41 protein-coding genes, 3 other RNA genes and 6 pseudogenes (1 of these 50 running past the window's edge) are annotated in these 57671 nt (G+C 63.0%); 23 read left to right on the top strand and 27 right to left on the bottom strand.

Annotated elements, in window-relative coordinates:
* The 5 genes from minC to XpopCFBP1817_RS01055 all read left to right on the top strand — a co-directional run.
* Window positions 1-302 carry the end of a septum site-determining protein MinC gene (gene minC, locus XpopCFBP1817_RS01075; RefSeq protein ID WP_128415610.1) on the top strand. It extends 436 nt beyond the left edge of the window, so 302 of the gene's 738 nt are visible here — the last part of the coding sequence; the start codon falls outside the window, past its left edge; the stop codon is at window positions 300-302.
* 36 nt (window positions 303-338) lie between these two features.
* Entirely contained in the window at window positions 339-1148 is an 810-nt protein-coding gene (gene minD, locus XpopCFBP1817_RS01070) for a septum site-determining protein MinD (RefSeq protein WP_128415609.1), read from the top strand.
* A gap of 2 nt (window positions 1149-1150) precedes the next feature.
* Window positions 1151-1408: a cell division topological specificity factor MinE gene (gene minE / locus XpopCFBP1817_RS01065; protein WP_128415608.1), complete on the top strand. Its 258-nt coding sequence runs from the start codon at window positions 1151-1153 to the stop codon at window positions 1406-1408.
* 35 nt (window positions 1409-1443) lie between these two features.
* A non-coding RNA gene (locus tag XpopCFBP1817_RS01060) (sX9 sRNA) lies at window positions 1444-1522 on the top strand.
* Between the two features lie 74 nt (window positions 1523-1596).
* Window positions 1597-2106: a hypothetical protein gene (locus tag XpopCFBP1817_RS01055; RefSeq protein ID WP_425479035.1), complete on the top strand. Its 510-nt coding sequence runs from the start codon at window positions 1597-1599 to the stop codon at window positions 2104-2106.
* Between the two features lie 142 nt (window positions 2107-2248).
* Here the strand turns inward: XpopCFBP1817_RS01055 and XpopCFBP1817_RS01050 are convergent, their stop codons facing one another.
* Both XpopCFBP1817_RS01050 and XpopCFBP1817_RS01045 read right to left on the bottom strand, forming a co-directional pair.
* Window positions 2249-3547 carry a sensor histidine kinase gene (locus XpopCFBP1817_RS01050; protein WP_128415606.1) on the bottom strand — a complete coding sequence of 433 codons (1299 nt, stop codon included), beginning with the start codon at window positions 3545-3547 and terminating at the stop codon, window positions 2249-2251.
* Entirely contained in the window at window positions 3540-4256 is a 717-nt protein-coding gene (locus tag XpopCFBP1817_RS01045) for a response regulator transcription factor (protein ID WP_128415605.1), read from the bottom strand. The genes XpopCFBP1817_RS01050 and XpopCFBP1817_RS01045 overlap by 8 nt, the downstream gene beginning before the upstream one ends.
* A gap of 217 nt (window positions 4257-4473) precedes the next feature.
* On the opposite strand from XpopCFBP1817_RS01045, the gene XpopCFBP1817_RS01040 reads away from it, so the two are divergent.
* From XpopCFBP1817_RS01040 to XpopCFBP1817_RS01030, 3 genes and pseudogenes are all read left to right on the top strand, one after another.
* Window positions 4474-6207 (top strand): ArnT family glycosyltransferase, encoded by a 1734-nt coding sequence (locus XpopCFBP1817_RS01040; RefSeq protein WP_167393777.1) that lies wholly within the window; start codon window positions 4474-4476, stop codon window positions 6205-6207.
* Between the two features lie 100 nt (window positions 6208-6307).
* Window positions 6308-7072 (top strand): phosphatase PAP2 family protein, encoded by a 765-nt coding sequence (locus XpopCFBP1817_RS01035; RefSeq protein ID WP_128415603.1) that lies wholly within the window; start codon window positions 6308-6310, stop codon window positions 7070-7072.
* A pseudogene (locus XpopCFBP1817_RS01030) lies at window positions 7069-8723 on the top strand (phosphoethanolamine transferase). Before XpopCFBP1817_RS01035 ends, XpopCFBP1817_RS01030 begins: the two are co-directional and overlap by 4 nt.
* 69 nt (window positions 8724-8792) lie before the next feature.
* Here the strand turns inward: XpopCFBP1817_RS01030 and XpopCFBP1817_RS01025 are convergent.
* From XpopCFBP1817_RS01025 to mtgA, 3 genes are read right to left on the bottom strand one after another with little or no spacing between them, the layout of a single operon-like run.
* Complete coding sequence (locus tag XpopCFBP1817_RS01025) at window positions 8793-9221, bottom strand: CBS domain-containing protein (protein ID WP_128415602.1); 429 nt, start codon at window positions 9219-9221, stop codon at window positions 8793-8795.
* Window positions 9181-10230, bottom strand: a complete 1050-nt coding sequence (locus XpopCFBP1817_RS01020; RefSeq protein WP_425479034.1) for a glycosyltransferase family 2 protein — start codon at window positions 10228-10230, stop codon at window positions 9181-9183. The genes XpopCFBP1817_RS01025 and XpopCFBP1817_RS01020 overlap by 41 nt, the downstream gene beginning before the upstream one ends.
* A gap of 2 nt (window positions 10231-10232) precedes the next feature.
* The gene (gene mtgA / locus XpopCFBP1817_RS01015; protein ID WP_128415600.1) at window positions 10233-10973 is read right to left on the bottom strand and encodes a monofunctional biosynthetic peptidoglycan transglycosylase; all 741 of its coding nucleotides are present in this window, start codon (window positions 10971-10973) and stop codon (window positions 10233-10235) included.
* Between the two features lie 74 nt (window positions 10974-11047).
* Between mtgA and hslO the strand changes: the two genes are divergently transcribed.
* Window positions 11048-11938, top strand: a complete 891-nt coding sequence (hslO, locus tag XpopCFBP1817_RS01010) for an Hsp33 family molecular chaperone HslO (RefSeq protein ID WP_128415599.1) — start codon at window positions 11048-11050, stop codon at window positions 11936-11938.
* 153 nt (window positions 11939-12091) lie between these two features.
* Window positions 12092-12928: an XOO1806 family protein gene (locus XpopCFBP1817_RS01005; protein ID WP_167393776.1), complete on the top strand. Its 837-nt coding sequence runs from the start codon at window positions 12092-12094 to the stop codon at window positions 12926-12928.
* A gap of 223 nt (window positions 12929-13151) precedes the next feature.
* Here XpopCFBP1817_RS01005 and XpopCFBP1817_RS22480 read toward each other — a convergent pair whose 3' ends face one another.
* On the bottom strand, window positions 13152-13385 hold the full coding sequence (locus XpopCFBP1817_RS22480) for a hypothetical protein (RefSeq protein ID WP_244171036.1): 234 nt from the start codon (window positions 13383-13385) through the stop codon (window positions 13152-13154).
* On the opposite strand from XpopCFBP1817_RS22480, the gene XpopCFBP1817_RS22475 reads away from it, so the two are divergent.
* Window positions 13384-14376 carry a TonB-dependent receptor plug domain-containing protein gene (locus XpopCFBP1817_RS22475; RefSeq protein WP_244171035.1) on the top strand — a complete coding sequence of 331 codons (993 nt, stop codon included), beginning with the start codon at window positions 13384-13386 and terminating at the stop codon, window positions 14374-14376. The two genes, XpopCFBP1817_RS22480 and XpopCFBP1817_RS22475, sit on opposite strands and share 2 nt — an antisense overlap.
* A gap of 123 nt (window positions 14377-14499) precedes the next feature.
* Window positions 14500-16080 (top strand): TonB-dependent receptor domain-containing protein, encoded by a 1581-nt coding sequence (locus tag XpopCFBP1817_RS22470; RefSeq protein WP_244171034.1) that lies wholly within the window; start codon window positions 14500-14502, stop codon window positions 16078-16080.
* 119 nt (window positions 16081-16199) lie between these two features.
* On the opposite strand, the pseudogene XpopCFBP1817_RS00995 reads toward XpopCFBP1817_RS22470, so the two are convergent.
* Window positions 16200-16848 (bottom strand): annotated as a pseudogene (locus XpopCFBP1817_RS00995) (TetR/AcrR family transcriptional regulator); the annotation flags it as partial.
* 170 nt (window positions 16849-17018) lie between these two features.
* On the opposite strand from XpopCFBP1817_RS00995, the gene XpopCFBP1817_RS00990 reads away from it, so the two are divergent.
* Both XpopCFBP1817_RS00990 and XpopCFBP1817_RS00985 read left to right on the top strand, forming a co-directional pair.
* The gene (locus XpopCFBP1817_RS00990; RefSeq protein ID WP_128415597.1) at window positions 17019-17867 is read left to right on the top strand and encodes an alpha/beta fold hydrolase; all 849 of its coding nucleotides are present in this window, start codon (window positions 17019-17021) and stop codon (window positions 17865-17867) included.
* Window positions 17864-20338, top strand: coding sequence for an acyl-CoA dehydrogenase (locus XpopCFBP1817_RS00985; RefSeq protein WP_128415596.1), 2475 nt, complete (start codon window positions 17864-17866; stop codon window positions 20336-20338). Before XpopCFBP1817_RS00990 ends, XpopCFBP1817_RS00985 begins: the two co-directional genes overlap by 4 nt.
* Before the next feature lie 275 nt (window positions 20339-20613).
* On the opposite strand, the pseudogene XpopCFBP1817_RS00980 reads toward XpopCFBP1817_RS00985, so the two are convergent.
* Window positions 20614-20887 (bottom strand): annotated as a pseudogene (locus XpopCFBP1817_RS00980) (DUF1304 domain-containing protein).
* A gap of 348 nt (window positions 20888-21235) precedes the next feature.
* Entirely contained in the window at window positions 21236-22600 is a 1365-nt protein-coding gene (locus XpopCFBP1817_RS00975; RefSeq protein WP_128415595.1) for an NTP/NDP exchange transporter, read from the bottom strand.
* Window positions 22601-22933: 333 nt separating this feature from the next.
* On the opposite strand from XpopCFBP1817_RS00975, the gene XpopCFBP1817_RS00970 reads away from it, so the two are divergent.
* Window positions 22934-24313: a serine hydrolase domain-containing protein gene (locus XpopCFBP1817_RS00970; protein WP_128415594.1), complete on the top strand. Its 1380-nt coding sequence runs from the start codon at window positions 22934-22936 to the stop codon at window positions 24311-24313.
* Between the two features lie 366 nt (window positions 24314-24679).
* On the opposite strand, the gene XpopCFBP1817_RS00965 is transcribed toward XpopCFBP1817_RS00970, so the two are convergent.
* The 10 genes from XpopCFBP1817_RS00965 to nudE all read right to left on the bottom strand — a co-directional run bounded on the left by XpopCFBP1817_RS00965 (window position 24680) and on the right by nudE (window position 32302).
* On the bottom strand, window positions 24680-25120 hold the full coding sequence (locus XpopCFBP1817_RS00965) for a histidine biosynthesis protein HisIE (RefSeq protein ID WP_128415593.1): 441 nt from the start codon (window positions 25118-25120) through the stop codon (window positions 24680-24682).
* A 444-nt stretch (window positions 25121-25564) separates the two neighbouring features.
* Window positions 25565-25864, bottom strand: coding sequence for a hypothetical protein (locus tag XpopCFBP1817_RS21510; protein WP_208619522.1), 300 nt, complete (start codon window positions 25862-25864; stop codon window positions 25565-25567).
* Between the two features lie 297 nt (window positions 25865-26161).
* Window positions 26162-26557, bottom strand: coding sequence for a glycine cleavage system protein GcvH (gene gcvH / locus XpopCFBP1817_RS00955; RefSeq protein WP_128415592.1), 396 nt, complete (start codon window positions 26555-26557; stop codon window positions 26162-26164).
* Window positions 26558-26656: 99 nt separating this feature from the next.
* Window positions 26657-27766 (bottom strand): glycine cleavage system aminomethyltransferase GcvT, encoded by a 1110-nt coding sequence (gene gcvT, locus XpopCFBP1817_RS00950; RefSeq protein WP_128415591.1) that lies wholly within the window; start codon window positions 27764-27766, stop codon window positions 26657-26659.
* Window positions 27767-27933: 167 nt separating this feature from the next.
* Window positions 27934-28368 (bottom strand): NfeD family protein, encoded by a 435-nt coding sequence (locus XpopCFBP1817_RS00945; RefSeq protein WP_128415590.1) that lies wholly within the window; start codon window positions 28366-28368, stop codon window positions 27934-27936.
* A 3-nt stretch (window positions 28369-28371) separates the two neighbouring features.
* Window positions 28372-29337 (bottom strand): SPFH domain-containing protein, encoded by a 966-nt coding sequence (locus XpopCFBP1817_RS00940; RefSeq protein WP_128415589.1) that lies wholly within the window; start codon window positions 29335-29337, stop codon window positions 28372-28374.
* Between the two features lie 160 nt (window positions 29338-29497).
* The gene (locus XpopCFBP1817_RS00935) at window positions 29498-29827 is read right to left on the bottom strand and encodes a YnfA family protein (RefSeq protein ID WP_128415588.1); all 330 of its coding nucleotides are present in this window, start codon (window positions 29825-29827) and stop codon (window positions 29498-29500) included.
* Window positions 29824-30765 (bottom strand): nucleoside triphosphate pyrophosphohydrolase, encoded by a 942-nt coding sequence (mazG, locus tag XpopCFBP1817_RS00930; RefSeq protein WP_128415587.1) that lies wholly within the window; start codon window positions 30763-30765, stop codon window positions 29824-29826. The genes XpopCFBP1817_RS00935 and mazG overlap by 4 nt, the downstream gene beginning before the upstream one ends.
* A 191-nt stretch (window positions 30766-30956) precedes the next feature.
* Complete coding sequence (gene cysQ, locus XpopCFBP1817_RS00925) at window positions 30957-31757, bottom strand: 3'(2'),5'-bisphosphate nucleotidase CysQ (RefSeq protein WP_128415586.1); 801 nt, start codon at window positions 31755-31757, stop codon at window positions 30957-30959.
* Window positions 31754-32302 carry an ADP compounds hydrolase NudE gene (gene nudE, locus XpopCFBP1817_RS00920; RefSeq protein WP_167393775.1) on the bottom strand — a complete coding sequence of 183 codons (549 nt, stop codon included), beginning with the start codon at window positions 32300-32302 and terminating at the stop codon, window positions 31754-31756. The genes cysQ and nudE overlap by 4 nt, the downstream gene beginning before the upstream one ends.
* Before the next feature lie 41 nt (window positions 32303-32343).
* On the opposite strand from nudE, the gene bioA reads away from it, so the two are divergent.
* Together bioA and XpopCFBP1817_RS00910 are read left to right on the top strand one after the other, a co-directional pair.
* The gene (gene bioA / locus XpopCFBP1817_RS00915; RefSeq protein ID WP_128415584.1) at window positions 32344-33762 is read left to right on the top strand and encodes an adenosylmethionine--8-amino-7-oxononanoate transaminase; all 1419 of its coding nucleotides are present in this window, start codon (window positions 32344-32346) and stop codon (window positions 33760-33762) included.
* The gene (locus XpopCFBP1817_RS00910) at window positions 33753-34487 is read left to right on the top strand and encodes a 16S rRNA (uracil(1498)-N(3))-methyltransferase (protein WP_128415583.1); all 735 of its coding nucleotides are present in this window, start codon (window positions 33753-33755) and stop codon (window positions 34485-34487) included. Before bioA ends, XpopCFBP1817_RS00910 begins: the two co-directional genes overlap by 10 nt.
* Before the next feature lie 128 nt (window positions 34488-34615).
* Here XpopCFBP1817_RS00910 and XpopCFBP1817_RS00905 read toward each other — a convergent pair whose 3' ends face one another.
* Complete coding sequence (locus XpopCFBP1817_RS00905) at window positions 34616-35614, bottom strand: glucokinase family protein (RefSeq protein WP_208619525.1); 999 nt, start codon at window positions 35612-35614, stop codon at window positions 34616-34618.
* A gap of 722 nt (window positions 35615-36336) precedes the next feature.
* On the opposite strand from XpopCFBP1817_RS00905, the gene XpopCFBP1817_RS00900 reads away from it, so the two are divergent.
* The 5 genes and pseudogenes from XpopCFBP1817_RS00900 to XpopCFBP1817_RS00880 all read left to right on the top strand — a co-directional run bounded on the left by XpopCFBP1817_RS00900 (window position 36337) and on the right by XpopCFBP1817_RS00880 (window position 47475).
* Window positions 36337-39048, top strand: a complete 2712-nt coding sequence (locus tag XpopCFBP1817_RS00900; protein ID WP_128415581.1) for a TonB-dependent receptor — start codon at window positions 36337-36339, stop codon at window positions 39046-39048.
* Window positions 39049-39259: 211 nt separating this feature from the next.
* Window positions 39260-40945: pseudogene (locus XpopCFBP1817_RS00895) on the top strand (alpha-L-fucosidase).
* Window positions 40946-40959: 14 nt separating this feature from the next.
* Window positions 40960-42015 carry a glycosyl hydrolase family 18 protein gene (locus XpopCFBP1817_RS00890; RefSeq protein ID WP_128415580.1) on the top strand — a complete coding sequence of 352 codons (1056 nt, stop codon included), beginning with the start codon at window positions 40960-40962 and terminating at the stop codon, window positions 42013-42015.
* Window positions 42016-42329: 314 nt separating this feature from the next.
* Window positions 42330-44772: pseudogene (locus XpopCFBP1817_RS00885) on the top strand (family 20 glycosylhydrolase).
* 21 nt (window positions 44773-44793) lie between these two features.
* Complete coding sequence (locus XpopCFBP1817_RS00880; RefSeq protein ID WP_167393774.1) at window positions 44794-47475, top strand: beta-mannosidase; 2682 nt, start codon at window positions 44794-44796, stop codon at window positions 47473-47475.
* Window positions 47476-47627: 152 nt separating this feature from the next.
* Here XpopCFBP1817_RS00880 and XpopCFBP1817_RS00875 read toward each other — a convergent pair.
* A non-coding RNA gene (locus XpopCFBP1817_RS00875) (sX9 sRNA) lies at window positions 47628-47704 on the bottom strand.
* A gap of 151 nt (window positions 47705-47855) precedes the next feature.
* Here XpopCFBP1817_RS00875 and XpopCFBP1817_RS00870 point away from each other — a divergent pair.
* Complete coding sequence (locus XpopCFBP1817_RS00870) at window positions 47856-50525, top strand: glycoside hydrolase family 3 C-terminal domain-containing protein (RefSeq protein ID WP_128415579.1); 2670 nt, start codon at window positions 47856-47858, stop codon at window positions 50523-50525.
* Window positions 50526-50695: 170 nt separating this feature from the next.
* Here the strand turns inward: XpopCFBP1817_RS00870 and XpopCFBP1817_RS00865 are convergent.
* The 6 genes and pseudogenes from XpopCFBP1817_RS00865 to XpopCFBP1817_RS00840 form a co-directional block, all read right to left on the bottom strand.
* Window positions 50696-50772: non-coding RNA, sX9 sRNA (locus XpopCFBP1817_RS00865), on the bottom strand.
* Between the two features lie 86 nt (window positions 50773-50858).
* Window positions 50859-51093 (bottom strand): annotated as a pseudogene (locus XpopCFBP1817_RS00860) (IS5/IS1182 family transposase); the annotation flags it as partial.
* 44 nt (window positions 51094-51137) lie between these two features.
* Window positions 51138-52160, bottom strand: a complete 1023-nt coding sequence (locus XpopCFBP1817_RS00855; RefSeq protein WP_128415627.1) for a DUF6708 domain-containing protein — start codon at window positions 52158-52160, stop codon at window positions 51138-51140.
* Window positions 52161-52164: 4 nt separating this feature from the next.
* The gene (locus tag XpopCFBP1817_RS00850) at window positions 52165-55044 is read right to left on the bottom strand and encodes a T6SS effector BTH_I2691 family protein (protein WP_128415578.1); all 2880 of its coding nucleotides are present in this window, start codon (window positions 55042-55044) and stop codon (window positions 52165-52167) included.
* 19 nt (window positions 55045-55063) lie between these two features.
* Window positions 55064-55945 (bottom strand): DUF4123 domain-containing protein, encoded by an 882-nt coding sequence (locus XpopCFBP1817_RS00845; RefSeq protein ID WP_244171033.1) that lies wholly within the window; start codon window positions 55943-55945, stop codon window positions 55064-55066.
* On the bottom strand, window positions 55911-57671 hold a 1761-nt coding region (locus tag XpopCFBP1817_RS00840; RefSeq protein ID WP_146090176.1), incomplete at its 5' end, for a type VI secretion system Vgr family protein. The genes XpopCFBP1817_RS00840 and XpopCFBP1817_RS00845, both read right to left, overlap by 35 nt.

Genomic DNA, 57671 nt, shown 5'->3' with positions numbered 1-57671 from the left:
TGCGTTCGGGCCAGCAGCTGTATGCGGAGAACTGCGACCTGACCGTACTCAGTACGGTGGGTGCCGGGGCGGAGGTGATCGCCGACGGCAGCATCCATATCTACGGTACCCTGCGTGGCCGCGCGTTGGCCGGTGCGCAAGGCAATACCGACGCGCGCATCTTCTGCCGCGATTTCCACGCCGAACTGGTCGCCATCGCTGGCCATTACAAGGTGCTGGACGATGTCCCCATGGAACTGCGTGGCAAGGCCGTCCAGGTCTGGCTGGAGCAGGATCAGATCAAGATCGCTGCGCTGGACTGACGCAGCCCAACCACAGAAATATTTCGGAGAAATCCTTTGGCTGAAATCATCGTAGTCACCTCCGGCAAGGGCGGCGTTGGCAAGACCACCACCAGCGCGAGCCTGGCCTGCGGGCTGGCACGGCGCGGCAAGAAGGTCGCGGTCATCGACTTCGACGTCGGTCTGCGCAACCTGGACCTGATCATGGGCTGCGAGCGGCGCGTGGTGTACGACTTTGTCAACGTCGTGCACGGCGAAGCCACGCTCAATCAGTCGCTGATCAAGGACAAGCGCTTCGACAACCTGTACGTGCTGGCTGCATCGCAGACCCGCGACAAGGACGCGCTGACCCAGGAAGGCGTGGAGAAGGTGCTCAAGAACCTGGCTGCCGAGGGCTTTGAGTACATCGTCTGCGACTCGCCGGCCGGCATCGAAAAAGGCGCGTTTTTGGCGATGTATTTCGCCGACCGTGCAGTGGTGGTGGTCAACCCGGAAGTCTCGTCGGTGCGCGACTCGGACCGCATCATCGGCCTGCTCGATTCCAAGACCCGCAAGGCCGAGGAAGGTCATAACGTGCCGGCCTTCCTGCTGCTGACCCGCTACAGCCCGGGCCGGGTGGAAGGCGGCGAGATGCTCAGCATCACCGACGTGGAAGAAGTGCTGGGGCTCAAGGCCATCGGCGTGATTCCCGAATCCGGCGACGTGCTCAACGCTTCCAACAAGGGCGAGCCGGTGATCCTGGATGCCGAGTCGCCGGCAGGCCAAGCCTACGATGACGCTGTCGCACGCATCATGGGCGAAGACCGCCCGATGCGCTTCATCACCGTGGAGAAGAAAGGCTTCTTCAGCAAGCTGTTCGGAGGGTAAGCATGGGCCTGCTCGATTTTCTCAAGAACAAGAAGAACACCGCCGAGACGGCCAAGAACCGCCTGCAGATCATCATTGCGCAGGAGCGCAACCATCGCGGTGGTCCGGATTACTTGCCGCTGCTGCAGCGCGAATTGCTGGGAGTGATCAAGAAGTACGTCAACATCGACGCCGATGCGGTGCGGGTGGATCTGGTCAAGGATGGCGAGCACGACGTGCTGGATATCTCGGTGGCGTTGCCGGAAGACGGCGACAAGTAAGACTGGCTGCCAGAACGACTGCGCGGTCGCCAGGCAGGCCCGGCCGGTGCTCGGAATCGGCACCTCCGCGCCACACACGCCCACCTGGCGACTGCTCGCTATGTTCTGCTAGCTACTGCGAACACTATCGAAAGCACCGTGTTTCTACGGTGCCGTTTTTTTTTAAAGACTCTAACTGACGCGAGCCATTGCGCGTGACCATCGACTCTTCTGCAACCCCCACGTCACCCAGCGTGTTGTGCGTGGGCGATATCGGCCTGGACGCACCCGCCGCCCTGCTCGCACGTTATGGTCTGCGCCTGCATCGCGTAGATGCCTGCGCGCCGATACCGGGCAGTTTCTGGGGCGAGCCGGAAGCCGGCATCATCGGTTGCGATGTGTATGTGCGCGAGGACACTCCGGTGCATTCGCTGTTGCATGAGGCCGGGCATCTGATCGTGTTGCCCGCAGAAAAGCGTGCCGCCGTGCATACCGATGCCACCGATTCGGTGGATGAAGAAGACGCCACCTGTTATCTGCAGATCCTGCTGGCCGATCAGTTGCCCGGTGTGGGCAGCGCCCGCCTGATGGCCGACATGGACACCTGGGGCTATACGTATCGACTCGGATCAACGCGCGCATGGTTCGAGCAGGATGCGGAAAACGCGCGTAGCTGGTTGAGCGCGCGCGGGTTGTTGCCGGTGTTGAGTGCTGCGTGAGTTTGATACGACTGCGGATGCGAGATCGACGCTAGTTGCGTGCTCGCTGATGTAATTTCTCTAGTGATACGCCAGCACCCGGCGGTACGAGCACAACCATCAATGCGATGAGCGCTGCACACGCAATACGCACAGCGACCATTTATCCTTGCAGCCCGGTCGCAACCGTCGAGCCGGATAGGTCCAGCGTGGCCACCGTACCCTGCCCTGCGTTGGAATCCAGGTTCAAATGCCAACCCAGGTGTTCGCACAAGCGGCCGATCAATTCCAGACCGATGCCATTACCCTGGCGTGCGTTGCCGCGCGCCAGCCGCGCATAGATGGCACTGATTTCTTCCGGCGTCATGCCATGGCCCGGGTCGGCGATGCGCACCACGCCCGGTGGAGAGAGCCAGACGCGGATAATGCCGCGGTCGCTGTTCTCGATCGCGTTGCGCAGCAGATTGCCGATGGCGGTCTGCACAATGGCAACCGGCGCGGTCAGGCTGCATGGCGCCAACGCGTCGATGACAACCTGCAGGTCCTTGTCCGCGCACAGATGCGCGTGGTCGGCGACGATCTCCGGCAACAGCTGATCCAGACGCACCGTATCGCTGCCGTGGGCCAGCCGGCCGGGATCCTTGGCCAACACCAGCAACAAGGTGATCAGTTGCTCCACCGCAGCGCTGGTATGGGCGATGCGCTCAAGCTGCAGGCACACCGCAGGCGGTGTACCGGGCTGCTCCAGCGCCAGTTCGGCCGCGTTGCCGATCACCGCGATCGGTGTGCGCAACTCGTGGCTGGCGCTGTCGATGAAGGCGCGTTCGCGTCCGACGAACTGGCCATTGCGTTCGAGATAATCGTTGAGCGCATCGGCGATGACGTACAGCTCGGCACTGCCTTGCGGTCCCACCGAAATACGTTGCGCGCGCTGTTCCGGGCGCAGCGCAGCAATATCGCGCGCCAGCTCCACCAGCGGCCGCACTAGCCGCGCCATCGCGTAGGTGCCCATCACCAACGTGATGCTGATCAGCGCGATGCCCGCGGCGAGCATCCAGCGGGTGAGGAATTTTTCGAGCGCTTCGAAATCGGTGATGTCCAGCACCAGCGCCAGGCGGCCGTCATGCCCGGTGTCGCGCACCATCACCGCACTCTGGTGGCCGGCGATTTCCAGGCCGTCGTGCAGGCCGGGATGCAGCGTCCGCAGCACCGGCGGTAGCGCTGCACTGTCGTCGATGCGGTATAGCCGCAAGGTGTCCGAATCCTGCCAGTGATAGCCCGGATCCTGCGCGCTACGGTCCAGAATGCTGTCCAGTTCGGAGTTGAGCAGCGAGCGCCAGACGCCGTGTTCGGCGCGCTCGTGCAGATACTGCGCGGTGCCGAACACCGCAAGTGTCATCAACAACGTGTAGCCAAACAGCCACACCAAGACCCGGCGGCCCAACGGGCGCTGCTTAGCCATCGGCGCATTCGCCTGTTGCAAGCCCACTGGCGACATCCAGCACGGCCAGCCGATAGCCGAGCCGCGGCAAGGTATGGATCAACTTCTGCGCGAACGGGCCATCCACGCTACGACGCAATTCGTAGATATGCGAGCGCAGCATGTCGCCATCGGGCGGGTCGTCGGCCCACAGCGATTGCTCCAGGCGTTGCCGGGTGACGGCGGCAGGGCTGGCCTGCATCAGCACTTCCAGCAATTTGCGGCAGGCCGGATACAGATGCAGCACCTGACCGGCGCGCGTAGCTTCCAGCGTGGACAGATCCAGGCGCAGGTCGGCCACCTGCAGCAACTTGCCGCGACGGCGGCCGTGCGCACGCGCAAGCAAGGCTTCGATGCGGACTTCGAGTTCGGGCAGTGCGAACGGCTTGGTCAGATAGTCGTCGGCTCCGGCGCGGAAGCCGGCGATCTTGTCGGGCAGTTCGTCGCGCGCGGTGAGCATGATCACCGGCAACTCGGACTGATGCTGCTCGCGCAGGCGGCGCAGCACGTCCGGGCCTTCCATGCGCGGCATCATCCAGTCCAGCACCAACACATCGTAGTGTTGGGTGGTGGCCAGATGCAGACCGGTGATGCCATCGGGCGCGGCGTCCAGGGTGTGCCCGCGCGCTTCGAAATACTCGAACAGATTGGCAACCATGTTGCGGTTGTCTTCGATGACCAGCAGCCGCATGAGCGAGTTTCCAGAGCGGCCCGGAAGGGACGATTTGCGCATCCTAACCGAGCCTGGCAAAACGCGACCGTTATCACCGGCGCCTTCCAATTGTTCGCGCCGAAGACATGCGAGCAGCGATGACATCGCTGACGCGCGATGAGCCATTCAGCCATCTTGACTCCGACAGAATTCCGACCTGCTTGCCAGATAGTGTGTCGCCCTCTTTAAATGGAGCGTGTGCGTGTCGCCTGCCATCTCTGCCGCTGTGTCCCGTCAGCGCATGCTGCGCGCTGCGCTGGTGCTTATCGTTGTCAGCTTGCTGGCCGGCCTGGGCCTGCGCCAGCCCAATCCACCGGACGAGCCGCGCTTTGTGCTGGCCGCGCGCAGCATGGTCGAGACAGGTCAGTGGCTGCTGCCGCATCGCGGTAGCGGGCTGTATGCCGAAAAACCACCGGTGTTCATGTGGTTGCAGGCGGCCAGTTATCAGCTGGTGCCGCACTGGCCTGTCGCGTTTTTACTACCTTCGCTGCTGGCCGCACTGGCCACGCTGTGGCTGACCTGGGACCTGACGCGGCGGTTGTGGAATCGGCGCGTGGCGGTCTATGCGGTGATGGCGTTGTTTGCGGTACTGCAGTTCGGCCTGATGGCCAAGCGTGCGCAGATCGACATGGTGCTGGTGGCGCTGAGCACGCTGTCATTGTGGGGGCTGCTGCGGCATCTGCTGCGCGGGCCGGACTGGCGCGCATGGACGCTGGGATTGTTCGCGGCCGGCGTGGGGACAGTGACCAAGGGTGTGGGATTCCTGCCCCTGCTGCTGTTACTGCCGTGGATGGCGCTGCCGCGCAGTCACTGGAGTGTGCTACATGCACGCGCACAGGCAGGGCGCGCCTGGTTGCTGGTGTTGCCGGCGTTTCTGGCCGGGACTGCCGTATGGCTGGGGCCGCTTGGCATTGCGTTATGGCAGAGCAACGACCCGCAGCTGCATGCGTACGCGCACGAGTTGTTGTTCAAGCAGACCGGTACCCGTTACGCGCATGCCTGGCATCACGTGAAGCCGGCCTGGTACTACCTGCAGGTGATCGCCACGCTGTGGTTGCCCGGCTGCCTGTTGTTGCCCTGGTTGCTGCCGGCGTGGTGGCGACGGCTGCGACGCGGCGATCCGCGCTATGTGTTGCTGCTTGCCTGGAGCGTGTTGGTGCTGGTGTTTTTCAGCGCCAGCCCGGGCAAGCGCGAGGTGTACATCTTTCCGATGCTGCCGGCCTTGTGTATTGCTGCCGCGCCGCTATTGGCAGGGCTGCTGCGCCGTCGTGGTATCCGCATTGTGTTGACGGGCTATGTAGTGCTGCTTGCGGTGGCCGCATTGGCATTGGGTAGCGGGATCGCACTGCATCTGCACTGGGCGGAGAACACCGCGTTGAAGCGCGGGATGGAGTTGGCCTCGATGCAATCGGTGGGTATCTGTTTGATCGGTCTAGGTGTGGTCGGCCTGGTAGCGATCGCGTGGTCGAGTGGCAAACGCGCCGGCACCGCGGTGATCGTGACAACTGCCGCGCTGTGGATGGTTTATGGACTGGCCTTGATGCCCGCACTGGATCCGTACAGCTCGGCCGCGCGCTTGATGCAGCGTGTCGGTCAGCGCATCGGCCCGGATGCCGAGATCGGCATGCTGGCCTGGCGCGAGCAGAACATGCTGCAAGCGGACCGCCCGGTCACCGACTTCGGCTTCAAAACGCCTTGGCAACAGCAATGGGAGAAAGCCGGTCCGTGGCTTGCACACGCGCCGGAGAAACGTTGGTTATTCGTCCTCAAGCAGGCTGTACCGGCATGTATCGACCCGGCGCAACGCATCGATATCGGCGAATCCAATCGCAATCAATGGCAGTTGCTGCCTGGGACGGCGTGGCATAAAGGTTGCGTCTCTGCGACGTCGGCAGCTGAACAGACAAGTGTGGACTCTAGCGCAGATTGACATACCTGGTATGCATTAACGTTTACGCAACTCTGGTCCGACCACTTTCCGACATGCGGCTTTCGAAGATGCCGGCTATAACCGCCCGGCAGATGTTTCGATGACGATGCTTCCCATATACGCGCCTGTAGTAGCGCGCTCTTCTAACGCACTACAAACCGCTTTCTTCGTTCGGCATTTATGGTTGCCGCTGGCATGTGCGTTGCTGGCCAGTGCATTGCTGATGGGTGCCGGCGGCGATCAGTGGATTGCCGATACCCTGTATCGCCTAGAAGGCGGGCACTGGTTGCTCAAGGAGAATTGGTTCACCAGTGGTGTTGTGCATCGCGCCGGCAAATGGTTGAGCACAACTGCAGGTGTTGGCGTGTTGCTGATGGCTGTGGTCGCTTGGTGCACTCAGCGTCTGCATGCAATGCGTTGGCCGCTGACATATCTAGCCGCATCGATCGCAGTGTCGACCTCGCTGGTGTCGCTACTCAAGTCGTGGACAGCGATGGATTGCCCCTGGGATTTGAGCCGTTATGGCGGCACGCAGCCGATGATCGGTCTGTTTGAATCGCGCCATGGCATTGCTGCGTCCGGTTGTTTTCCTGCTGGCCACGCAAGCGCCGGTTATGCGTGGTTGGCGCTGTATTTCTGTGCGCTGTCTCTACGTCCTGCATGGCGCTTTACGGGTTTGTTCGCAGGTCTAGCTGCAGGTCTCATTTTCGGCATTGCACAACAACTGCGCGGCGCGCATTTTCTATCGCACGACCTGTGGTCGTTGGCGGTGTGTTGGGTGAGCGCACTTGCACTATACTGCGTGATGATGAATCGAACGTATCGCGCGCGTGGTTTGATGTCGTCATCGGGGGATGCAGCATGAGCACCTGGTTACTGGAACCGCACGGGCAAGCTCGCCCGCGTGCGCTGACATGAGTACGCGGCCGACCGTGTCGACCGAGACGCTGGTGCTGCTGTCGAGCCTGTTTTTCGCACTGGTGTGCAATCAGTTGTTCTGGCGTACCTCCATGGCGACGCATCCAGGCAGCATTGGATTTGCCATCTCGTTGATGGCGCTGCTGCTGGCCGTGCATGCCTTGTTGTTGGGCCTGCTGGTCTGGCGTTGGAATGCGAAACCGCTACTGACGGCGCTGCTGTTCACTACCGCGTTGGCTGCGCATTACATGGACAGCTACAACGTTTATCTCGATGCAGACATGCTGCGCAATGTGCTGCATACCGACCACAAGGAATCCCGTGAACTGCTGACGCCTGGGTTGATTTTACCGCTCGTGTGTTACTTCCTGATCCCGACGACCTTGTTATGGCGCACACGCTTGCGCGCACGCAGCATCGGCAAGTCGTTGGCGATTCGCGCAGGCTTTCTGATCATCGTGGCAGTGGTTGGTGCGGCCGGCACCATGCTGTCGTTCAAGGATGTTTCCGCGTTGATGCGCAATCACCGCGAGGTGCGTTATTTGGCCACGCCGATTAACTACATCGTTGCGTTGCGACAGAATTTAAAATCCTATTCTCCAATCAATCACGCGCCCAAGCAACCGATCGAACACGATGCAATGACCATGCTACGCGCTGCCGACAGCCGCCCGCGCCTGCTGCTGGTGGTACTGGGCGAAACCGCGCGCGCACAGAACTGGGGACTCAACGGCTATGCACGCCAGACCACACCCGAGTTGGCGCAGGCCGGGGTGATCAACTTCCCGGACATGCATTCGTGCAGTACCAGCACCGAAGTCTCGGTGCCCTGCATGTTCTCGCCCTATGGCCGACGCGATTACAACGAAGACATGATCCGCAGCCATCAATCGCTGCTGCACGTGCTCGATCACGCTGGCATTTCTACGCTGTGGCGCGATAATCAGTCAGGCTGCAAGGGCGTATGCGATGGTCTGGAGATTCAGAAACTGGACGATGCCACCACACCTGGATTATGTGCCGATGGCCGCTGCACAGACGAGATACTACTCAGCGATCTGGCCGCGCAGGTACGCGCCAAGCCAGGAGATCGCGTGGTGGTGCTGCACCAGCTGGGCAGCCACGGACCAAGTTACTTCGAACGCTATCCGGCGCATTTCGAACGCTTCAGACCGATTTGTAAAACCGCCGATCTTGGCAGCTGCAGCCGCCAGTACATCGTCAACGCCTACGACAATTCCATCGGCTATACCGACCACTTTATCAACCAGGCGATCCACACGTTACGCGGCTTGCAGGATTACGACACTGCGATGATCTATGTCTCCGATCACGGCGAATCGCTGGGCGAAAAAGGCCTTTATCTGCATGGCGTGCCCTATGCAATCGCACCGAAAGAGCAGACCCATGTGCCGATGGTGATGTGGTTCTCGCAGGAGTTCGCGCGCGATCGCGGTCTGGATGAAACCTGCCTGCGCCACCGCGCCGGACAGTACACCGATCACGATGCCTTGTTTCCTTCGATCCTGGGTTTGATGCAAGTCAAGACCAGCATCTATGCCCGCGAGCGCGATCTTTTTGCGCAATGTGTGGGATAAACTCGGCTTGGATATTTCCCCGGCAGAAACCGTTGAGAACATCACGCCTGCCGAGTTACTAATGCGGCTTTAGCTGGCGATATAGCGCTGCAACTGATCAATATCGCGCTGTTGGTTCTTGATCACCGCCTTGATCAGATCGCCGATGGAAATCACCCCTTGCACGCGGCCGTTTTCCATCACCGGCAGATGCCGGAAGCGTCCATCGGTCATCAACTGCATGCAGCGCTCCACCGTGTCCGATGGCGACACCGTCACCACCTCGGCGCTCATGATCTCGGCGACGCTGGTGGTCGAAGAGGCGCGATCGCGCAGCACCACTTTGCGCGCGTAATCGCGCTCGGAGACGATGCCGACCAGATGCGGCCCGTCCATCACCAACACCGCACCGATGCCCTTCTCGGCCATCAGGCGGATCGCCTCGATCACTGCGGCGTCGGCCGCAACGGCAAATACCTCAACCTGTTTGGTCCCCAACAGCTGTCGTACGGTCTGCATGGCCCGCTCCGCGCTTGGTCTGGTGATCGCAGACTACTCCCACCGCGCCGCAGTGGGTATCGACCAGGTACAGCGGGCGCTGCTTGGCCTCGTCATACAGCCGGCCCAGGTATTCGCCGATCAGGCCCAGCGCAATCAGCTGAATACCGCCCAGGAACAAAATCACCGACATCATGGTCGGCCAACCGGCCACCGGGTCGCCCAACAGCGCCGCCTTGATCACCACCCAGCCACCGAACAGAAACGCCACCAACGCGGTCAGCAAGCCCAGATAGGTTGCCGCGCGCAGCGGCACCGTGGAAAAACTGGTGATGCCATCCAGCGCGAAATTCCACAACCGCCACACCGTGAATTTGCTGCGCCCCGACAGCCGCGGCGCACGCCGGTACGGCAATGCCACCTGACGAAACCCGACCCAGCCAAACAGGCCTTTCATAAAACGGTGGCGCTCGCGCAACTGCTGCAAGGCCTGCACCACACGCGGCGACAATAGCCGGAAATCCCCGGTATCGGCCGGAATCGGCGTGCGCGACAACTGCCGGATCACCCGATAGAACGCGTGCGCCGCACTGCGCTTCAACCAGCTCTCGCCCTCGCGAAAAATCCGCGTACCGAAGATGTTGTCGTAGCCGGCGCGCCACAGCGCAACGAACTCCGGAATCAGTTCTGGCGGATCTTGCCCATCGGCATCGAGCAGCACCACCGCGCCGGGCAAGACATGATCCAGCCCTGCGGAAATGGCCACTTCCTTGCCGAAATTGCGGGACAGCCGCACAGCGCTCACCTGCGCATCGGCCTCGGCAAGTGCCTGCAATACATTCCAGGTGCCATCGCTACTGCCATCGTCGACATACAGTACCTGCGTCTGTAATCCGCTCAATCCCGCCAATACAGCGCACAGGCGCGGGTGCAACAGCGGAATGCTGGTTTCTTCGTTATAGGCCGCAATCACCACCGTGAGGCGCTCTGATGCGGCGGGCAACTGCGCTGTTTCGAACGACGGGCTCACGCTCAAGGTGCCTGCAGATACGCAGCGCCACCCAACTGGCGCGCCTGCCGCTGAATCCACGCAGTGCGTCGCTGCACATAGGCCACAGGCCGGCGTGCGTCATAGCGCCGTGGCGAAGGCAACACCGCCGCCAGACGCGCCGATTCGGTTGGCGACAGCCCCGCCGCATCCTTGCCCCAGAACTGCCGGGCAGCGGCTTGCGCGCCATACACTCCATCGCCGAATTCGGCCACGTTGAGATACATCTCCAGAATGCGCTGCTTCGGCCACAACAACTCGATCAGAACCGTGTACCAGGCCTCTAACCCTTTGCGCACCCAACTGCGGCCCTGCCACAGGAAGACATTCTTAGCGACCTGCTGACTGATGGTGCTCGCACCGCGCACGCGCCCACCGCGCGCATTGTGATCGCGCGCGTTCTCGATGGCCTGCAGATCGAAGCCGTGATGCACAGGAAATAGCTGATCCTCCGCAGCCACCAGCGAAATCGGCAGGCTGGCGGCAATCTTGTCGTAGTCCCGCCATTGCCGATGCAGCGAAAAATTCCAATCGCCCTCGCCCCAGGCCTCCAGATAGCGCCCTACCATCATGCTGCTGATCGGCGGATCGACCACCCGCAGTACCAGCACCTGCAACACGCTCGCGGCGGCGAACAGCAGCGGTGCCGCCACCAACCAGCGCAGCCAGCGCCATGCGCGCCGTGGTGGCGTCATCTGCTTGCCATCCAATGCATCCATCCCCATTGTTTGCTACGACCTATCATCCCGATGCCTGCCGCATTATCCGGTAACCGGCGTCCCTTACGTCCGATGTTCCCATGACCGATCACGATCAGCTTTCCCGTTTCCTGCTGCCTGCCGCCGGCGTGCGCGGTGTCCACGTGCGCCTCACCCAGGCCTGGCACGACATCCAGGGTGCGGCCGCATACCCGCCCGCCGCACGCCAGCTACTCGGCGAAGCGGCGGTGGCCGCTGCATTGTTCACCGGCCACACCAAGGTCGACGGGCGCCTGTCGGTGCAATTGCGCGGCAACCAAACGCTGCGTACCTTGTTCGCCGAGTGCACCGCGGCTGGCACCTTGCGCGGCATCGTGCAGCTGGCCGACGGCGCCGATGCGCCCGCCGATCTGCGCGAACTGGGCGATGCAGCCCTGCTGGCGGTCACCATCGAAAACCCCGGCCTGGACCCGCGCGAACCGCAGCGCTACCAGAGCCTGGTCGGCATGCAGGCACCGGATCTGGCCGAAGCTTTCGAAACCTATTTCCACCAATCCGAACAGCTGCCAACCCGCCTGCTGCTGACCGCAGGCCCGGAACAGGCGGCCGGCCTGTTGCTGCAAAAGCTGCCCGGCGACGAAGGCGATAGCGACGGCTGGACCCGCATCGGCGCCCTGTTCGACACCCTGGGCGCCCCGGAACTGCTGTCGGTGGCCAGCGACGACTTGCTGCACCGCCTGTTCCACGAAGAGGAACCACAGCTGCTGGGCAGCAAACCGCTCAGCTTCGGCTGCTACTGCTCGCGCGAGCGGGTCGCCTCGATGCTGCAGTCCCTGGGCGAAGAAGAAGCCCGCGCAGCGGCGGAGGCGACCGGCGAAGTCGAGGTGCGCTGCGAGTTTTGCGGAAGTGAGTATCACTTCCCGCTGACCGCACTTGACATACTTTTCAACACAGCGCAACCCTCTCAGGAAGCGCCGGAAAGGTTGCAGTAGAAAGATTTGACTGCCGCGTTCGGGGGAACGCGTCCACTTGTTAAGTAATCATAAAAACCCTAGCATTCTCGTTGCCCGCTCTCGGGAACTTAACAACTGCCCCTGGGTCTGAACTCTGGTATGCGACATCTATTGCGCCTTCCGCTCGCTTTGATGGTTGCCCTTGCGGCAGCTGCGGGTGTGCACGCGCAGTCGGCATCCCAGCAGTTGCACGAGAGCACGATCCTGCCAGTGTGGAACAAGGGAAGCGGCAAGGTGGAAGCCTTTCTCTACCTTGAGCCAACCGGTGAGCAGAAGGCCGGCGCGCGCTGGCATTTCGGCCGTAATTCCCTGGATGCGGCCTTCGGCCTGACCTCAGGCGACTCGTTGGGCCTGATCTGCAACAGCAGCCGCGGCACCAACATCAACGGTTTGGCCAGCCATTGCCTGCTTGCCGGTATTGGCGACGAAGACGACGACAGCGCCGCTGCATCGCGCCGCGTCTCGGCCACACTGGGCTTCAGTCGCGCCAGCGCGCGCGCTGGCGTCACCGCCGGCACCGGCCGCGACACCTTGCCAGCCTGGTTGATCGGCGCCGGCAAGGCACCGATGACCAGCGTCGAACAGAACGACCTCACCGTGTTCGGCCAGAAGAACATCGGTCGCGAAGGCTTCGTCTCGATCGGCGGCACCTACGCCCGCGCGCGGCTGGTGCCGCTGGCCGACGTCTCCCCGGCCATCGCCGACCAGTGGGACACCAAGACCCTCAGCGTCGGCGGCGGCTATGGCTCGTTCAGCGCTAACGTCATCGGCCGCGTCGTTGACGTCCCCGGACAGCCCGAAAAATGGGAAAGCTTGGGCCTCGGCCTGACCTGGCGCACCCCCTGGAGCGGCCAGTTAACAGTTGGCGCGGAAAATGTCATCTCCCGCGGCAAGAATCCCTTCGCTCCGGACAACGAAAGCAACAGCGACGGTACGATTCCGTATGTCAGATACGAGCAAGACCTCTAACCAATTGATTTTAGAGGGTTAACAGATCCGCTGCCGTGAAGCCTCCGGTGGCGTTTTTGTGTTCAGCCCGCCTGTCAAACTGTCTATTTTACGTTCTCATTCTTTGTTGTTAACGGGACTTTAATTCTTCTCCCAACGCATATACCATCGGTTCACCCTGACGTTTTGGATCCGCTTTTTTCGGAACCCCCGACAGGCAAACAACCCCTGGCAATACCCAAGATCACTTGGAGAGAGAGCTAATGAATTTGAAGTCCAACAAGCTGCGCGATGCGGTCGTTTTCGCGCTGGTCATCGGCGTCAGCAACGCTGCCCTGTCGTCAGCCGCAATCGCGCAGAACGCACCTGCCAGCGAAGCAGCCACACTAGACACCATCACCGTTACCGGTAGCCGTATTTCCACGCCAGGCCTGACCACCAGCAGCCCGGTCACGAGCATCGAGCGCGAAGAATTCATGCGCACGCAGCCCGTTGCGGTGGAAGAGTTCGTCAAGCAATTGCCGAGTGTGTCGCCGACGGTTGGACCCGGCACCAACAACGGCGCGACCGGTGCTGCAGAAATCGATCTGCGCGGCCTCGGCTCGAATCGCACACTTGTATTGGTCGATGGGCGTCGCCCGGTTCCTTACGATCTGTCGGGTGTCGTAGACACCAATACGATCCCGATCGCGCTGATTCAAAGCGTCGATCTATTGACCGGCGGCGCGTCCGTGGTGTATGGCGCCGATGCCATCTCAGGCGTGGCCAACTTCATCTTGCGCCGCGATTTCGAGGGTGTGGAAGTTCAGAGCTCTTATGGTCAGTCCAAGTACGGCGACGGCGCGCGTCAGCGCATCGAAGCAACGATGGGCGCCAATTCGGCTGACGGCAAAGGAAACGTGGTCTTCAGCGTCGGGCACACCAAGGTCGACCCGGTTTTCCAGGGCGATCGTGAATGGGGCGAGGTTTCGCGCTCATCCGGCACAGGTGCTGCGCAGGGCTCCGGCACCACGGTTCCTTCGCTCATTGCAGGTCCTCCTGGCACATGGGGAACACCCGGCGAGACCGGCACGCGCAACGGCCGCGGTCAGATCGATCCTGCGACCGGCCAGATCGTCGATAGCATCCAGACCTATAACTTCAATCCGGTCAATCTCTTTCAGACTGCACTTGATCGCTACCAGGCCACTGCACTGGGTCGTTACGAAATAAATGAACACGCCGAAGCCTATGGGCAGGTGAACTACACGCGTTCCCGCGTCCAGGCCACGCTTGCACCAAGCGGTTTGTTCCAAGAAGCATTCGACATGCCGATCGGAAATCCACTGATCCCCGAGCCGGCACGTCAACAGCTGTGTCAGGCTTACGGTATCGCTGCGGGCAACTGCGTTGCCGGCGATCCGACCATGATCGAGGGCCTGACTGTTGGCCGTCGTTTGACCGAACTCGGCCCGCGTCAAGACCGATAAGACACCAAAACCTTCCAAGTCACCGCTGGACTACGTGGCGCTATCTCGGACAGCTGGAAGTACGACGCATTCTGGTCGCACGGTGAATCCGAGCAATTGGCGGAGCGCCGTAATTGGGGCTCGTTGTCAAAGACCCGACAGGCATTGATGTCGCTCGACGGCACGACCTGTGTCGACCCGAGCAATGGTTGCGTGCCGCTCAACATCTGGGGTGCTGAGGGTTCCATTTCACCAGAAGCGATCAACTTCATCAACCTGAGTGCGTTTTCCGTCCAGAACGTAGAGCAGGACAACGCTGCGCTTAACTTCTCCGGCGATCTGGGCGGTTTCAAGAGCCCATGGTCCGAGTATCCGATCGGTGTTGCCGTGGGCGCAGAACATCGTCGCGCCACTGCGGGGACCCGTGCTGACGGCCCGAATCAGATCCAGGGTGAAGTCATGGGCACCGGCGCGCCGGTGCCGGACAGCCAGGGCGGCTTCACGATTAACGAGGCGTACTCCGAGCTGATCGTGCCGTTGGTGGATAACGTGCCCGGTATTTACGCACTGTCCCTCGAAGGCGGCTATCGCTACTCCGACTTTTCGACGACGTCCAATACGGGCGATGAGTACGGCAGCTTCAAGTACGGCCTCAACTGGGCGCCGATCGAAAGCCTGCGTTTCCGCGGCATGTTCCAGCGTGCGAACCGTGCCCCAGGCATCGGCGAACTGTTCGCTCCGCAAGTGACCGGTCTGGGCAATCTCGATACTGATCCGTGTGCTGGCGCGGCGATCAGTGCGGCACAAGCAAACACTCCCGGCACCCTATCCAATCTGTGTGTGCAGACCGGTGTTCCGGCCGGCTCTGCAGGCTTGGTCGCGCAGCCCAATGCCGGGCAGGTCAACGTTCTCAGTGGCGGCAATACGCTACTGACGCCTGAGCAGGCCGATACGCAGACGATCGGTCTGGTCTGGAATCCGACCTCAAACTTCGCAGTGACGCTGGATTACTGGAAGATCGAGATGGAGAAGACCATCTCCTCGCAGAGCGTGGATGACGTGATCTCCGGTTGCTATGACCCGGCCCTCAATCCGGGCCTGACCTTCAACGGTAATTGTGCGCTGGTGGGCCGCTCGCCGTTGACCGGCACCTTCAACGGCACAACCTCGCCTGGCGTCTCGCTGATTCTCAGCAACCAAGGCACGCTGAAGACTGACGGCTTCGACCTTGGCGTCAAGTACGGCTTCGATCTGCCGGGCACCATGGGCCGCTTGAACTTCGCTTACGATGCAACCTTGGTGCAGACGCTGGAATCCCAGGCTACACCGGAATCGGAAAACCGCGACTGCCTCGGCTATTACAGCACGAGCTGTACGCCTAACTCGAAGTACCGCTCCATCCTGCGCTCCAGCTGGTCTTACAACGACCTGTCGGTTTCGCTGGCATGGCGTTACAGCAGCAAGATGAAGGTGGAGCCGGACACCGGCACCTGGTTGGAGGCGTATAGCGAAATCCCGTCTTACAGCTATTTCGACTTCGGCCTGAACTACAAGCTGCCGTTCAACTCGTCGGTCAATCTGTCGGTAGCAAACCTGACCGACAAGAAGGCACCGGTCGTGGGCAACACGATTGGCGACACCACACAGAACAGCGGCAATACGTTCCCTAACTTCTACGATGCGATTGGTCGTTATTACACGCTGGGCATCACCTTCGCGTTCTAAGAAGCGAAGGGTGTAAGAACGAAAAGCGGGCCGGTTATCCGGCCCGCTTTTTTTGTTCTGAATTTCGCGCCGATATTCTCAGCGCAGCGGCCGGAGACATCCGAAGTTTTGACTTCTCGCCCGGGAATCAACGTCTGAATCACATGCTCGACGTAGGCTTCGAAGTCTTCGCGGGCCTGCTTGGGTTGCTGCAGCTGTAGCGAGAGCTGCAGGAAGCCGACGTAGGCGGCGTAGGCCAAGCGGGCGCGGTGCTGGGCGTCGGTACGGGTGAGGCCGGCCTGGCGAAACGAGGCAATCAAATAGTCGAGGCGGCGTTGCGAGACGCGGTCGATGATCGGGCGCACAGCCGGGTGGTCGAGCGCCTTGAGCAGTTCGCTGTAGATGACATGCGGTTTGACTTCGTGGGCGACCAGTTGAAACAACGCGCGTAAGCGGGCACTTGGGTCGGGAACGTCTTCCAGGCTGCCGAACACTTCTTTTTGCTCGAAGATTTCCCAGCGTTCGAGGGCTGCCTGCAGCAGTGCGTCGCGCGAGGGGAAGTGCCAGTAGAAGCTGCCCTTGGTGACGCCGAGACGGCGTGCCAGCGGTTCTACTGCGACTGCACCGACACCTTGTTCGGCGATCAGGTCCAGCGCTGCCTGTGCCCAATCGTCTGCACTGAGGCGCTGACCGCGACCGGAACTGGCGCGGGGCGTGGTGGGGCTGGAATCGGTGATGTCGTTCATTGGGGCGATTTAACCATACGCTCAGGCCAGTTGCAGTACGCAACACAAAACTGCAGACACAACCGCCAGGATTTAATGGCTTAACCGCCCATACCAGTGAGTATTGACAGCTAGGACGCTACATCCATACTATCTGGTATGGTCACTTCTCCATCTAGCCTCGCCCAGATCACGTCTGTGACCAAGATCCGTGTTGGCTAGACCTCGCTTGCCGTGTCGACGCAGGGCGCGGAACACGCAACGACCGTGCTGTTTGCGCATGGATTTGGCCAGACACGACACGCATGGGAAGGCACGGCAACCGCATTGGCCGAAGCCGGCTACCGCACGCTGTCTTACGACGCGCGCGGGCATGGCGATTCCAGCGGCAATGACGCTGATGTGCCCAACTCGGCCATGCAATTCACCGACGATTTGATCGTAGTGGCCGGCGAGCAAACCGAGCCACCAGTGCTGATAGCCGCGTCGATGGGCGGGCTGTTTGGGCTGCTTGCAGAAGCGCGCTGGCCGGGTTTTTTCCGCACGATCGTGCTGGTCGACATCACGCCGCGCTGGGACACGCGCGGTGTGGAGCGCATCCTGCGTTTCATGACCGCGCATCCGGGCGGATTCGCATCGCTGGATGCTGCGGCAGATGCGATCGCCGCTTACTTGCCACATCGGCGGCGCAGGACGTCCCAGCAGTTGCAAGGCTTGCTGCGGCAACATGACGATGCACGTTGGCACTGGCATTGGGATCCGCGCCTTGTCGACGAACTGGCAGCGCAAGATCCACATCTGCAGCAAAAAGCATTGCTGGACGCCGCGTCACAGGTGCGATGCCCGATGCTGTTGATCAGCGGCGGGCGCAGCGATCTGGTCGCGCCGGACAACATTACCGAATTTCTGTCGATCGCCCCGCATGCGCAGCACGTGCATTTGCCCGATGCCACGCACATGCTGGCCGGCGACGACAACACCACTTTTACCGCCACCGTGTTGCATTATCTGGATGCACTGCACTCGGTTGGCACCATCGCAGCGTCCAACATTACCGAGCATGTCACTGGAGCAAGACCATGAGCATCGTTGCACCGTTCCTTCTCGTCATCCTGGCGGCTGGCATCGCTGCCTACCACCGCATGCGCCTTGCCACCTGGGTCGCGCTGAGCGCCTGTGTGCTGGTGGCGTGCTGGTTGCTGGGTGCCAATCTCACCGCAACCATCGTTGCTGCCATATTGGTAGTGTTGGTCTCCGCGCCGGTGTTGTTGCCATTCCTGCGCAAGCCGCTGCTCACCACGCCGCTGATGGGCTTCTTCCGCAAGGTGCTGCCGCCGCTGTCGCAGACCGAGCGCATCGCGCTGGAAACCGGCTCGGTGGGTTTCGAAGGCGAGCTGTTCACCGGCGATCCGGATTGGCAGAAGCTGCTCAACTATCCCAAGCCCCAGCTGACCGCCGAAGAGCAGGCGTTTCTGGATGGCCCGGTCGAGGAGCTGTGCAAGATGGTCAACGACTGGGAAATCACCCACGTCCACGCCGATCTGCCGCCGGAGCTGTGGGACTACATCAAGAAGCAGAAGTTCTTCGGCATGATCATCCCGAAGCAGTACGGCGGCTTGGGTTTCAGCGCGCTGGCGCATCATAAGGTGATCCAGAAGCTGTCCTCGATCTCCAGCGTGGTCAGCTCCACCGTCGGTGTGCCCAACTCGCTCGGGCCGGGTGAGCTGCTGCTGCATTACGGCACGCCGGAACAGAAGGACTATTACCTGCCGCGCCTGGCCATCGGCGCGGAAGTGCCGTGTTTCGGTCTGACCGGCCCGTTCGCCGGCTCGGATGCGACCTCGATCCCGGACTACGGCATCGTCTGCAAGGGCGAGTGGAATGGCGCCAACGTGCTCGGCGTCAAGCTCACCTTCGACAAGCGTTACATCACCCTGGCACCGGTGGCGTCGCTGATCGGCTTGGCGTTCCGCATGTACGATCCGGAAGGCTTGATCGGCGACAACAAGGACATCGGCATCACCCTGGCGTTGTTGCCGCGCGAGACGCAAGGGGTTGAAATCGGCCGCCGTCATTTCCCACTGAATTCCACCTTCCAGAACGGACCGATCCGTGGCACCGAGGTCTTCATTCCGCTCAGCCAGTTGATCGGTGGCGTGGACATGGTCGGCAAGGGCTGGAACATGCTCAACGAGTGCTTGGCGGTGGGGCGTTCGATCACCCTGCCCTCCACCGCCAGCGGCGGCGGCAAGTACGCGGCGGTGGTGACCGGTGCGTATGCGCGCATCCGTAAGCAGTTCGGTCTGTCGATCGGTCGCTTCGAGGGCGTGGAAGAAGCGCTCGCACGGATCGGTGGCAAGGCCTATGCCATCAGTGCGCTGTCGCAGGCGACCGCGGCTGCAGTGGATCGCGGCGATGTGCCATCGGTGCCGTCGGCGATCGCTAAGTACCACTGCACCACGATGGGTCGCGAAGTGGTCAGCGACATGATGGATGTGATCGGCGGAAAAGGCATTATTTTGGGGCCGCGCAACTTCGCCGGCCGTGCCTGGCAGTCCGCGCCGATCGGCGTGACGGTGGAAGGCGCCAATATCATGACCCGCAGCCTGCTGATCTTCGGTCAGGGCGCGATCCTGTGCCATCCGTGGGTGATGAAGGAAATGAAGGCGGCGCAGGATCCGGATACGCGCCGTGGCCTGGAAGATTTCGATCAGAGCCTGTTCGGTCACATCCGCTTCGGCATTTCCAACGCGGTACGTTCGTTCTGGTTTGGCCTCACCGGCGCACGTATCGGCGCTGCGCCGGGCGATGCATACACGCGTCGTTTCTTCCGCAAGCTGGATCGCTACTCCGCCAACCTGGCGCTGATGGCCGACGTGTCGATGCTGATGCTGGGCGGCAAGCTCAAGTTCAAGGAGTCGCTGTCCGGTCGTCTGGGCGATGTGCTGAGCCACATCTACCTGACCAGCGCGATGCTCAAGCGCTATCACGACGAAGGCGCACCGGCGACCGATCAGCCGCTGCTGGCGTGGGCCTTCCACGATAGCGTGCACAAGATCGAAACCGCACTGTCGGCCGCGCTACGCAACTTCCCGATCCGTCCGGTCGGCTGGCTGATGTGGGTGTTGATCTTCCCACTGGGCCGTCGTGCCGAAGCACCGGGCGACCGTTTGGGGCATCGCGTGGCATCGATCCTGATGACGCCCAACGAGGCACGCGATCGCCTTGGGCAGGGCGTGTTCCTGACACCGTGCGCCAACAATCCGGGCGGTCGTATCGCCAGTTATCTGGCCAAGGCCGTGTTGGCCGAGCCGGTGGAGCGCAAGTTCCTGAAGGCGCTCAAGACCAAGGGCATCGAAGCGCTGGATTTCCCCGCGCAGCTGGACGAGGCCGTGGCCGAGGGCGTGATCACCCTCGACGAGCGCAGGCAGCTGGAAGAATTGCGCGCGATCATGATGGACACCATCACCGTCGACGATTTCGATCCGCATGAGCTGCGTGCGGCGAGCTACTACGACAAGCCGCAGGCACAGCAGCCACGCGAAGCGGCGTAAGGCGCAGGCACAGCAGCCACGCGAAGCGGCGTAAGGCGCAGGCCAACGTGATAGCAGACGACGGCGGGTTTGGCCCGCTGTCGTTGTTTGTGGAGACCGCCAATCACGAAGCTACGCTGCCTACCGCCGTGGTTTGCCCGCCCCCCGCGCAGCAGGTATGGCCTCAGCGAACTGCCTTGCAGGAGCGGACCCGACCGCGATGAGACATCACGGCTGAAGCCTCATCGCGGTCAGGCCCGCTCCTACGAGAAGCGAACACGCTGCCGACAGAACCTTCAGCGCGGCAACCACACCAATGCCAACGTGATCAACGCAGGCAACGCCTGTAAGAATGCGCGCCTGCACCGCGCACCAGACCAGGCCGGCGGCGAGAAAGCCGTTGTAGAGGCCCTGGTTGGCGGCGAGTACGCGGGTGTCATCAGCCTTCTCGGGCGTGTTGCGGAAGGTCTTCAAGCGCAGCGGGTGCGTCCATAGCAGCATTTCCAACACCAGGATGTGGACGTGCAGCAGAGCGACGCCCAGGCCAGCAACGATAGCGAACAGCGACATGGCAGATAGGCAAGATGAATGTGCCGGCCAGCATCGTCGTGATTGCAGTCGTCTTGTCTGGATCAGCCGATGACCCTCGCGCAGCCGCAAGATGGCAGAAAAGATGCAAGACCTGCATGCACGAGTAGAACGTTGCGATGACGCGCACCGGCTGCACTGGTTCCGCGTTTGTTCGGCGGCCGCGCAGTGGCTTGCTGTCTGCTCCTGGTGTGGCTGATAGAACGTCGCGAACTCTCCACCGGTGGCACGAAAGGCGCGCTCAGAATCGGAGTATCCCGGTGCGACATGCCGCGCCGAACATCGGCCTCGCCCGCCCGTTGGTGGGCGCAATCATCTTGCCGACCGCTCTTAGTCGGACGCCTGCTTGCTCGTCTGCGCATCGCGCTCGGCAGGCAGTTTGCGCGCCTCGCGCAGCAAGCCGAAGGCGCCCAGTGTCATGCCCGATGCCACCACCAGACCGACGCCGAACACCGCGCTGGAGCCGAATGCCGACACCACCTTGTGCACCCACACGAAGGTAAGGTCGCCACCGCGGTAGATCACCGTATCGATCGCCGCACCGGCCTTGTAGCGCCACTCGCGATCTACTCGCGTATACAGCGTCTCGCGCGCGGGCTTGGCGAGTGCGAACTCGCTGGAGCGAGTGATCACCTGCACGATCGCGATCATCATCGGCAACGGCGAAGCCGCCAGCACCGCATAGCCCAGCGTGATCGCCACGCCCGGAATCAGTAGAGCCGGTGCGATACCGAAGCGCGACAACAGCGCGCGCGTCACCAGCAGCTGCAACACCAGGGTGAGCGCATTGACCGCCAGATCAATACTCGCGTAATACGCGGTACTGGCCGCCGCATTGGTATACAAGCGCCGCACCAGCGCTGCCTGCTCGTTGTAGAGCAAGGTGCCGACGCCCACGGCCAATACCACCATCACCGCCAGCCAACGCAGCAGTGGCTCACGCACGATCAGCTTGAGCCCGCCGAGCATATCCCCGCCCATCGGCACTTCGCCGGAGCTCAGCTGTCGCGCCTGCTCGCGTGCGACCGCCCATGGCCGCAAGCGCAGCAGGCAGACCACGCACATCACCAGAAATCCCGCCGACACCAGCATCAAATGAGCAATGCCGATGCGTTCGACCAGCGTGCGGGTGAGGATCGGCCCAAGGAACGCACCGATCGTACCGGCCGCACCGATATAGCCGTAGTAGCTGCGCGCTTCTGCGTTGCTGAAAATATCGGCCATGAAGCTCCAGAACACCGCCACTGCAAACAGATTGAACACGGTGATCCACAAAAAGAACGCCATGCCGCGCCCGGGCACGCCGCTGTCGAACAACACGTAGAACAACAACAAGGTCGCAATGAAGAAGCCATACACCACGGGCAGAAACACGCGCCGCGGATAGCGGCTGACCAGCGCGCCGTACACCGGCTGCAGCAGCAACATGATCAGGAACGCGCAGGTAAACAGCACCTGCAGGGTGAAATCCTTGAGCGGCATGCCGTGCGCGGCGAAGAAGGTGATCATGGCGCTGGGGAAGATCGCATCCACATCCGCCGACGCACTCATCGCCTCGCGCACCGGGCGTAGCACGTAATACCCGCTGAGCAGGCAGAAGAAATACAGAAAACTCCACGCCAGCGGTGGCGAACTGCTCAGTACGCCGCTCAGACGGCCAGCCGCAGACTGCGACGAAGAAAACCGGCGGGTCATGGTGGAGAGGTCGCCCACAAAAACGGGCCCGACAGCAAGAACGTGGCAGCGGCGGCACCCGCGAAAGTAGCGCGCAAGTTAGCCGATGCGGCGCAGCACAACCAGCGGCGCGGTGCAGAACACAACGGACGGATCGTGCATCCAGCCGGCACGCCGCTTGCAACCATATTTGCACAGGCGCCAAAGCGCGCGTGAAACACTCCTCGCAGCCGGATTTCTGAACCTGAAATCATCAATAGGATCAATATGATGCCCATTCATCTTCTGGCAATTTGTGCTATTGCAAAGCGTGGCGCTAGAATCGCCGGAGGCAGTGGAACAGGCGGGACAACCATGACTCAAATGCGCAGGCCCCGACGGTTCCGTCCGTTGGCCATCGGGCTGCTCGGGGCGTTATTGCCTCTGGCCCTCTCATCCACTGCGCAGACACCTGCGCCAGCTGCCTTTGCGCTGCAGCCGGCCACCGCCGCACAGTCACACACCGCTCCGCTGCAATATCGCGCCTCGCTACAGGCCAGCCGTGTGCTGGCGCCGGCGGCCGGCTTCGATGTCGCCGCGTTCGAGTCGATGGCCAATCAATTGACCTTCGGTAATCGCGTGCCCGGTATCGCGATGGCGATCGTGCAGGGCGGCAAGGTGCTCAGCGCGCGCGGCTACGGCGTCACCGACGTCAATCATCCGCAGCGGGTTGATGGCCACACCGTGTTCCGTCTTGCTTCGCTGTCCAAGGCGTTCGCAAGCACCATGGCGGGCCTGTTGGTCAACGACGGCGTGCTGCGTTGGGACAGCAAGGTGGTCGATTACGTGCCCGGCTTCCATCTCAGCGATAACGTGGCCACCCATCAGCTCACCGTCGCCGAGGTACTCAGCCACCGCGTCGGCCTGACCCGCAATGCCTACGACCGCGATATCGAATCCAACGTCGGCTACTACTCGCTCAGTCACAAGCTTGCCGCTGCGCCGCTGCGCTGCGCGCCTGGCGATTGCTATGCGTATCAGAACGTGGCCTTCAGTCTGGTCGGCGATGTGGTGTTCGCCGCTGCCGGCAGCTTCTATGAGCAATCGGTGGAGCGCCGCATCTTCAAGCCGCTTGGCATGAACGATGCAAGCATGGGCCTGGCTGGTATCCAGGCCAGCCCGCATGCGGCACGCCCGCATGTGCGCAGCCGCGGCGGTTGGGTGGCCCTGACGCCCAAGCCGACCTACTACCGCTTGGCGCCCGCTGCCGGCGTCAATGCCAGCGCCAGCGACATGGCGCAGTGGTTGCTCGCACACACAGGTCATCGCACCGACGTGCTGCCTGCGCCGCTGCTGGCGACGTTACACGCGCCGTTGATCTCCACACCGGGAGAGATGCGTTCGGGTTGGCGCCACGCGCGTGTGAATGCTGCCAGCTACGCGCTGGGCTGGCGCGTGTTCGATTACGCCGGCCATCAAGTCGTCTTCCATGCCGGCGCGGTGCAGGGTTATCGCGGCCTGGTCGCGCTGTTGCCCGAGCGCGACCTTGGCATCGCAATCATGTGGAACGGCGAGAGCGGCCTGCCTTCCGGCATGCTACCGACAATCCTGGACCGCGCGCTCGGGCTGCCGGCCAAGCGGTGGCTGGATATCGATGTAGATGGCGACTTCGGCAGCGAGAACATGCTGGCCGAGCGCCCCGATCCTGCAGGCAAGGGTGCCTCGTCCGGCAAGTCGGTGGCATCGCCGCGCTGAGTGAGCATTGCTGGGATCTCAGACAAAGGCGGCTTCGGTCGCCTTTGTTGTTTTTGGATCAGGTGATTGCGTCGAGTTGAGTGGGGATCGGAGGCGGGAACAACATGCCGGGCATCGATCCACTGCCATGCGGTAACGGTCGCTGGCGGTGAACGCGTGGATGCATGGTCGAGTGCATGCGTGAGACCAAACGGAGGATTGCGGCAAGCAAATCACGGCACGGCCGGCCGCGACAGCTTCATCTGCACGCGCCCTGCCGACACTGCCAACGTCATTGACACGTCCGTCGACCAAACTAAAAAAGCTCCCTCCCCGCTGGGCGTCGGGGGAGAGAGCTCGATGTTTACGGCGATCGGGTGTTGCAGATCAGATCAGCGGCGCCGGAGTTGCGGGCAGCGCGACCGGAGCGGCCTTCTTCTTACGAACGGCCAGCTTCTTGGCGACCTTCTTGACAGCGGTCTTCTTGGTGGCGGACTTCTTGGTCGCCTTCTTCGCAGCTGCTGCTTTCTTGGCGGTCTTCTTGACTGCTTTCTTGGCGGCCGTCTTCTTGGTCGCCTTCTTTGCGGTCTTCTTCACTGACTTCTTGGCGGCAGTTTTCTTGGTTGCCTTCTTGGCAGTCTTCTTCACTGCTTTCTTGGCGGTTGCCTTCTTTGCAGTCTTCTTGACGGCCTTCTTGACAGCCGTCTTCTTCACTGCCTTCTTAGCGGTAGCCTTCTTGGCGACCTTCTTGACTGCCTTCTTGGCGGCAGTCTTCTTCACTGCCTTCTTGGCGGTGGGTTTCTTTTTTGCAGCTTTTTTAGTGGCCATGTAATTGGCTCCTCGTCAGTGAACTATGGAGGTGAAACGCCCAGTTGAACCAAACCCCGCGACGGCATACCGTCGTCGGGAACCATCCGCAGGTGACGCGCGACGGGACGGATACACAAACACCCGCATCGAACGAGGACACGGGTGCGTGATCGGAATGACTAATGCTTTCTTGGAGAGAAGCGGACCCGACTCCACCGTGGATAGCACTTCGGTGGACATCTGGAACAAGCGTGTCGGCTTGATGTCGATTCTGCTCACTCTCTTTCGCAGCAACGTCTGCTGGGCGAAACCTAATCACGCTTTTTTTACTGTCAACACTCTTTTGCATTTTTTTTTCAGCCGGCCATCGCAATGCGGCGCGTCGACGTGATCCAGGCGGGCCACGCAATGGCATGCGCGCGCCACCGATGCGTGCATTCGTGCAATAGAGTTTTCATAAAATCACTTCTTTTGTGCTGTTTTTTTGAAGCGATGAAAAATGCGACGGTTGGACCGGCATGACGGACGCACCGGAAGGTACAAGGCAGCGATGTCTCGCGTCGCCTGTCCGCCAGCTGAAAATTTTTTATCCAACGACTGCACTTCCGGCGACGCATCAGCACAAATGCGCAAACTTATTGCGCTCTTCGATCGTCTTGCGTGCGCCTGCATGGACTGCCCGACACATGCATGCACGCCTTGCATCGCTTCCAACAATCGACCATCGACGCATGCGCGCACCACGTTTTTCACCACGCACACGCCGCGTCCTCACGATTGGCTCACGCCAGAAAATCCGACGCGTCTGAATGCGGACACCATTGGACGATGTGGTGGTGATGCGTGACTGGCGCGTGCGGTATTTTTTTGATCGGTCGCCGAGCGCGGCGATGGCGACCGACAACTGGCATACACGCATCGTTCGACGACTCGGCAACGCAGCAACTCGCTGGCCACTGCAAACGATACCGACCCGCTGCCGCCAGCTCGCACGCAAGCACGCAAAAAAAATGGCCGCTCTGAGAGCGGCCATCCGAGCTTGCAACGCGCCAGGCGCGATCAGTGCGCGTCTTCTTCCAGCAGCTCGGCGTAGTCGTCCGGCGACAGCAGGTCGTTGAGCTGTCCCTTGTCGTCGAGTTCGACCACGAAGATCCAGCCGTCGCCGTAAGCGTCTTCGTTGATGGTTTCCGGCTTGTCGCTGAGTGCGCTGTTGACTTCGACAACGGTGCCGCTGACCGGGCTATAGACGTCGGAAGCGGCCTTGACCGACTCCACCACCGCCGCGCCGTTGCCGAGCTGCACGGTGTCGCCGACGCCCGGCAGTTCGACGTAGACCAGGTCACCCAGCAAGCCCTGCGCGTGGTCGGAGATACCGACGGTCACGCGGCCGCTGTTTTCGACGCGGGCCCACTCGTGGGATTTGAGGAACTTGAGGTCGCCAGGGATCTCGCTCATGTGTGCTCCGGGGAAACTGGGGTTAGGGACAGGTCGGACTGGTTGGCCGCTACGGATGCTGCACGCTGCCGACCGTCTGCACGCCCTGCAGCGTTTGACTCATTGCCCGAGGACGCCGGGCTGTGCCTGGCCATCGCGCACGAACGGAAACCTCACTGCGCGCAACGGCACCTGCTTGCCGCGGATGTCTACACGCACGTTGTCGATGTTGCCGGCCGGCACGCGCGCAAACGCGATCGCCTTAGCGAGCGTGGGTGAGAAGGTGCCGGACAGGATCTGGCCTTCGCCGCTGGCGGTGAGCACGGTCTGGCCATGCCGCAAGACGCCCTTCTCATCCATCACCACGCCGATCAGTTGACGCGGTGCGCCTTGCGCCTTTTGCGCTTCGAGCACGGCGCGACCGATGAAGTCGCGGCCTTCGTCCAGGGTGATCGTCCACGCCAGCGCGGCCTCATAAGGAGTGACAGCCTCGTCCATGTCCTGGCCGTAGAGATTCATGCCCGCTTCCAGGCGCAAGGTATCGCGCGCGCCCAGACCGGCCGGCTTGACGCCTTGCGCGAGCAGTGCGTTCCAGAACGCAACTGCGGCATCTTGCGGCAACACGATTTCGAAACCGTCTTCGCCGGTGTAACCGGTGCGTGCAAGGAACAGTGCGATGCCATCGCGCGAACGCGTCTGCAGTGCGGCGAAACGGCCGAGCTTGCTCGCTGCTGCGCTGTCGGCTGGGTCGACCAGTTCAATGACCTTGGCGCGCGCGCTGGGGCCTTGCACGGCGATCATCGCAACGTCGCTGCGTTCTTCAACGCGCACATCGAAGCGTGCGGCCTGCTCGCCGATCCACTGCAGATCCTTTTCGCGGGTGGCGGCGTTGACCACCAGGCGGAAGAACGCTTCGCTCATGAAGTAGACGATCAGGTCGTCGATCACCCCGCCCTGCGGATTGAGCATGCAGGTGTACAGCGCCTTGCCGGAGACCTTGAGCTTGTCCACCGAGTTGGCCAGCAGGTAGCGCAGAAATTCGCGCGCACGCGCGCCATGCAGATCGACCACGGTCATATGGCTGACGTCGAACATGCCGGCGTCGCGACGCACCTGATGGTGTTCGTCCAGTTGCGAGCCGTAATGGATCGGCATGTCCCACCCGCCGAAGTCGACCATCTTGGCGCCGAGCGCACGATGGGTGTCGTTGAGGATGGTCTTCTGGGTCATGCGCGCCGGTCCAGGGAAAGAGGACCATTATCGCCGCCCGGCCGCGCTTGGGGGAACGGTGTGCCTGGCGCCGCATCGCAGTGCCGGAACCTTGACTACGCCACCGCACAACACGCCGCGCTGCAGCATCGGTGCTTCCGCAGGGCAGCGTGTGCACTGCCTGCCGATCAAACGCTCGCCTGCACCTGCAAAGTCATGCCATCGACACCGACGATGCGCACCGGTGTGCCGGCCGGCAGAGCCGGCCCACTGACCACCCAGAACGCATCGTCCACCTTAGCGCGGCCGCGCCCCTCGTGGATCGGTTGGTCGAGCACCACGCAGCGGCCGATCAACTGCTCGGCGCGTCGGTTGAGCAAGGGCCGATCGCTCTGCCGGCCCTTGCCGAGAAACCAGGTGCGATAGACCTGCACCGATAGAAAGCTGAGCAGCACGAAGGCGACGATCTGCACCAGCAACGTCATGCCCGGCAATGCGAGCACCAGCACGCACACAGCGGCGGCGGCAATGCCCATCCACAGCAGAAATGCGCCGGGCACCAGTGTCTCGGCGGCGATCAACAACAAGGCCAACACTGCCCACACCACCACGTCCCAGCGCATGGCTCAGCCTCCTGTGCGGGCGGGAATCGGCGACACGTGTCCGCTGGTCGCGTCGGGTTTATTCAGCGCCTCCTTCGCCAGCTCGGCGATACCGGCGATGGAACCGATGATGCCGCTGGATTCCATCGGCATCAGCACGAACTTCTGGTTGGGCGCGGTGGCCAGCGCCTTGAACGCTTCCACATACTTCTGTGCGACAAAGTAATTGATCGCCTGCACGCTGCCGTTGGCGATCGCATCGGAGACCACCTGGGTGGCCCTGGCTTCGGCCTCGGCCAGGCGCTCGCACGCTTCGGCGTCGCGGAACGCGGCCTCCTTGCGGCCTTCGGCTTCGAGCACGGCGGCCTGCTTCTCGCCTTCGGCGCGCAGGATTTCCGATTGACGCGAGCCTTCGGCTTCGAGGATCTGCGCGCGCTTTTCGCGCTCGGCCTTCATCTGCCGCGCCATCGAGTCGATCAGATCGCGCGGCGGCTGGATGTCGCGGATCTCGATGCGGGTGACCTTGATGCCCCACGGATTGGTGGCCTGGTCGACCACGCTGAGCAACTGCGCATTGATGGTTTCGCGCTGGCTGAGCGATTCGTCCAGATCCATCGAGCCGATCACGGTACGGATGTTGGTTTGCACCAGCGCGATCGAAGCGATCTCCAGATTGGAGACTTCATAGGCGGCCTTGGCGGCATCGAGCACCTGGAAGAACACCACCCCATCCACGCGCACTACCGCATTGTCCTTGGTGATGACGTCCTGGCTGGGCACATCCAGCACCTGCTCCATCATGTTGATCTTGCGCCCCACCCCGTAGACCACCGGCACCAGAAAGTGCAGGCCCGGACTCAGGGTGTGGGTGTAACGGCCGAAGCGTTCCACCGTCCACTGAAACCCCTGCGGCACCATGCGCACGGTCTTGAACAACACGATGACGCCGGCGACCAGAACGGCGATGGCTAAAAAAGAAGTCGGAAACATAGGCAGCCCCTTGCAAGTGACGAATCGATCCTTGGCGTGAGTATGCCCCGGCGCTACCTGTACCCACTGCGAGCTACAGCCGTGGCGGATGCGGTCGCGACTATTGCGTGCGGCGCTGTTGCGCGGTCTGCAATGTGATGACGTTCGCGCGGATCTGCGCTCAGGCGCTACGCGTCGTGAACATGATGATGGCCATGCCGAGCAGGCTGCTGGCTGCGCCCAGCAGATCCCGGCACGTTGGCGTCACCCGGTCCACCCACCACAGCAAGGCGCTGGCGATGTAGACACCGCCATAAGCCGCATACACGCGCCCGCTGGCGTCGGGATGCAGGCTCAACAACCACACGAAGATGGCAAGGCTCAGCGCACTTGGCAGCAACAACCACGCGCTGCCGCCTTTACGCAGCCATAGAGAAGGAAGGTAGCAACCGACCAGTTCGGCGACGACGGTGGCCGCGAACAACAACACGGTGGTCGGCGCGGAACTCATTCGTGGTCTTGCTTGTGGTGGTCTTGCCTGTAGCGGCCTGCCTGATGCGGGTCTGAGGTATCGAGACCTTGCTCGCCGACAGGCTTGTCGGTGACAGGATTGTCGAGGGCAGCAAGATCATTGCCTCGCTCGCCGCGCTTGACCTGTTGCCACAGCGCTTCCTGTTCGCTCAGGGACAGCGCAGCCAATGACGTGCCAGCGGCTTGCGCCAGCGCTTCCATCGCGCGAAAGCGGCGTTCGAATTTGAGATTGGCGCGGCGCAGTGCGGCGCCCACATCGACCTTGGCGTGCCGCGCCAAGTTGGCGCAGACGAACAGCACATCGCCCAGTTCGTCTTCCAGCCGCGCCTGGTTGTCGGCGACCGGGCCACATGCCAACTCCACGCGCAACTCTTCGATTTCTTCCTGCAATTTTTCCAGCACCGGTGCCGGGCCGGGCCAGTCGAAGCCGACCCGCGCCGCGCGCGACTGCAGCTTGGTGGAGCGCTGCCACTCCGGCAGGCCGCGTGCGATACCGGCAAGTGCGGAGTCGTCCTGATGGCCAGCTGCACGCCGTTCTTCGCGCTTGATCTGCTCCCAGTTGGCGCTCAGTGCCTGCGCATTGTCGGCGTGCTGCTCGGCGAAGACATGCGGGTGGCGACGCACCAGTTTGTCGCTGAGTGTGGCGACCACGTCGGCAAAGTCGAAAGCGCCCTGCTCGGCTGCCATCTGTGCATGGAAGACCACTTGCAGCAGCAGGTCGCCCAACTCGTCGCGCAGGCCCGGCAGGTCGTTGCGATCGATGGCGTCGGCGACTTCGTAGGCTTCTTCGATGGTGTACGGCGCAATGGTGGCGAAGGTCTGCGCCATAGCCCAGGGACAGCCGTGCTCACGATCGCGCAGACGTGCCATCACCTGCAGCAGGCGCTGGATGTCGCCGGTCGGCGGGGTCTGAGGCATCGTGTGTTCCTGGGGCGTCATGCAGTTGAGGTGCGCTGCCGTGCGATCACGCGGCAGCGACTCAGCACCATCAGCAGCGGCATCGTCCAGCCCCAGCAGCGGCGCGCGATCGCCCGAGTGTACATTTCAGTTCGTCAGGTCGCTGCGCATCCACTGCTGCGCTGCACGCGCCGTCATCTTCGTAGCGACCCTCACACCATCCAACCACGCCAAGGCAGATTGGGATCACCCAGCGCGATGAAGTCGCTGTTGAGCACGGTGTCGCGGCGGTTGTAGCGGAACGGTTTGCCGGAGCCGCCCGCCAGCAACACGCCGCCTGCGGCATGCAACACACATTGGCCGGCAGCGGTGTCCCACTCGGAGGTGGGGCCGAAGCGCGGATAGACGTCGAGATCGCCTTCGGCGATGCGGCAGAACTTCAATGACGAGCCCTGCGCTACCACATCGATCTCGCCCATGCGCTCCAGTGCGGCCGCAGTGCGCGCGTCGCGGTGCGAGCGACTGGCGGCCACCCGTAATGGAGAGGCGGCGGGCGTGCGCGTTTGCAGCGTTTCGTCGCGGTCGCCATCGCGGCGGTAGGCGTTCTCGCCGCGCGCCGCGTACCAGACCCGGCCATCGACCGGCGCCTGCACCACGCCGAGCACCGGCGCGCCCATGTGGATCAACGCGATGTTGACGCTGAACTCGCCGTTGCGCTTGACGAACTCGCGGGTGCCGTCGAGTGGGTCGACCAACCAGTAACTGGTCCAGAACTGACGTTCTTCCCAGGCGATGTGCGCGGACTCTTCCGAGAGCACCGGCACGTCCGGCGTGACCCGGCGCAGCGCATCGACGATGACGCGATTGGCGGCCAGGTCGGCCTGGGTCAGCGGGCTGGCATCGTCCTTGATCTCCACCGCGAAGTCCTGCGCGTAGACCTGCATGATCGCATCACCCGCCTCGCGGGCGATGGCGATCACGGTCTCGCGCAGTTCCATCGGAATGCGGATCATGGATTGCGCTCCAGCCACTCGCGCGCAATGAACAGGGCAGCCAGCGAACGGCCTTCGGAGAAATCTTCGCGCAGCATCAATTCGTCCAGACGTGCGATAGGCCATGGAATCACTTCCATTTCTTCCGGCTCGTCGCCTAGCAGGCGCTCCGGATACAGGTCGCGTGCCAGCACCAACCAGGATTGGTGACTCATGTAAGTAGGTGCGAGCGTCATCGCGCGCAGCACCTGGACCTGGCGCGCGCCATAACCGGCTTCTTCCTTGAGTTCGCGGTCTGCCGCCTGCTCCGGCGTTTCGCCGGCATCGATGCGGCCCTTGACCAGACCCAGCTCGTAGCGATGCACGCCGGCGGCGTATTCGCGCACCAGCAGCACGGTCTGCGCATCGAGCATCGGCACCACCACCACCGCGCCGTGACCCTGGCTGAGTTGGCGTTCGTAGATGCGGCGCTGCCCGTTGGAAAATTCCAGATCCAGTTGCTGGCGACGGAACGGCCCGTCACCGAGATCGGTGATCGTGTGGATGGTCGGCAGACGCGGGCTCATGCGTGACACGCAGCGGCGGGGGCGACCGATAGAATAGGCGGATGCATCGACATGTTCATGAACCCGAAATCCTAGCAGACCCGGCAGCCTCTCAAGTTGCCGAACATTGGCGGCAACGCGATCTTGAGGTGCTCTGGCACCCCTGCACGCAGATGCGCGAGCACCCGCACACACTTCCACTGGTGCCAATCGCACGTGGCGAAGGTGCGTGGCTGGTCGGCTATGACGGCCGCCACTATCTGGATGCGGTTAGTAGTTGGTGGACCAACCTGTTCGGCCACACCGAACCGCGTATCGGCGCGGCCATCGCGCGCCAGGCTGGCGAACTGGAGCAGGTGATGCTGGCAGGCTTCACGCATGCGCCCGCAGTGCAATTGGCCGAGCGCCTGTTGGCGATCGCGCCACGTCAGGCCGGGCGCGCGCCGTTGTCCAAGGTGTTCTATGCCGACAATGGGTCGGCCGGCGTGGAAGTAGCGTTGAAGATGGCCTTCCATTATTTCCATAACCGCGCCGAGCACCGCCGCACGCGCTTCGTCGCGCTGGAAAACGGCTATCACGGCGAGACCATCGGCGCGCTGTCGGTCGGCGACATTCCGTTGTACCGCCGCGTGTATGCACCGCTGTTGCTGGAGTCGATCTTTGCGCCTTCGCCCGATGCGTATCTGGCCGAGCCCGGACAGAGCGCTGAAGACTATGCATTGCAGGCCGCCGATGCGTTGCAGGCGTTGTTTGAACAATCGCCTGGCGAAATCTGTGCGTTGATCCTGGAGCCGCGCGTGCAATGTGCCGGCGGCATGCGCATGTATCACCCGGCCTATCTGCAGCGTGCGCGCGAACTATGCGATGCGCATGGCGCGTTTCTGATCGCCGACGAGATCGCCACCGGGTTCGGCCGCACTGGCAGCTTGTTCGCCTGCGAACAGGCCGGCATCATGCCCGACCTGTTGTGCCTGTCGAAAGGATTGACCGGCGGCTTTCTGCCGCTGTCGGCGGTGCTGGCCACACAGCAGGTGTACGACGCGTTCCTGGACGATTCGCGCGAACGTGCGTTTTTGCATTCGCATAGTTACACCGGCAATCCGCTGGCGTGCGCGGCCGCACTGGCCACGTTGCAGATCTTTGCGGACGACGACGTGATTGCGCGCAACCACTACACGGCCGCGCGCATGAGCGCACTGGCCGCACAGATCGGCGAACACACCGCCGTGGCGGACGTGCGTCAGGCCGGCATGATCGTGGCGTTCGAGCTCACTCAAGGCGGCGACAAACGCACGCCGTTTCCGGCGGCGGCGCGGATCGGCTTGAAGGCGTATCGCGCGGCCCTGGCCAAGGGTGTGGTGCTGCGCCCGCTAGGCGATGTGCTGTACTGGATGCCGCCGTATTGCGTAGACGAAGCGCAACTTGCGCTGTTGGCTGCCACCACCCGCCATACCATTGAGGAGGCCGTTGCATGCGCCTGACACGCTCCCATGTGGCGCTGCCGCTGCACTGCGACCAGGAGGTGACGCTGCCCGAAGAGTCCGCCAATCACCTGCTGCGTGTGCTGCGGCTACGCGAGGGCGATGCCTGCATCCTGTTCAACGGCGACGGCAGCGACTACCACGCGCGCATCACGCTGGCCGGCAAGCGCGAGGCGCGGGCAGCGGTGGAACGTGCGGAGCCGTTGTGCAGCGAATCGCCGTTGTCGATCACCTTGATCCAGGGCATCGCGCGCGGCGAGAAGATGGACCTGATCTTGCAGAAGGCGACCGAGCTGGGGGTTGCGGCGATCGTGCCGGTCAACGCCGAGCGCACCGAGGTCAAACTGGATCCGGCGCGGATGGAAAAACGCGTGGCGCATTGGCGCAGCGTGGTGGTCTCGGCCTGCGAGCAATTCGGGCGCGCACGCGTTCCCACCGTCGCTGCGCCACTGGGCCTGCAGGACGCGGCGCAGACCAGCGACCCGCATGCGTTACGACTGACGCTGGACCCGCACGGCGCGCATCGCCTGGGTACCTTGTCGGTGGCCACGCAACAGACCGTGATCGTGGCGATCGGGCCGGAAGGCGGCTGGTCGCCGCGCGATCGGGCGACCCTCGGCGAGGCCGGTTTCAGCGGACTGCAATTGGGCCCACGCATTCTGCGCACCGAAACCGCAGGGCTTGCGGCGATTGCGGCGCTGCAGTCGCGGTTTGGGGATTTATAGCGCGTTAGTGCGAGTCCTGTTGCCGCCCGCTCTAACTCGCAGGAGCGCCCTTGGGCGCGATGGGGCATTGTCGATAACGCTTCATCGCGCCCAAGGGCGCTCCTACGGGAATGCGGAATTCGATCGAATCAGCGCCCTTGCTGCAAGAACCAGCTGGCCGCACCGATCACGCCGAGCTGGCCGTGTTCGACGATGCTGACCGGCACCTGCTCCAGCGCCGGGCGCAAGGCGCCTTTGTCGAGCAGGCGCGCGACGAAGTCGCTTTGGGCAATGAAGGCGGCGATCTGCGGCAGGAATCCGCCTGCCAGATACACCCCGCTGCGCACGCCGTACAGCAGCATCATGTCGCCGACCACGCTGCCCATGAAGCCGCAGAACGCCTGCAATGCATCGCGCGCCAACGTGTCGTGACCGGCCAATGCGGCGGCGGTGACATCGGCCGGGCCGGTGTGCACTGCGGGCTGGCCACGCAGCGCGGCCAGCGCGGTGTAGAGATTCAACAAGCCAGGTCCGGAGAGCAGATGTTCGGTGGCCACGTGCGTACGCATGCGCCGCAATTGCTGCAGTAACGCCACTTCCAGATCGCTGGCTGCCGCGAGGGCGGCGTGGCCGGCTTCGGTCGGCAACACCACCGCAGTGGCACCGTTGGGAATCCACAACGCTGCGCCCAACCCAGTGCCCGGGCCAAGGATCAGCGCCGGGCCCGCTGCACCCTGCGGCGGGCCAGACAACTGCATGACCCGATTGCCGGTCATGTAAGTGGCCGCATAGGCAACCGCTTCGAAATCGTTGACTAGATGCAAAGCCTGCATGCCGAGCTGGCGGCGGATCTGCTCGGGTGCCAGCGCCCACGGTAGATTGGCGGTGATCACGCTGCCGTCGTCCAATGCGTAACCGGCACTGGCGATGACGCCGCGTTTGACTGGTGCGCAGCCCAGTTCTGCGAAGAACGCAACCAGGATCTCAGCCAGGCCTGGAGAATCGGCGCAGCGGTATTTGCGGTAGTCCAGCACAGTGACCGGCTTGCGTGGATCGATGCTTTCGCACACCAGCGCCAGGCGCACATGCGTCCCGCCCACATCTGCGGCAACGAAGGTTTCGGGGCGCGGAAAAGACACCGCTTCCATTGGGCTGCTTGCGCTCACGCGTTCTCCTGGTAAATGGCAGCGGGCCGGTGTCGTGTCCCGTTAGCCGACGAACGGTAACGGGTAGACAACGTTGTCAGCAATCGCCCTGTAACGCAACCGTTGCGATCACGATTGATACAGAGCGCTGCCAGCTTTATCATCCACCAAAAATCCGCACCTGTAACGGAGATTACTGCACAAATCGTGGCGATTGCCTAGCCTATGGCGAATTCAGCATAGAAGCAGTCGATCGCGATGCGCGCGCGCCACGTGCCTGCTGCGCAACTGCACAGGTGCAAACGGAACCGTGTCGCAGATTTGCTGCATTGCAGCGCAATCGCAGGCGCTTTAGAGATCTGTGACGATGTGTTGACAACGCTGTCAACGCTACGCGAGACTCAATCCAAATCAGGGTTCTGGCAGAAGGGGCCATGGACTGTTCGGGACTGAACAACGGGCGACTCCCGCGCCTGCCGCTTCCAGATTCGTGAGTGGTGCGTCATTGGACGTTCGACGCGCGAGAAGTCGCATTCGCCACACCGCTTCACCACACGGGGCACACCTGCTCTACCACGCGAATTGCCCTGACCCGCTTCTCACAACGGGTGCCAGCGCGATCACCGCGATCGGTCCGGGCGTGTTGTTTTGCCGGCCACGCCGAGCACGCGTTGCGCCCCTTACGGGCCAGGCGCGCTCAAAGCACTAACCAATGAGGTTTAGCCATGCACAGCCGCACCACGACGTTAGCACTCTGCATCACCGCCGCTTTGTACTGCTCCGGCTCTGCCATGGCTGCCGCACAAGAACAGCAGGCCGCTCCCGGTGCGCCCTCGGCCACCACCGAGTTGGACACCGTCACCGTCACCGGCTACCGCGCGTCGCTGGAGAAGAGCCAGGCGGTCAAGCGCTCGTCCAACGCGATCGTCGATGCCATCAGCGCCGAAGACATCGGCAAGTTCCCGGACATCAACGCCGCCGAATCGCTATCGCACCTGCCGGGCATCAGCGTCGATCGCCAGTTCGGCGAAGGCGAAAAGGTCAGCATCAACGGCACCGACCCGGCCTTGAACCGCGTGTTGCTCAACGGCCAGACCATCGCCTCGGGCGACTGGGGCGGCAACCCGACCGACACCAGCGGCCGTACCTTCAACTACACCCTGCTGTCGCCGGAAATCATCGGCCTGATGGAGGTCTACAAGACCCCCGAGGCACGCATCGACGAAGGCTCGATCGGCGGCACCGTGATCGTGCACACCCGCAAGCCGCTGGACCTGCCCAAGAACACCATCCGCGGCTCGATCGGCTACAACTACAACGACCGCTCGGAAGAAGGCAACCCGCGCGGCTCGGCCCTGTGGAGCTGGAAGAACGACGACGAAACCTTTGGCGCGTTGATCTCCGCCACGCATGACAAGCAGGATCTGGCACGCGCCGGTATCGAGTACTTCGGTTACACCACCGGTGCCGGCATTCCGGCCAGCGCCACCATCACCGGCGACGGCAGCGACGTGGCCACCGCACGCGTGCCAGCCGGTATCAGCAGCGCGTTCTTCCAGCAGACCCGCGAGCGCAGCGGCCTGCAGGGCGCACTGCAGTGGAAGCCCAACGAGCAGAACGAATTCAACCTGACCGGCCTGTATATCAAGGGCAAGTACAACAACTTCAGCCAGGCGCGGTATGTGTGCCCGAACTGTTCATCGCCTGCTGCAGATGGCTCACTCAACCCTGATGGAAGCCCGGTTCAAATCAGCAACATGCGTTTGATCGACAGGGCGACTGTGCAAAATGGAGTGGTGACTTCTGCAAATGTCGCAGATGGTGGTCTTGCCCAACCTTATTCCCAGCTGGATACGATTTATCGCGAAAGCACCGTCACCACCAAGAGCCTGAACCTGCGTCACGACTGGTCCGGCGAGAAATGGGTGTTCACCAGCCAGGTCGGCAGTACGCAGGCCACCGGCGGCAAGAACCCCGAATACCTGATGAAGTTCCTGATGCAGGACGGCGGCTACAACTACGCCTTCGACGGTCAGAACACCGCAGTGAACTACGACAACGGCGGCGCCTCGAACTGGGTGTTGCCTGGCAATGTCGCCGGACTGCCTGCTGGATCGACCGCCAATGGCGTCAATCAGGCCGGCGGTATCGCCTACCAGAAGAGCAAGGACGAAGAAAAGTACTTCCAGTGGGATGCCTCGCGCGATCTTGAGTGGGGCCCGTTCACCAAGCTGCAGTTCGGCTACAAGTACATCAACCACAACAACGGCGTGGACGCACGCGGCAACCGCATCAACTCCACCGATGCGGTGTCGCTGACGCAGTTCAATCCGGGTAGCACACCGAGCAGCCTGTACGACGGCCTGGGCGCCAGCGGCGACCTGACCACCTGGCCGACCGCCAGCCTGAACTCGGTGCGCAACTATCTGTTGTCGCAACCGCAGGGCCCGTACCGCACCGATTTCGGCGCCTCGTTCCAGGTCAAGGAAATCACCCAGAATGTCTATACGCAGTTGAACTACGAAAGCGGCAAGTGGCGCGGCAACGTGGGTGTGCGTCTTGTCGACACCACCGACAAGTCCGAGTTCTGGCGGAGCAACGATAGCGGCACCAACTTCGACCGCGTTGCCGAGACCAACGACTATCGCAAGGCGCTGCCGAGCTTCAACATCGCCTACGACATGACCGACGACACCGTGCTGCGCTTCTCGGCCGCCAAGGTCATCGCACGGCCGCGCTACGCCGATCTGGCCGGCACGTTCACCATCAACAGCGGTACCGGCGATCTGACTGCCAGTGGTGGTAACCCGGATCTGAAGCCGTACGAATCCACCAACTACGATCTGGCGGCCGAGTGGTACTTTGCTCCGTCCAGCATGTTGTCCGGTGAAGTGTTCTATCGCGACATCAGCTCCTACATCGTCAGCACCACCACCAGCCAGCAGTTGAATCCGGCACCGCCGGCCCGGCCGGGCGATTACCAGGTCACCACGCCGGTCAACGTGTCCGACGCCAAGGTCACGGGCGTGTCGGTCAACTACCAGCAGAGCTTCGGTCTGGGCTTCGGCTTGCAGGCCAACTATACGTTTTCCGAATCCGATTCCAGCTCCGGCTTGAACCTGCCGTACCTGTCGCGCGATACCTACAACGTGATTCCGTACTGGGAACACGGCGACTGGACGGTGCGTGTGAACTACAGCTACCGCTCCAAGTACTTCACCCAGATCGGCCGCTTGGAATCGCGTGACTTTGCAGATGCCTACAAGCAGCTGGATCTGAATGCCTCGTATCAGATCACCGATTACATGGGCATCACCTTCGGCGCGACCAATTTGCTCGATTCCACCTACCGGGTTTTCAGCAACACGCGTGATACCCCAACGGCGTCCTACAAGAACGGCCGCGGTTATCAAGCCCAGTTGAACTTCAAGTTCTGATGTCGTCCCGGCGCGCCACCGTCCCTCCACGGTGGCGCGCTTTTTTTTGCCTGTCGTTGCGTCTCCCGCAGCGCCAGGGTATCGGTTGCATGCAGGAGTGCCACTGGCCATCTCCCTTCGCGTCTGAAGGACGATCGCCAGGCCCGCTTCCGCCATCCACGTGCCGGTTGCCGTCTTGCCAACACGTTTCGCTGACAGGAGTGCAGTTCCCATGACGACCGAGTGCCGCCACTGCGCGGCTCCATCCCGCCGCCACGCCGGAGCTGTAGCCAGGAGTCGCGCGCTTGCGCTCGCGCTGCTGGTGGCCTGCCCGGTGCTGCCGTTGCACGCGGCGCAGTCGCCCACCGCGCCAACCGCCACCACGCTCAGCCCCGAACAGATTGACCAGCAGTGGCTCAGCGCCACCGCCAAGTACGCGCCCGAACGCGAGCGTCTGGTGCGCGAAGCCGAACAGGGCGCGCGCAAGGGTCCATTCCGTCCCGATTGGGCAGCGCTGAAGACCTATCAGTCGCCGGCGTGGTACGACAATGCCAAGTTCGGCATCTTCATCCATTGGGGCGTGTTCTCGGTGCCGGCGTTCGGCAGCGAGTGGTACTCGCGCAACATGTATCTGCAAGGCTCCAAGGAATTCGCGCATCACGTGGCGACCTACGGCCCGCAGGCGAGCTCCGGCTACAAGGATCTGATTCCCAACTTCACCGCACCCAAGTTCGACCCGAATGGCTGGGCCAAGCTGTTCCGCGACTCCGGAGCACGTTATGTGGTGCCGGTGGCCGAACACCATGATGGCTTCGCGCTATACGACTCCAAACTCTCCGATTGGACCGCGGTGAAGATGGGGCCCAAGCGCGATCTGCTGGGCGAGTTGTCCAAGTCGATCCGCGCGCAGGGGCTGCACTTCGGGTTGTCCTCGCACCGCGCCGAACACAACTGGTTCTTCGATGGCGGGCGCACCTTCGACTCCGACGTCAACGACCCGCGCTATGCAGCGCTGTACGGACCGGCGCAAGTGCGCCTGCCGGGCAAGGACGATGCCGATGTCAACAACGATTGGACGCCGGTCTCGCAGGCCTGGCTGGACGATTGGTTGGCGCGTACCACAGAGTTGATCGACACCTATCAGCCGGATTTGATCTATTTCGATTGGTGGATCGCCCACCCCACCTTCCGCAGCAGCCTGCCGATCATGCTGGCCTACTACTACAACCAGGGCGCGGCACGTACCGAAGCCGATCGCGGCGTGGTGGTGAACTACAAGCTGGGCGCATTCCCTGAAGGCGCCGGCACGCTGGATATCGAGCGTGGCCAGCTCACCGGCATCCACCCCACGCATTGGCAAACCGACACCTCGGTCAGTAATGCCTCGTGGGGGTAAATCGACAACGACACCTACAAATCCCCGACCTTCATCATCCACATGCTGGCCGACGTGGTGGCCAAGAACGGCAACCTGATGCTCAACATCGGCCCGCGTGCGGATGGCTCGATCCCCGCCACCGAGCGCGGCATTTTGCTTTCGATCGGCAAGTGGCTCAAGACCAACGGCGGCGCCATCTACGACAGCAAGCCGTGGCGCGTGTATGGCGAAGGCCCCACCGAAGTGGTGGGCGGCACCTTCCAGGACGTCAAGACCAAGCCGTATACGGCCGAAGATGTCCGTTTCACCACGCGCGATGGCGCGCTGTATGCGATTGAACTCGGTTGGCCGGCCAGTGGCAAGGCGGTGATCCGTTCGCTCACACCGGCCGATGACGTGCGCGGTGTGACGCTGCTGGCCAATGGCAAAAAGGTGCCGTTCGAGCAGCAAGCCGATGGCCTGCATCTGATCCTGCCTGCCAAGCCGGTGGGCGAACACGCCTACGTTTTCCGCATCGACCTTTCTTCTTCCACTCCCTGACGGATGCTGTTTTCATGAGCAAGCGATTGACCTGGATACTGCTGGCGCTGGCGTTGGCCTGCGCGCCGGCCTTGGCCAAAACCCCCACGGCGTTGTTCTATCTGATGAACACGCAGAAATCGACCAACGCGTTCCTGGCCCATGTCGACAAGATCGATGTGGTGGTGCCGACCTGGTACGGCGTGGACCAGAACGGCCTGGTCAACGGCGCCCCCAACACCTACCTGTACGACATCGCCAAGCAGAACAAGCTGCGGGTGATGCCGATCCTGTCGATGACCACCGGCCGCGACGGCTTCCACAAGTTGATGCACGACGAAGCCGCCAAGAAGCGCATGATCGAATCGCTGCTGATCCACGGCAAGCAGCACAAGTACTACGGCTTTCAGTTCGATTTCGAAAACATCGCCTGGACCGATCGCGACGCCTACACCTTGATGGTCAAGCAGACCGCCGATGCACTGCACAAGGCCGGTTTCAAGATGTCGGTGGCGGTGGTGCCGAATGCGCCGGGTCATGCCGAAGGCGGCCAGTTCTCCAAGTGGATGTGGGAATACTGGCGCGGTGCGTATGACCTCAAGGCGCTGGGCCAGGCTGCGGATCTGGTCAGCATCATGACCTACGACCAGCACACCCGCTGGACCACGCCGGGCCCGGTGGATGGCATGGTGTGGATGAAAAAGCACCTGGATTACGCGATCACCCAAGTGCCGAAGGAAAAGCTCTCGCTGGGCATCGCCACCTACGGCTACCGCTGGTACACCGGTAACCCGGTGAAGGAAGACGGCACCGAAGCGTCGAACATCGCGGCAACCTACATTGATGCCGACGAATCGTTCCCGCTGGCGATCGAACAGAACGCCACCGTGCAGTGGGACCCGGTCGAGCAGGAATCGTGGTTCTACTTCTATCGCGACGATATGCGCGAGTGGGTGTTCCGGCCGGACGCACGCAGCTTCAAAGCACGCTACGACCTGGTGAAGCAGTATGGTCTGGAAGGTTTCAGCTGCTGGGTGCTGGGCGCCGAAGATCCGAAGGTGTGGGACGCATTGCCGGCCGCGCAGCGCTAAGCGCGTTATCGCAACGCTGCACAACCTGGCGGGCGCGGCGCGGTGCTTGCATCGGGAGAGACCGACGATTCCTGCACCGCTCGCGCCCGTCTTAGTGTTGCTCGCGATGGTGCGTTCGTCGCTCTATAACGCACTGTGCGCACCCCAACGAAGCGTGCGCCAGTCCCTGCGTCATCCGGCATGGCTTTGCTACTGTGCGTGGCTACCGTGTTCTGGCCGCAACATCGGGATGTGATTGCATGAAGTCGAACTCCGCACCTGGCTTGCGCGTGTCGTTATCGCGCCAGCTGTCGCTGCGCGCGCCGTCATTGCGCATGCGGTCGTTGCGCCTGCTGTCCTCGAAGCCGTGTTCGTCGCGCCTGCTTGCGCTGGCATTTGCGGCAACGGTATTGGCTGGTTGCGGCCAACGCGACACAGCGGTCGTGCCGGCTGCGGCCAAGTCCGGCACCGCCTCGACACTGCCTGCCACCACTGCACCGTTGCCCCTGATTCCCGCCCCGGCCCAAGCCAGGCGGGGCAGTGGCAGCGCTCGCGTCGGTGCCGGCACGGTGATCTCGATTGTCGGTGGCGATGCCGATGCACGCCGCAGTGCCGAGCATCTGGCCAGTTTGCTACAGCGCACGCGCGGTCTAGTGCTGGAGGTGCGCACCGAAACCAGCGCATCGCCGCGCAGTATCCGCCTGGAGCGCACCACGCAGGCACCGGTGGCGCACAAGGAAGGCTACAACCTGGATGTGGATGCCAACGGCATCCGCATTGCCGCGCGCGATGGTGCCGGCTTGTTCTATGGCGCGATCAGCGCCTGGCAATTGATGACACCGGACGCGCGCAAGGGCGATGTCGAGGTGCCGTCGGTGGCGATTGCCGATTGGCCGCGTTTTGGCTGGCGCGGCCAGCATCTGGATGTGGCCCGCCACTTCCACGACGTGGCCACGGTCAAGCATGTACTCGATGCAATGGCCGCGCACAAGCTCAATGTGCTGCACTGGCATCTCACCGACGACCAAGGCTGGCGCATCGAGATCAAGCGCTATCCCAAGCTCACCGAGGTCGGTGCATGGCGCACCCCGCCCGGCGCCGGCCAGCACGGCACGCCCGAGCGCTCTGGCGGTTTCTACACGCAGCAGCAGATCAGCGAGATCGTCGCCTATGCGGCGCGTCTGCACATCACAGTGTTGCCCGAACTGGACATGCCCGGGCATGCGCAGGCCGCAGTGGCGGCGTATCCGGAAGAAGTGGGCGTGCCCGGCCAGCGCACCCAGGTGGGTGTGAACTGGGGCGTCAACCCGTACCTGTTCAACACCAGCGAACGCAGCCTGAGCTTCATCACCAACGTGCTGGATGAAGTGCTGACGTTGTTTCCGTCAACGTATCTCCACATCGGTTCTCCACATCGGTGGCGATGAGGCGGTCAAGGATCAATGGGAGGCCTCGCCCGCGGTACGCGCGCAGATGCGCAAGCTGGGGGTCAAGGATGCGCACGCGATGCAGGGCTGGTTCAACGCGCAGCTGGCGCAGTACCTCACTCAGCACGGCCGGCGCATGATCAGCTGGGATGAAATCCTCGAAGGCGGCGTGCCGGCCAGTGCCTCGGTGATATCGTGGCGCGGCATCGAAGGTGCGGTGACCGCAGCCAGACAGGGCCACGATGTAGTGCTTGCACCAGGCGACTGGCTGTATCTGGACAATCTGCAGACCACCCGCAGCGACGAACCCAACGGCCGCCTGACGATCCTGCCGCTGTCGAAGGTCTACGCGTTCGACCCGGTACCAAATGAACTCAGCGCCGAGCAGGCCAAGCATGTGCTGGGCGCGCAAGGCGCGTTGTGGGCCGAATACATTCCATCAAGGTGGCATATCGATCACGCACTGTTCCCGCGCCTGTCTGCGGTGGCCGAAGTGACGTGGTCGCCAGTGGCTGCGCGCAGCTGGAAGAATTTTCTGGCGCGCTTGCCAGCCCAGTTGCAGCGCTACAAGGCGCTGGGCATCGACTACAGCGACGGGGCGTTCGCCGCCGATATCGCGCTGGAAAATGGACCCAACCCGGTACTCGCCGGTGGCCCGGCCAAGGTGGCGCTCGGCACCCAGGCCGGTACGGGCACGCTGCACTACACCACCGACGGCAGCGATCCCACGCCGGCATCGCCGCGCTATGCGGCGCCGTTTACGATCCAGCTGCCGGCCACCGTGAAGGCCACCGCCTTCGACACCGCTGGCACCGCGCTGGCGGCCACGCGCAGCCGCACGTTCGATCGTGCCGGGTTGCTGCGCGTCGATACGCAAGGCCTGCGCGATTGCGTCGCCACCGGCGCGCTCGGCCTGCGTTTGCCGTTGTTGCCGGAGATGGCCGGCGCCGACACGCCGGTCTACAACGTCGATCTGTTCCGTGCCTGCCGCCTCTATCCGCAAGCGCGCCTGGACGGCATTGGCGCGATCCGGATCGAGGCCGCACGGCTGCCGAACAACTTCGGCCTGGCACACGAGCAATCCAAGGTGGTGCAGTACCCGGCCAGGACGCGCAGCGGTGAGCTGGAAGTGCGCCAGGGCTGCGACGGCGAGTTGATCGCCAGCGTGCAATTGCCAAAAAGCGCCACCCTGGGCGAGCAATTCACGCTGGGAACCCCGCTGCCTGCACGCACCGGCATGCACGATCTGTGTCTGCGCTTCACCGCACCCATTGCCGGCCCGTTGTATGCCATCGGCACCGTCCAATTGATCGAAACCACCGCGCAGCCGCCCGCCGTCGCCACGCGCTGAGCCATCCAAAGAGAGTCATCCATGCCCCTGTCCCATCGTCGTTGTGTTCCCGCCCCCGTCCGTGTCGGGCTTGCCATGGCCCTGGCCATCTCGCAGGCCTGGGCCGCGCCGCCCACGGCAACACCCCTGGAGACCGGCTGGCAAGTGCGGCTAGTGCCGGCCCAGGAACAGGCCAATACGTATCCGAAAGCGGCGGCCTGGTTGCCGGCGCAGGTGCCGGGTGCGGTGCAGACCGATCTGATCGCCGCCAAGGTGGTGCCAGACCCGTTCTATCGCGACAACGAGCGCAAGATTCAGTGGGCGGGCCTGAGCGATTGGCAATACCAGACCCGCTTCAACGTGGATGCGGCCACACTCAAGCGTGAGCATGTCGAGCTGGTGTTCGATGGCCTGGACACCTTTGCCGAGGTCACCCTCAACGGCCAGAAGCTGCTCAGCGCCGACAACATGTTCCGGCAGTGGCGCGTGGACGCGAAATCCCTGCTCAAGCGTGGCGACAACGTGCTCGAGGTCAAGCTGTTCTCGCCGATCAAGAAGATCCAGCCATGGTTGGCCAAGCAGCCGTACGCGCTGCCGGGTGCCTACGATTCGGCGTTCGGCGACGAGCCCGCGTCGCGACATAGCTCCACCTATGTGCGCAAGGCGCCGTACAACTTCGGTTGGGATTGGGGCCCGCGCATGGTCACTGCCGGCATCTGGAAAGATGTGCGTATGGAAGCCTGGGATGCGGTGCGCGTGGACGGGCTGCATATCGCCCAGCAACGTGTGGACGCCGAGAGCGCGCAAGTGCAGGCGCAGCTGGAACTACAGGCCGGCCGCAGCGGGCCGGTGCAGGTGACGCTGGATGTGCTCGGGCCGGATGGGGAGAAAGTGGGCCAGTTCACCCAGCAGGCGATGGTCGACCCCGGGCAGAACCGTCTCGATCTGCCGGTGCGTATCGCCACCCCCAAGCGCTGGTTTCCGGCCGGCTACGGCGCGCAGGACCGCTACACCTTCGTGGCCAGCGTGCGCGATGCCGATGGCGACAGCCAGCAGATCAAGCGCATCACCGGCCTGCGCTCGGTGGAGCTGCGTCGCGAAAAGGACAAGTTCGGCAAGAGCATGGAGATCGTGATCAACGGCATCCCGATCTTCGCCAAGGGCGCAAATCTCATCCCGCTGGATGCGTTCCCCGCGCGCGTGGGTCCCGAGCGCATGCGCAGCACCTTGCAGGATGCGCGCGATGCCAACATGAACATGCTGCGCATGTGGGGCGGCGGGCATTATCAGGACGACCGCTTCTACGAGGTGGCCGACGAGCTGGGCATCATGATCTGGCAGGACTTCATGTTCGGTGGCGCGGTGCCGCCGTACGACGTGGAGTTTCGCGAGAACACGCGGCAGGAGGCGATCGAACAGGTCAAGCGGCTGCGCGATCATCCCAGCATCGTGCTGTGGTGCGGCAACAACGAAGTGCAGACCGGTTGGGAAAACTGGGGCGACCGGGTCAAGTTCAAGCAATCGGTGGACCCGGAAGAACGCAGCCGCATCGAGCGCGGCATGACCACCTTGTTCGGCACCGTGTTCGGCGAAGTGGTGGCCACCTACGATAGCGATGTGCCGTATTGGTCCACCTCGCCGGGCACCAACTTCGATGGCGCCGCCGATCAGGCCAATGATGGCGACATGCATTACTGGAAGGTGTGGGGCGGCCCCGCACTGCCGGTGACCGAGTATCTCAACGTCACCCCGCGCTTCATGTCCGAATACGGCCTGCAGTCGTTCCCGGATATGCGCACCGTGCGCGCGTTCGCCGAACCCGGCGACATGGATCCGGAATCGCCGGTGATGCGCGTGCATCAGAAGTTCGACAAGGGCAACGGCAACAAGCGGCTGATGCTCTATATCCGCCGCGAATTCGGCGAGCCCAAGGATTTCGAAAGCTTCGTCTACCTGAGCCAGCTGATGCAGGCCGAGGGCATCAACCTGGCCGCCTCGCATCTGCGCGCCTCGCGTCCACAGTCGATGGGCTCGCTGTACTGGCAGCTCAACGATGTGTGGCCGGGGGCGTCGTGGTCGAGCGTGGATTACGACGGCCGCTGGAAGGCGCTGCATTACCACGCACGCCGCTTCTACGCGCCGGGAATCATCGCCGCACTGCGCAACGACAAGGGCCAGACCGAGGTGTCGCTGGTGTCCGACCGCACCACCGCGCTGGCGGCACGTTGGCGCATGCGGGTGATGGGCATGGACGGCAAACTGCTGCGCAAGCGCGAAGAAAAAGCCACTGTCACACCGCTCAGCAGCCTGCGGGTGGGCAACTTCAGCGACAAACAATTGCTGGGCAGCGCAGACCCCAAGCGCACCTATGCGGTGTTCGAATTATTCGAAGGCGACAAGCTGCTGTCGCGCGAAGTGGTGTTCTTCGCACCGGCCAAGCAGTTGACCTTGCCGAGCGCGACGATCGACAGCCAGTGGCGCGCCGATGGCGAAGGCTACGCGCTGACGCTGTCCAGCAACACGCTGGCGCGCGAGGTGTGGCTGTCGTTCGGCGATGTGGATGCCACGCTGTCGGACAACGCGTTCGACCTGTTACCGGGCGAGCCGTTGACCGTGCGCGTAAGCAGCAAGGCTGCGCTGGCGCAGTTGCAATCCACACTGCAGGTGCGCGATCTGGCGAGCACGTTGGCCGGTGCGCCGCCTGAGCCTGCCGAGACGAAGTAAGCCGCCGGAAAAGGCGTCGGATGATTGCGCAGCGCTCGCACAAGGGCGCTGCGTGATCAGCGAAGACGGCGGTTTGCGCTGTGTCTGCGTGGTGCACCACATATCGCACACGATCTAGCAACCGATCAGCAATAAACCACCGCCCTTAGAGCGGCTAACAAAACGTAGCGAGCAGTCGTCAGGTGGGCATGGACAGCGCGCTCAGAACCGGGGTGTACGCGTGGTACATGCCGATTCCGAGCACCGACCGCGCCCGCCCGGCGGTGAGCGCAGTCGTTTTGTTAGCCGCTCCTAGTGTCACTAACCGCTGCCCGCAGTGTCCCTGCGGGCAACCCAAGCACAACGCGTGGCGGCCAGTACCGTTGCGCAGGAGTGAACCGATGTCGTTGTCCGTGTTTCCATGCCGCCTGGCCATTGCGCTGAGTCTGGGTCTGGGCCTGCCGCTGATCGGCGTACCGGCATTCGCTGCAAAATCGACCAATGAAGCGCCGGAACACCGCGCCGCCGCGTTGGTGGCGCAGATGAGCCGCGAGGAAAAAGTCGCGCAGGCGATGAACGATGCGCCGGCGATTCCGCGCCTGGGCATCCCCGCCTACGAATGGTGGAGCGAGGGCCTGCACGGCATCGCGCGTAATGGCTATGCCACGGTATTTCCGCAAGCGATTGGCCTTGCGGCGAGCTGGAATACCGCACTGATGCAACAGGTGGGCACCGTGGTCTCCACCGAGGCACGCGCCAAGTTCAATCAGGCCGGTGCCCCGGGCAAGGACCACAAACGTTACGCGGGCCTGACCATCTGGTCGCCCAACATCAACATCTTCCGCGACCCGCGCTGGGGCCGTGGCATGGAAACCTACGGCGAGGATCCCTTCCTCACCGGGCAGCTCGCAGTTGGCTTCATTCGCGGGCTGCAGGGCGACGATCTCGATCACCCGCGCACCATCGCCACGCCCAAGCACATCGCCGTGCACAGCGGCCCAGAGCCGGGCCGGCACAGCTTCGATGTGGATGTGTCGCCGCGCGATGTGGAAGCGACCTATACCCCCGCCTTCCGCGCCGCCTTGATCGACGGCCAGGCCGGCTCGGTGATGTGTGCGTACAACTCATTGCATGGCACGCCTGCATGCGCGGCCGACTGGCTGCTCAACGGCCGCGTGCGTGGCGATTGGGGCTTCAAGGGCTTTGTGGTGTCCGACTGCGATGCGGTGGATGACATGACCCAGTTCCATTATTTTCGCCCGGACAATGCCGGCTCGTCGGCCGCCTCGCTCAAGGCCGGCCACGATCTCAACTGCGGCTACGCGTATCGCGCCTTGGGCACCGCGATCGAACGCGGCGAAGTGGATGAGGCCCTGCTCGACCAATCGCTGGTGCGCCTGTTTGCCGCGCGCTACCGCCTGGGCGAACTGGAAGCGCCACGCAAGGATCCGTATGCAAAGCTCAGCGCCAAGGACATCGACAATGCTGCCAACCGTGCGCTGGCGCTGAAAGCGGCTGCCGAGTCGATCGTGTTGCTCAAGAACGAGGCCGGCACGCTACCGTTGAAACCCGGCACGCGGCTGGCGGTGATCGGCCCCAATGCCGATGCGTTGGCGGCGTTGGAAGCTAATTACCAAGGCACCTCGTCCACGCCGGTGACACCGCTGCTTGGCCTGCGCCAGCGCTTCGGCGCGCAACAGGTGCGCTATGCGCAAGGTGCGCCGCTGGCGTCGGGCGTGCCGGGCATGATTCCGGAGACCGCGCTGCGCAGCGATGGCTCGCCGGGATTGTGTGGCGACTATTTCGATAATGTCGATCTGGAAGGCACCCCGCGCACGGTGCGGCAGGATCGCACCGTGAGTTTCAACTGGGATCAGGTCGCACCCGCCAAGGGCGTTCCGGCCGATCGTTACGCGGTGCGCTGGAGTGGTGAATTACTGCCGCCAAGCGCCGGCGATTACACGCTGGCGGTGCGGGTGGCGCGCTGCTTCGATTGCGCCGGCCACGATCCGGTGCGGCTGTACATCGACGACAAGCTGGTGGTCGCCGGCAATGCCGAAGACAAACACGTACCGGCCGGCATGCACAACGCCGATGGCCGCAGCGTGGAAACCCTGCTGCATTTCGACGACACCCGCCCGCGCAAGATCCGCCTGGAACTGGAACACCGCGGCCAGGATCAGGGCGTACGCCTGGGATGGCTGGCACCGGCGGCAGCGCAACTGGCCGAAGCCGAGCACGCCGTGGCGCAAGCCGATGCCGTAGTGGCCTTCGTCGGTCTGTCGCCGGATGTGGAAGGCGAAGAACTGCGTATCGACGTGCCCGGCTTCGACGGCGGCGACCGCAACGACATCGCCCTGCCCGCCCCACAGCACGCGCTGCTCGAACGCGCAAAAGCCTCCGGTAAGCCGCTGGTGGTGGTGCTGATGAGCGGTAGCGCGGTGGCCTTGAACTGGGCCAAGACCCATGCCGACGCCATCGTGGCGGCGTGGTACCCCGGCCAGTCCGGCGGCACCGCCATCGCGCGCATGCTGGCCGGCGACGACAACCCCGGCGGGCGCCTGCCGGTGACGTTCTATCGCTCCACCAAGGACCTGCCGCCGTATGTCAGCTACGACATGAAGGGCCGCACTTATCGCTACTTCAAGGGCGAGCCGCTGTATCCATTCGGCTACGGCCTGAGCTACACCCGCTTCGCCTACGCCGCGCCGCAGCTGTCCGCCACCACGCTGCAGGCCGGCAGCACCTTGCAGGTGACCACCACCGTGCGCAACACCGGCACGCGCGCCGGCGATGAAGTGGCGCAGGTGTATCTGCAATATCCGGATCGCCCGCAGTCTCCACTGCGCAGCCTGGTTGGTTTTCAGCGCGTGCATCTGCAACCTGGCGAGCAGCGCACGCTCACCTTTACCCTGGATGCGCGCGCCTTGAGCGACGTGGATCGCACCGGGCAGCGGGCGGTGGAAGCAAGCGATTACACGCTGTTTGTGGGCGGAGGACAGCCGGGGAGCGGCGCGGCTGGTGAAGCGGCGGCGTTTTCGATTTCGGGGCGTTCGCCGTTGCCGAAGTAAGGCGTTGCGCGTGCGTTACACGCAACAGGCGTCGGCTGTCACGGCGGCGCCTGTTACGTGATGCACAGGTGTTGAGGTGCATCGCAGGACGCTTGCAGAGCGACTGAGCGAGGTCTAGCACTGACCGAAGTCGGCAGCACGCGCCATCGGCGATGCGCTCCACTTAGAGCGGCTAACAAAACGTAGCGAGCAGTCGTCAGGTGGGTGCGGACGGCGCGCTCAGAACCGGAGTGTACGAGTGGTACATGCCGATTCCGAGCACCGGCCGCGCCCGTCTGGCAGTGAGCGCAGTCGTTTTGTTAGCCGCTCTTAGTCGCCCCTGAAAAATCCCATTCAAGCACCAAGCCCTGCCGGCGACAGCCGCACCGGGTGTGAGGATCGCCACGTGATTGCCTGCATCCAGGCACGCCAAAAGGCGATTCAGCGCAGCAGCCAGCGCAGGGTGTCGCCGGCAGCGCAGCCGAGCACGTGCAGCGCATCGCCTTGGGCGCCTTTCAACCTGCAGCGACGTCGCCAGCAGTGGTCTTTCAGGTGTCCGATCACCGGCTCCAACCGCCTGCCGTCGTTTGTGCGACACGTCCAGAGCGAACCAACGCCGCACCGCGCGCCATGTCACTTCTTGCCCCAGTCCTTGAACTGCGACGCCAGATCCGTTGGCGCATCCGGCGGCGTTCTGATGCCTTGCGCCTTGCGCATCGCATGGGCCATCAAGCCAGGAACGGTGGTCACGAACTCGCCGATCGACTGGGGCACCGGCCAGATGTTCGGGTCGTTCGGTTCGACCTTGCACTCGGCTTCCACCTCCGGTGGGAACACCGGTTGCTTGCAGCTCTTGAACACCAGCCAGCGCACCAGGGTGAAGGTGCCGATGAAGGGCGAGAGCAGCACGCGCTTGAACGGGGTTGTGGCATTGGTGAAGCCGACCGCCGAGATCAGGCAGTTCTTCCAGGTGGGCGCCACCGACAGTTCGACATACTTGTCCAGCGGATGCTCGGCCACGGCCTCCGGGCCTTCCTCCATGTAGCGCCGGATGAACTCCCACATTTCCTTGACCGGCTCGTCACGCTCGGCGCAATGGCCCAGTGCGAAGGTGTCCTTGACGATAGTGCCATCGAGAATCTCGCCGCGGATGTCGCGGAGAAACTTCATGTCGGTGCCGCGGCCGATGTGGAAGAAGACCTTGTCCCACGGAACGATCAACAGGCCGCCGTCGCGTTCTTCGCGGAAGACGTAGACCTTGCGGGTCTTGCGGTTGAAGCGGATTGGGTAGTAGACGTAACGGAAAAATTCGTGCTTTAAAAAAACAACATAGAAAATCAAGGATGCCATCAAAGACATCAGCCCCATCACTCCGATTGCGAGAGCTCCACGCCCTCCTTCTGCCATTCTTGAAAAACAAAAAAATGCAAATGCCAAAAAGCCAATTAGACCGATAAATACAACCGACATGTTGAGCATCCCTCTATAGAGGAATCTTCTATCTATCCAATCAATAAATTTCGAATTTATTGAAATAAGACCAAGTCTTTGCGCAGGAACCAAGCCTTTTTGCTGCTCTTTATTTAGAGTAGAAGACCTGACTTCGGGGGTTAAATCAACCCCTTTTGGAAAACCCTTTATCCAACCTGCATACATTATATCAACCTTTTCCAAGTGCTTCTAAAGCAATATTCTGCTGCGCCAATCCTTTAGCCAATCCTTTAAAGGCGGACTCGGTACCACCTCCTTGATCAACCAAGCCAAACTGAGTATCTACCAGCCAATCCTGCAATGCATTAGGCTTTATCCAGTAAACAACCGCCATAATGGCAGCAATTATCAAGCCTATTATTATTCCTATTCCTGCAACGGCAGAAAATAGCAACATAACCGCGGCAATGATGGACGCAATCCCTAGCCCTGCGAGCAACACTCCAATCAAAGGATGTTTTTTATACGTCTCAACACCATCCTTCATCGCCAACACCCCCCCAATCACCCCTCCCACCACTCCCATAATTTTGCCCGTTCCGGTAAACCAGCTCGCCCGCGACTCGATCACCACCGCCTGGAACTTGAACTGCCAACTCAATCGTGTCTGGCCCCAGGGCGTTTTCTCCAGAATCATGCCCGTCGTTTCGGTCAGGCCGCCGACCAGCCCGATCACCCCGCCGGCCATGTTGACCCGTTCGCTCCACACCTTGTCGTCCTCTGCCTTCATCAACTTGCCGTACGACAGGTACAGCGTGATCGAGGACAGGATCGCCTGCGCCACCGCCACCTTGACCTCCACACTGGCGATCTTGCCCACCGTGTCCTGCATCAGCGTGTCGAACTGCTGGGCGCTGAGCGCGTCGGCCACGCCCGCCTTCAAGGCGGCGCCGCTCTTGCCTTGCAGCTGCGCGATCTTCGACTCGTCGATCAGCATCACCGCCCGAAACGGGTAGCGTTCGGCGGTGTCCAGCACCGGCCGCAGCGTCGGCCTCACCGCACCGCGCAATGCGCCCTCCTGGCCGCCACCCAACGACGCCACCAGATTGGCCAGCAGCTTGGTCGCCTCGCTCAAGGTCCGCGTGCCACGCAGATCGACCATCCGCAGGGTCGGATTCTCCGAGCGCGCCACCGCGCCCAGCAGCCCCAGCTGCCACTTCGACGGCAAGCCCAGCGCGGCGAACGCGCCGCCGCTGTCCAAGGCCTTGCCCACCTGGTGCACGATCGGCCCGCTCACCTGGTACATCAGCCGGGCGATGCCATCGGTGTACGGCCTGGTCAGCTCGCCCTTGGCACCGGCAACCAGCACATCCTTGAACTTGTCGTGGAATTTCTCGACAAACTCGGGCAGCAACGGGTCGCTCTCAGTGCCCTTCTTCGCCGCATCGTTCCACGTCGCCTGGATCAACGGCGCGTAATTGAGGTTCAACGCGCGCGTCACCCAGGATTCGGGCTTGGACGGATCCTGTTGCAGGCTCGCGAGCAGATACTCGAACACAGCGCCTCTGCCGCTGGCGTTATGCAGCATCTGGGTGGCCAGCGCGGTGTAGGAGGCGCCGCTACCCAACGCATCGGGATCGAAGTTATGGCTCAGATAGTTCGACAATGCCGTGCTTTTGAGCCACGCGAGGTAGGGCGCATCCAGCTTTGCCAGCACGCTGGTGCCGAACACTTCCAGTTGCTGGGGATACTCCTGATCCACCACGCGCCGCTGCGCGCTCTGGTCGAAATACTTGGTGTACGCCTCCCACGCTTCCTTGCCCAACGCAGCCGCATTGGCCTCGCTGCGCGCACGAATCCTGGCATCTTCCTGCGCACGTTCCTGGTCGCGCTGCTGCTGCTGTGCGACACGCGCACGCATCGCCGCTTGCGACCCCTCGGTCATCGCCGTCCATAGAGACGAGCCGGCATCGGCCACACTCTGCGATTCGTCGCTATTGGCCAGGCCGTCGGCCGTGCGCGACAGGGACGTGTTCCAGCGCACATCGTCTTCGACAGCGCCGTGTTGCACCGCTGCCTGCAGGGCATCGATCAGCACTGCGGTTTCATGCTTCCACTTGCGTTGCGGGTCTTCGCTGAACTCGGTATTGCGCTGCAGCGCCAGGCCGTTGAGGTCGATCGCCACGCCGGCCGGGTCGTCCAGCGCCACCAACGCCGCGCGCAACGGAGACGCCGCCTGCGTTGCCCACGTGACCATCTCCGCCGCGTCGCTGCCGTCGGCATAGAACGGCTGCGTGGAGAAGGCCCACGCGGCCGATCTCACCCGCCCCTTGCCGGCAGGCGACGGTCCTGCGGCCACCGGCAGCAGGTGCTGCAGCAATGTCGAACTTGCCTGGCGGGCGCGCTTGGCAATCGCGTCGTTACCACTCAGTTCGCCAGCGCTCTTGAAAGGCACCGGCAGCAAGTTCTTGACGTACGCCTTGGTCTCGCCATGCAGCTTCTCGGGCGTGGTCGCGTACTCCGCCACGCGGCTGGCGAGCTCGGAGAAATCGGCCGCATGCGTCAGCGCGCCGCCAGAACGCCACTGGGCAAGATCGATACAGCGCATATGCGCTTGCCGATAGGCGGCATCCGCGTTCTTTTTCAGCACGGCCGGCGTCCACGTGACATCCGAGAAGCCGAGCCAGATCTTGGTCGCACGCGCCGCATCCTTGACCGCGATGCAGCGGGCGATGAACGCGTCCCCCGCCCGCGCGCAATTGAAGTTCACCTTGCCCCAACCGCCGGGAGGGACTTGCCCCTGCGGATCGAACTCGAACAAGTAACCGCCCTGCGTCACCACATAGGCGGACCACTCCTTGCGGAATTCGTCGTAGACGTAAAGATACCCCTCGCGCAAAATCCGCAGCGTGTAGTCAGCGAGGTCTTTCGGTAAGCAAAACTGGTCTTTTTTCTGTTCTTTTTCGGCAACCACGAAAGGCGACGCGACACTTGGCGCCCCGCCCATTCCCTGGCGCGCCAAGGCATAGCGCAACGGGAGAATGGGTAGCCCTTTCTTGTTGCAGAACTGGCAACTGACTTTTTCAATCGCTCCAACCGATACATTCATCTCTTGTGTCCTTTCTTCATCACGCGCCAGTGCGCGGCCGCAGCGGAGTTGTCATGTCGGCACACAGGCCGACATACGATGCTTCACCTTCGCAGGCGCGCTCCAGGTTCCGGCGCACCTCCTGTTGCTCGTGAATGCCTTCACCGAATTGGAACGCCTGCTCCACGAACAGCGCACGATCAGCGCGGTCGCGCAGACCGTGGGTCTGCAGTGCCTTGACGAGCAAGCGATCCACTTTTTGCGCGGTACCGGCGCTTTTTTCCATCGTCGGGATGAGACGAGCCAGGCGAGCCAGGCATTGGTTGAGTTCCGACACCCTGAGCATCTGTGGCCACTGCTCGGCAGAGAACGTCAGACGCGCTGGTGCCGTCGTCACCAGCGAGGTCGTCTCGCGGTGGGTCCAGATGGGAGACTCCTGCGGCCACGCCAGCCGATCGATCGGGCCGAGCAAGGCCTGCCATTGTTCATCGCTCAGCATCCAGTCCAGATGCTCAAGCACGCGAGCGTCGTGGAGACGCACAACGTCATGCGTCCGCCGCACCGCATCGTATTGCTGCATCTGGCGGGCCAGATGCACCGCCACATCGGCGGCTGGCGCGGCGGATTTCAGAAGGACGGAAAAGTAAAAGACCTGGGCGAGGGAATGCAGCGCATCGTGCCGCTGGAACAAGTCCATACGGGCGTGCCGCTCCAGCTGACCCAGATCGATCAGCCGCGGAAAAAGCTGCGCTTGCGACTGATAGCGGCCAGGCACGATCGGAAGGTTCGGCAAGTCTTCCCACCCGGCATCGTCCAGTTGAATCGGATTGACGACGGCAAAATCGTACTCAAGAAATGTGTTTTCAGTGATGGGCCAACGCTGCATGTCACGCCGCTCCCATCGTTCCGGCACCAGCAGCATCCGCGGCCAGCGCGGTGTATTCGCACAGCTTGTGACTGGCCGATGGCGTCACGGCGCTCATGGACGCCCCCTGCGGCCCCGTCAACACCTGCTGCCCGCCCTTGAACGCGATCACCCCCGGCGCGCCCAATTCGATGTTGTCGCCATCCAGCTTGATGTAGGCGCCGGCGGCGGTGGCCAGCAGGTGCTTGGTCGGGGCGGCGATCTGGACGTCGGCGGTGGTGCTGACGAGGCGGACCTGGGTCTTGGCGGCCAGCTTTGCCTGGTTCCTGTGCGCGCGGGCGCTCACGGTGCCTTGCGCGGCGTGCAGGGCGATGCCGCGCTCCTGGTTGGGGCTGCCGGCCACCGGTTCGCGGCCCTGGGTGTACAGCACCAGCCCGCCGGCCACCGCCAGCACCAGCTGCGCCTGGCTCACCCAGTTCAGCGCGCTGCCGGCCAGCAGCGTGGTCTGCGTGCCCGACACCCACACCTGGTCGGCCGGGGTCAGGCTCAGCAGGCCCGCGCTGCCGCTGCCCAGCAGCGCCGGGCGGCTCCAGCCCGGCGCCTGGCCGGCGCCGCCCGCATCCTGGCCGGCCGCGCTGCCGCTCTGGGTCGCCTTGAGGCTGGCCTGCAGGGTCTTGAGTCCTTCCTGGGCGGGGAGGCTGTCCGGGTCATTGGGCAGCTGCGCCTGCTGCTGCCGGGCCGCCTCGGCCAGCCCCTGCAGCAGCTGCTCGCCCTGTTCCAGCTGCGACAGCGCCTCGCTCGCCGCCAGCTGCTGCTGGCCCGACGCGCTGCTCAGCAGCAGGCCCTGGCCGGCGCGCACCGCGCCGTAGGCTTGGGTGGACAGCTCCACCCCGTACCCGCGCTCGCCTTCGCGCAGGTTGTCGCTGCCGCCCTTCAGGTGGCCCAGGGTCAAGGTGCTGGCGTGCTGGGTGGTCGACAGCTGCGCGCGGCCCTGGCCGGGGGTATCGTCCAGCCGCAGCTGCTGGTAACCGCCGGTGCCGTCCTGGCTCTGCGCCAGCGCCTGGCTCTTGAACCCGGTGAACACCGCGCCGTGCGCGTTGCCCTGGAACCACGCCGGCGCATTGCCGGTGGCCCCGGCCCCGCCGCCGCCGACCTGGTTGTGCGCCGCATCGGCCTGGCCGCGCCCGTTGTAGACGCTGCCGATCACCACCGGCCGGTCGATGTCCCCTTCCAGGAACGCCACCAGCACTTCCTGGCCCTTGCGCGGCAGCACCACCCCGCCCCAGTTGTCGCCGGCCCATGGCGTCATCACCCGCACCCAGGTCCAGGCCGACGCGCTGCCCGGCGCGTTGTCCTCCCCGGCCGGGTGCGCCAGCGCGCTGCTGGCATCGGCACCGCGCTGGAACGGGAACTGCACCTTGATCCGGTGGTCGCGGTCGGACTGCACCGGGTCGCCGTCGCTGACCACGATCGCGCTCAGCGTGCCCACGACCGTCGGCTTGGGATGCAGGTGCACGCCATGGCCGTCCTCGGTCTGCGGCCGGTACGTCGCGGTGGCCGGTATCGCGGTGAACTGATTGCGGTAGAACGCCACCGCCGCCTCGTCCTGCGGCACCGCATACCCCCTGCTCAGGCCGGCCAGCGCTGGCGGCAGCGGCGCCCCGGCCACCGCCACATCGCCCAGCGCCTGCTCCAGCGCATCGAACACCTCCGCGCCCAGGGTGTTGCGCGCCTGGTGCCGCACCTGCAGGCACAGGAACCGCGCATCGGCCGCCACGCTCGC

It is taken from the genome of Xanthomonas populi (assembly GCF_002940065.1).
GTDB lineage: Bacteria > Pseudomonadota > Gammaproteobacteria > Xanthomonadales > Xanthomonadaceae > Xanthomonas > Xanthomonas populi.
This window is presented reverse-complemented; position numbering and strand designations above follow the sequence as displayed.

Bases quoted from the DNA above. Each gene is read 5' to 3' on its own strand.
- minE (WP_128415608.1), top strand. From the start codon at position 1,151: ATGGGCCTGCTCGATTTTCTCAAGAACAAGAAGAACACCGCCGAGACG.
- XpopCFBP1817_RS01050 (WP_128415606.1), bottom strand. From the start codon at position 3,547: ATGGCTAAGCAGCGCCCGTTGGGCCGCCGGGTCTTGGTGTGGCTGTTT.
- XpopCFBP1817_RS01045 (WP_128415605.1), bottom strand. From the start codon at position 4,256: ATGCGGCTGCTGGTCATCGAAGACAACCGCAACATGGTTGCCAATCTG.
- XpopCFBP1817_RS01035 (WP_128415603.1), top strand. From the start codon at position 6,308: ATGACGATGCTTCCCATATACGCGCCTGTAGTAGCGCGCTCTTCTAAC.
- XpopCFBP1817_RS01025 (WP_128415602.1), bottom strand. From the start codon at position 9,221: ATGCAGACCGTACGACAGCTGTTGGGGACCAAACAGGTTGAGGTATTT.
- mtgA (WP_128415600.1), bottom strand. From the start codon at position 10,973: ATGGGGATGGATGCATTGGATGGCAAGCAGATGACGCCACCACGGCGC.
- hslO (WP_128415599.1), top strand. From the start codon at position 11,048: ATGACCGATCACGATCAGCTTTCCCGTTTCCTGCTGCCTGCCGCCGGC.
- XpopCFBP1817_RS01005 (WP_167393776.1), top strand. From the start codon at position 12,092: ATGGTTGCCCTTGCGGCAGCTGCGGGTGTGCACGCGCAGTCGGCATCC.
- XpopCFBP1817_RS22475 (WP_244171035.1), top strand. From the start codon at position 13,384: ATGCGCACGCAGCCCGTTGCGGTGGAAGAGTTCGTCAAGCAATTGCCG.
- XpopCFBP1817_RS22480 (WP_244171036.1), bottom strand. From the start codon at position 13,385: ATGAATTCTTCGCGCTCGATGCTCGTGACCGGGCTGCTGGTGGTCAGG.
- XpopCFBP1817_RS00985 (WP_128415596.1), top strand. From the start codon at position 17,864: ATGAGCATCGTTGCACCGTTCCTTCTCGTCATCCTGGCGGCTGGCATC.
- XpopCFBP1817_RS00975 (WP_128415595.1), bottom strand. From the start codon at position 22,600: ATGACCCGCCGGTTTTCTTCGTCGCAGTCTGCGGCTGGCCGTCTGAGC.
- XpopCFBP1817_RS00970 (WP_128415594.1), top strand. From the start codon at position 22,934: ATGACTCAAATGCGCAGGCCCCGACGGTTCCGTCCGTTGGCCATCGGG.
- XpopCFBP1817_RS00965 (WP_128415593.1), bottom strand. From the start codon at position 25,120: ATGGCCACTAAAAAAGCTGCAAAAAAGAAACCCACCGCCAAGAAGGCA.
- gcvH (WP_128415592.1), bottom strand. From the start codon at position 26,557: ATGAGCGAGATCCCTGGCGACCTCAAGTTCCTCAAATCCCACGAGTGG.
- gcvT (WP_128415591.1), bottom strand. From the start codon at position 27,766: ATGACCCAGAAGACCATCCTCAACGACACCCATCGTGCGCTCGGCGCC.
- XpopCFBP1817_RS00945 (WP_128415590.1), bottom strand. From the start codon at position 28,368: ATGCGCTGGGACGTGGTGGTGTGGGCAGTGTTGGCCTTGTTGTTGATC.
- XpopCFBP1817_RS00940 (WP_128415589.1), bottom strand. From the start codon at position 29,337: ATGTTTCCGACTTCTTTTTTAGCCATCGCCGTTCTGGTCGCCGGCGTC.
- XpopCFBP1817_RS00935 (WP_128415588.1), bottom strand. From the start codon at position 29,827: ATGAGTTCCGCGCCGACCACCGTGTTGTTGTTCGCGGCCACCGTCGTC.
- mazG (WP_128415587.1), bottom strand. From the start codon at position 30,765: ATGCCTCAGACCCCGCCGACCGGCGACATCCAGCGCCTGCTGCAGGTG.
- cysQ (WP_128415586.1), bottom strand. From the start codon at position 31,757: ATGATCCGCATTCCGATGGAACTGCGCGAGACCGTGATCGCCATCGCC.
- nudE (WP_167393775.1), bottom strand. From the start codon at position 32,302: ATGAGCCCGCGTCTGCCGACCATCCACACGATCACCGATCTCGGTGAC.
- bioA (WP_128415584.1), top strand. From the start codon at position 32,344: ATGCATCGACATGTTCATGAACCCGAAATCCTAGCAGACCCGGCAGCC.
- XpopCFBP1817_RS00910 (WP_128415583.1), top strand. From the start codon at position 33,753: ATGCGCCTGACACGCTCCCATGTGGCGCTGCCGCTGCACTGCGACCAG.
- XpopCFBP1817_RS00905 (WP_208619525.1), bottom strand. From the start codon at position 35,614: ATGGAAGCGGTGTCTTTTCCGCGCCCCGAAACCTTCGTTGCCGCAGAT.
- XpopCFBP1817_RS00900 (WP_128415581.1), top strand. From the start codon at position 36,337: ATGCACAGCCGCACCACGACGTTAGCACTCTGCATCACCGCCGCTTTG.
- XpopCFBP1817_RS00890 (WP_128415580.1), top strand. From the start codon at position 40,960: ATGAGCAAGCGATTGACCTGGATACTGCTGGCGCTGGCGTTGGCCTGC.
- XpopCFBP1817_RS00880 (WP_167393774.1), top strand. From the start codon at position 44,794: ATGCCCCTGTCCCATCGTCGTTGTGTTCCCGCCCCCGTCCGTGTCGGG.
- XpopCFBP1817_RS00870 (WP_128415579.1), top strand. From the start codon at position 47,856: ATGTCGTTGTCCGTGTTTCCATGCCGCCTGGCCATTGCGCTGAGTCTG.
- XpopCFBP1817_RS00855 (WP_128415627.1), bottom strand. From the start codon at position 52,160: ATGTATGCAGGTTGGATAAAGGGTTTTCCAAAAGGGGTTGATTTAACC.
- XpopCFBP1817_RS00850 (WP_128415578.1), bottom strand. From the start codon at position 55,044: ATGAATGTATCGGTTGGAGCGATTGAAAAAGTCAGTTGCCAGTTCTGC.
- XpopCFBP1817_RS00845 (WP_244171033.1), bottom strand. From the start codon at position 55,945: ATGCTGCTGGTGCCGGAACGATGGGAGCGGCGTGACATGCAGCGTTGG.